This is a genomic window from Microbacterium sp. KU4F, assembly GCF_056868075.1.
In genome coordinates this window covers 2,019,597-2,075,279 of the sequence record NZ_CP200324.1, presented here as the reverse complement: position 1 = coordinate 2,075,279, position 55,683 = coordinate 2,019,597, and the positions used below count along the sequence as shown (strand labels likewise).

Here is a 55,683-nt window from a genome sequence, read left to right as displayed (position 1 = left end):
TGTCCGGTGCCCGGCATGAGCCGGGGCGAATCGCTACGCCTGAGCCGGCTCCGACTCCCCCGCCACGATCTCATCGGCGTTCACGGCGATCCACTCCAGCAGCGGCAGCATCCGCGCCATGAGCTCGCGGCCTCGGTCGGTGAGGTGGTACTCGACGTGCGGCGGCACGGTCGGGAAGGACTCCCGCTCGACGAAGCCGTCTGCGGTGAGCTGGCGCAGGGTCGAGGCGAGCATCTTCTCGCTGATGCCGTCGACCGCCCGACGCAGCTCGCCCCACCGAAGGGTGCCGCGCACGAGGGCCGACAGCACGAGCACCCCCCACCGGCTCATGACGTGATCGAGAACGGTGCGCGTGGGGCACGCGTGGGTGAACAATCCCTCGGGCAGGGCCTGCAATTTCACATAACTCACCATGGCGTGGGTACCTTACTCCAAAGTGGGTACCTGACAAAGGGAATGTCCCAAGCGGAAGGTGGGCTTACCCCCACGTACCGGATCGAAAGGACACCCCATGACCATTCTCGTCACCGCCGCCAGCGGACACCTCGGCCGCCTCATCGTTGAAAGCCTGCTCGAGCGCGGCGTCGCCGCATCCGACGTCGTCGCAGGCGCCCGCAGCCTCGACAAGGTCGCCGACCTCGCCGACCGGGGCGTGCGCACGGCCGTCGTCGACTACGACGCCCCCGAGACGCTCGACGCCGCCTTCGCCGGGATCGACCGCGTCGTGCTCGTCTCGGGCTCCGAGGTGGGCAAGCGTCTCGCCCAGCACCAGGCCGTCATCGACGCCGCCGTGGCCGCGAAGGTCGGGGGGCTGGTCTACACGAGCCTCTACCACGCGACGACGAGCCCGCTGCCGCTGGCTGCGGAGCACGTCGCGACGGAGGAGGCGCTCGCCGCATCCGGCCTGCCCCACACGATCCTCCGCAACAACTGGTACATCGAGAACTACGCGCAGGATGTGGCCCGCGCCGCCGAGTCCGGCGTGATCGCCGCCGCCGTCGCCGACGGGAAGGTCGCGGCCGCCGCCCGCGCGGACTTCGCCGAGGCGGCCGCGGTCGTCGCGACGGACGATGCCTACCTCGGGCGCGTGCTGGAGCTCGCCGGTGACGTGGCGTTCGGCTACGCCGATCTCGCCGCCGCCGCAGCGGAGATCCACGGGCGCGACGTGACGTATGTGGCTCTGTCCGAGGAGCATCTGCTCGAGGCTCTGCGGGGTGCGGGGCTGGATGAGGGCACGGCCGGCTTCGTCGCCGCGCTGGATGCGGGTATCGCCGCCGGCGCTCTCGACTCCCAGGACCGCACGCTGTCGCAGCTCATCGGCCGCCCGACGACGTCGCTCGTCGAGGGGCTCCGCGCCGCGCTCTGACGCCGGAACGACGAAGGGGCACCCGCGCGATGCGGGTGCCCCTTCGTCGTTCGCGTTCTCAGTACCAGCTGGTTGCCTGCGAGTGGCCCCACGCCGCGCACGGCGTGCCGTAGGCACGGTCGATGTAGTCCAAGCCCCAGCGGATCTGCGTGATCGCGGAGGTCTGCCAGTCCTCGCCGGCCGAGGCCATCTTCGATCCGGGCAGCGCCTGCGGGATGCCGGTGGCGCCGCTGCCGGCGTTGTAGGCCTGGTAGTTCCAGCTCGACTCACGCTGCCACAGGGACTCGAGGCACGAGAACTGGTCGTCGCCCCAGCCGTAGTTCTCGGCCGCCATCGTGCGAGCCGCTGCGCGAGCGCCGTCCGGCGTGTTCGCCTGCGCGAGCGCGGCGGCTGCCGCCTCCGCGGCCGCCTGCTGCTCGGCGGCGACCTGGGCGTCGTACGCGTTGCGCTCCGCGGTGACGCGAGCGGTCGCGTCGCGCAGCACGGTGATGGAGGCTTCGGCGACCGCATCCGAGAGCTCCGTGGAGGAGCTCAACCGGGCGATCTCCTTGTCGAGCGTCGTGGTGTCGGCCTTGCCTGCCGCGGACGCCGAGACCGAGCGCGCCAGCGTGAGGTAGAGCGATGCGTCGAGGTCGATCGCGCGGGGCGCAGGATCGGCGGGAGGCGTGGAGATCGAGGGGGTCGGCGTGGGTGCCGGGTCGTCGGAGGCTGCGAACGCCGCCGTGGGAACGAGAAGGGGGACGGCCACCAGGACGGCGGCAGCGCTCAACAGGGCGCGACGAAAGCGGGGCATAGGGCTCCAGGGTCAAGCGGCCTGCCTGACGCGGGGCACGGAGAACGCGCGGGCGCGAGTGACGTCGGGGACGATCACGCGCTGCGCCAGCAGGGTGGACTGGCCCCGTCGTCGGGGCTGCCGCCGCACGAGTTCGGGCTCGCGGGCGACCTGGACACCGTAGGGGGGCTTTCTGGACGAACCGTGGCAGGACCCTGGGCGTGCGGTGTATGCGCCCGCATCCGTCCCGCGTCCCACGGCGCGCTGCGGCGGCACCGCTCCGTCGCATCCGCCACCCGCCACACCGCGTCCCGCGAGACTGCATCTCTTTTACGAGATCACGGGTATTGACAGTGATCTCGTACTCGAAATGCAGTCTCGCGGTTCCTGGTCCGAGGAGGACGGCGCGGCGGATGCCGACGCTAGCCGATGAGGGAGGGAGCGAGGTCGCGGAGGGTGCGTTTGTGCGTCATCCGCGTGACGCCCAGAGCCGCGAGCACCAGGGCGCCCAGCATCCAGGTCAGGAGCACCGTGATGTCGCTGCCGATGCGGGCGATGTCGCCGCCGTACATGAGCTGTCTCATCGCATCGACGACGAAGCCCATCGGCAGCACGTGATGAAGCCCCGTCAGCGGTGCCGGAAGAGTCTGCCACGGGAACGTGCCGCCCGCCGTCACGAGCTGCAGCACCATGAGCACGAGACCGAGGAACTGGCCGACCGATCCGAGCCACACGTTCAGCGCGAGGATGATGGCCGCGTACGTCAGCGAGGCGAGCACCATGATGCCGAGGGTTGCCAGGGGATTCGCGAACGTGAAGCCGAGCGCGAGCGACAGGACCCCGAACAGCGCGATCATCTGGATGCCGCCCAGAAGGCCCGGCGTCAGCCAGCCGGCCAGAGTGATGCGGACGGGGGAGTGCAGCGCCGTGACCGCGCGGCGCGAGATGGGCTTCACGATCAGGAAGAGCGCGTAGATGCCGATCCAGCCCGCGAGCGAGGCGAAGAAGGGGGCGAGGCCTGCGCCGTAGTCGGCCGCCGCGGCGACCTTGCTCGATTCCACATCCACCGGATCGGCGATCGTGTCGGCCTGCTGCTCGCGCAGCGCCGCGTCGGAGTCGGGGATCTGCGCGACGCCGTCGGCGAGTCCGCTCGAGAGCTGATCGGCGCCGTCATCCAGCTGGGACAGACCCGCGGTGAGTGTGCCCGTGCCGTCCCGGAGCGCCGCAGCCCCGTTGGCGGCGGACGCCGCCCCCTCCGCGAGCTGCGCGGAGCCGCTCGCGAGACTCGCCGCTCCCTGCGACACCTGGGCGGCGCCGGCGTTCAGCCGGTCGATCTGACTCACGGCGGACTGCACCCGATCGTTCGCCGACGACACATCGCCGCCGAGGGTGTCGAGGCGCGCGAGCACGGTGTTGATCTCGTCGGGAGTGAGTCCGCGCGCGGCGAGCTCGTCGGCGATCGCGGAACGGATGGCAGGCAGATCGTTCACCAGACCCTGGGATGCGGTCGCCGCGCGGTCGGCGTAGCCGTCGAGCGTGGCCGTGCCCGCCGCGACCTGGCTCGCGCCATCGGCGAGCTGTGACGCACCGCCCGCCAGTTGGGATGCGCCGGAGGAGAGCTGGGCCGTCCCGTCCGCGAGCTGGGATGCGCCGTCGCCGAGCTTCTGGGACCCGGCCAGGGCGGATGCCGCGCCGTCGGCGAGCTGGGATGCGCCGTCCGCCGCGGTGACGAGGTTGCCGCGGATGTCGCTGATCGCCGTCAGGAGGCGGTTCGCGGCCTGGGTGCCCACCAGCTTCGCCACCGAAGCACGGATCTTCTCGATCGCCTGGGACCCGATCGTGGAGGCGAGGTAGTTGTTGGCGTCGTTGGTCGCCAGCTCGAGCCCCGCCTGCCGCGGCGAGGTCCCGGCGGCCGACTGCAGGGCGTCGGAGAAGTCGGCGGGGATCGTGACGGTGAAGTCCACCGCCCCGTGCTTCAGCGCGTCCTGGGCGCCGTCGGCGCTCATCCGCTGCCAGTCGAACGTGCCGTCCTTCACGAGGTTGTCGGCGACCTGGTCGCCGTAGTTCGTGGTCTCGCCGTTCTCGGTCACGCCCGCATCCAGCACGACGAGGCCCACCGGCACCTGATCGAGGCGACCGTACGGATCCTGGTTGGCCCACAGGTACAGGCCGCCGTAGAGCACGGGCACGCACATGAGGGCGATCAGGGCGATCACCGACATCTTCGTGGACGTCAGTCGGCGCAACTCCGCCGTGATCATCGCGGGGACCTTCATCGCGCCACCTCCGTCTGATCCATCTCGGCCCGTGCGGCACGGCCCGCGAGCACTGCACCGGCCGCTTGCCCGGCGATCACCAGCACCGCGAGCCCACGGCCGGCGAACTCCTCCGCCAGCTCCCACCACACGTGCGGATCGCCGCCGTGTCGGTCGGGGGAGACGAGTACGAGTCCCTCCACATCCGGGCGCAGCACGGTGAGCTCCAGCAGGATGCGCAGCCGGTCCGCGGGAGCGACGTCGGCGATGGGGGTGCGCGAGATCTCCAGCAGCCCCGCCTCGGTGAGCCACGCCTTGGTCGCGATCGGGTTCGACGGGCGCCCCGCGAACATGAGCTCTTCGGAGACGACGGTGAACACCGTGACGTTGGGAGCAGGATCCGACACGTCGGGCGCGTCGACGAGCGCGACCTTCCGGCGTAGCGCCGCGTTGTTCTCCGCGCCGCCGATCAACACCACGCCGGTGTCGGGCCGCATCCGCCCGCTCGCGATCAGTCCGAGTACCGTCGGGCGCTGCTCGGTCTCTGCGGTCGCGAGTCTCGCGCTGCCGGTCTCGTAGGCGAGGGACACGGGTGCGAGGGCCTGGCCGCCGCGCCCCTTGCTGACGGTGATCGCCTCGACGCGCATCAGTCCTCCTCCGCCAGCTCGGGGTGGGTCTCGAGCAGGGCATCCGTCTCGCGCCAGGAGAGTCCGGCGATACTGAGCACGGTACGCACCGCGAGCCCGCGCGCGTGCGAACTCGCCGCGTCGATTCGGGTGATCACCATGCGCGCGGCCTCCTCGATGAGTCGCGCGAGCGTCGCCGCGGTCACGTCGGTGCGAAGCGTCCCGGCATCCTGTCCCTCGCGCACGATCGCCATCAGGCGGCGCCGGACGGGAGCGAGGATGTAGGCGGTCTGCTCGATGTGTGCGTCGTCGAGCGCGAGGGATGCGGCGACCTGCACCTGCGCGGCCTCGTCCCACAGGCGAGCTGTGAGTCGAGCGAGGGCGAGAGGCGCCGGCTCGTCGGTGATCGTCTCGGCGGCGAGGGCGTTGAAACGCTCGGCCCCGGAGCGGACGAGCTCGGCCACGAGGGCGCCGCGGTCGGGGAAGTGGCCGTAGACGGCGCGGCGGCTGACGCCCGCGGCCTCGGCGATCGAGGCGATGGATGCGTGCGGGTCGCGCGCGATCAGAGAGGTGGCGGCCGCGACGAGCGCCGCGCGGTTGCGCAGGGCGTCAGGGCGCGACGAAACAGCGGTGGGCATGACGAGGAGTCTACGCCCAAAATTGCACAGGCATGTGCAATTTCTCCGATCAGTCGGTTCCGGAGTCGAACGCGGACGCCTCGTTGACCGCATCCGTCGCCTCGGCGAGATCCTCGCGCTCGGCGTCGTACGGCTCGGCGTGCTCGACGATCTCATCCGCCGCACCGCGGCGCAGCTCGCCCATCAGCGCGCCGGTCGCTCCGCCGATGAGCCCGAGGCCCGCGTACTGCTCGAGGCGCGCGCGCGAGTCCTGGATATCGAGGTTGCGCATCGTGAGCTGACCGATGCGGTCGGTGGGACCGAACGCCGCGTCGCCCACGCGCTCCATCGACAGCTTCTCCGGCCCGTAGGACATGTGGGGAGCGGTCGTGTCGAGCACCGAGTAGTCCTCGCCGCGGCGCAGACGCAGCGTCACTTCGCCCGTGATGGAGGACCCGACCCACTTCTGGATCGACTCGCGCAGCATGAGCGACTGCGGCTCCAGCCAGCGGCCCTCGTACATGAGGCGGCCGAGACGGCGGCCCTGCTCGTGGTAAGTGGCGAGGGTGTCCTCGTTGAGGATGGCGTTGACGAGGCGCTCGTAGGCGATGAAGAGCAACGCCATGCCGGGAGCCTCGTAGATGCCGCGGGACTTCGCCTCGATGATGCGGTTCTCGATCTGGTCGCTCATGCCCAACCCGTGACGGCCGCCGATGCGGTTCGCCTCGAACACGAGCTCGACCGGGTCGGTGTACTCGACGCCGTTGAGGGCGACGGGACGACCGCGATCGAAGGTGACCGTCACGTCCTCCGTGGCGATCTCGACGGCCGGATCCCAGAACCGCACGCCCATGATCGGCTCCACGGTCTCCAGCGACACGTCGAGGTGCTCGAGCGTCTTGGCCTCGTGGGTCGCGCCCCAGATGTTCGCGTCCGTGGAGTACGCCTTCTCCGCGCTGTCGCGGTACGGGAAGTCGTGCGCGACGAGCCACTCGCTCATCTCCTTGCGGCCGCCGAGTTCGGTGACGAAGTCCGCATCCAGCCACGGCTTGTAGATGCGCAGCGCGGGGTTGGCGAGCAGGCCGTAGCGGTAGAACCGCTCGATGTCATTGCCCTTGTAGGTGGAGCCGTCGCCCCAGATGTCGACGCCGTCCTCCTTCATGGCGCGAACGAGGAGGGTTCCCGTCACCGCGCGGCCGAGGGGCGTCGTGTTGAAGTAGGTGCGTCCGGCGCTGCGGATGTGGAACGCGCCGCAGGCGAGGGCCACGAAGCCCTCTTCGACGAGTGCGGTCTTGCAGTCGACCAGGCGCGAGACCTCGGCGCCGTACTGCAGCGCACGGCCCGGGATCGAGGCGATGTCGTCCTCGTCGGGCTGGCCGAGATCTCCCGTGTAGGTGCAGGGCACGGCGCCCTTGTCGCGCATCCACGCGACGGCGACGGAGGTGTCGAGGCCCCCGGAGAACGCGATGCCGACGCGCTCGCCGACGGGCAGGGACTGCAGGACCTTGGACATGCTCTCGATTCTACTGAGCCGACGGATGCGGCCCGCGCCGCCGGTGCTGTGGACAACCCGTCTGCCGCGGCGGCGAGGGGAAGACTGGACGGCGAGGAGTAGGGGGAAGTCCATGTCGTTCGATATTGCCGTCTTCGATCCCACGGGTGCGCCGAGGGATGTGTACCGGCTGCAGGAGTGGTTCGACGCGCAGATCGGCACGGCGCCCGCCGCGTCCATCGCCGCCTGGGAACGCGAGATGCGTCAGAGCTTCCGCGGCTACGAGGACGCTCCCGAAGAACTCCCGCCGGGCGGTCGCTACGCCGACTACGGATCGGCCGGGCACACGGCGGTCCTGTCCTGCGCGTGGGATGCGGCCGATGAGCTGGAACCGCTCGTCTGGGCGACGGCGGCGCGCCACTCGCTGGCGGTCTGGGCATACAGCACCGCGGCCGACCGGGTGTGGTGGCCGCCGACCGAGAGCTTCGACGACGCGCCGCATTCGGGGCTGGTGCTTCGCACCGAGACGCTGGGTACGCACGATGACCCGTCGGACGCGCTCATCGCCGCCGCCGTGAGCTGGATCGACGACGCGCACGGGCCGGGCTACGTCATCCTCGAGTCGTCGTCCGGGGATTACGCGCAGACGGCCGGAGGCCGTGCGGGCCTGACCGTCGAGTGGCGCCGACAGCGCCGCGGCCTCGCCCGCATCCGCGGCTTCTGGCACGGAGTCGCGGCGACGGATGCTGACACGTCCGGCCCCGACATGCGACTGGCGCGATTCCGGGCGAGTCAGTCGATTCTCGCCAACGAACTGCTCGGGGTCGATGACGCCCGCCGCATCCTGATCGACTTCGCGCACGGCGAGCAGCCCACCGCGGTGTACGCCTGGCACGACATCACCGACACGTTCACGAAGCGCTGATCGCGCCCGCTTCCCCGCTGACGGATGCGGCCGCGCTCAGCCGACGGTCACCCCGGTGATCGTGACCGGGGTCTTGGGCTTGCCGTCGGCGCCGCCGCTGTCCGTGCCGGCCGCAGCGATCTGCTGCACGACGGCGGTGCCGGCCGCATCCATGTGTCCGAACACCGTGTAGTCCGGGCTCAGCTGGGTGTCCTGGTAAACGAGGAAGAACTGCGAGCCGTTCGTGCCCGGGCCGGCGTTGGCCATGGCGACGGTTCCCGCAGGGTAGGTCTCGGAGCCGTCGAGCTCGTCGGCGTAGCGGTAGCCGGGACCGCCCATTCCGGTCGCGGTGGGGTCGCCGCACTGCAGCACGAAGATGCCGGAGGTGGTCAGCCGGTGGCAGTTCGTGTCGGTGTAGTAGCCCTGGGTGGCGAGGGAGACGAAGCTGTTCACCGTGCAGGGGGTGCGGTCCGCATCCATGCTGATGGGGATGTCGCCGGCCGAGGTCTGCAGGGTCACGGCGACGGTGCCGGTGACCGCGGGCTCGGACGGCGGGGTCGTGACCTCGCGGGCGGCTGCGCCACCGGCGGAGTAGGTGCAGGTGCCGGCCGTCTGCGCATCGGCGCTCGAGGGCGTGCTCTGCGCGGTGACGGCGGGGGCGGGGGCCGCGCTCGCGCATCCGGACAGGAGGGCGAGGGCGGCGACGGCGAGGGGGAGAGCGAGGAGTCGGGCACGCATGCAGTCAGCGTATCCGTGCGCATGGGATGCGTGCGGTGCCACCCGCATCCCGTGCCGGTCACGGGGCGTGCCAGTGGGTGGGAGCGGGCGCTGCCGCCACACTTCTGCGCAACCGCGACAGTCCTTTTCAGGCGCAGTTGCGCAAAGGTGTGGCGGTTGCGCAACTGCGACGCAACTCGGGCAAAGGACAGGGCCCGAGCGGGGCGCATCGCGGGGAGCGGCGCGAGCGGGTCAGCGGGGGAGGCGGGGGACGGCGGCGACGAGTTCGCGGGCGTAGGGGGTCTCGGCGGCGGTGAGGATGCGGGCGGTCGGCGCCTCCTCCACGACGCGGCCGTGCTGGAGCACCACCGTCCGCTCGCACAGGGCGGCGACCGCGCCGAGGTCGTGCGAGACCATCACCAGCGCGAGGCCCGTCTCCTCGCGCAGGCGCGCGAGCAGCTCGATGACCTGCACGCGTGTCGTCACATCCAGCGCGCTCACCGGCTCGTCGGCGAGGAGCACGCGCGGGCGCGACACGATCGCTCGGGCGATCGCGATGCGCTGACGCTGACCGCCCGAGAACTCGTGCGGGTAGCGCTCGAGGGTGTCCGGAGACAGCCCCACGGCGGCGACCGCCTCGGCGACGCGGGTCGCCGCATCCGCTCCCGACGCCAGACCCAGCGAGCGCAGCGGCTCGCCCACGATCCGATCGATGCGCTGGCGGGGATCGAGCGACGAGTACGGATCCTGGAAGACGGGCTGCACGCTCGCGCGGAACCGGCGCATGAGCGCGCGATCGCGCAACGCGAGGGGCGCGCCGTCGAAGCGCACCTCGCCGTCACGCGGGCGCGACAGTCCCAGCAGCAGGCGCAGGATCGTGGACTTGCCCGCTCCCGACTCGCCGACCAGACCGACGGACTCGCCCGCGCCGACCGCGAGCGACACGTCTTCGAGAACCGTCTGCGATCCGTACGCGAACCCCGCCGCGCGAAGTTCCAGCACGCTCATCGCGCACCCCCTTCGTCTCGCGCACCCGCGTCGAGGGCCGAGTCGAGGATGCGGGCGCTGCCGATCAGCTGCGCCGTGTACGGGTGCGCGGGCTCGGTGAGCACCGAGGCGACCGTTCCCTGCTCGATCATCGCGCCCTGGCGCAGCACGATCACGCGCTCGGCCATGCGCGAGATCACCGCGAGGTCGTGACTGATGAACAGCAGCGCCATGCCCCGATCGTCGACGAGGCGTTCGAGCAGCGCGAGGACGCCGTCCTGCACCGTGACGTCCAAAGCCGTGGTCGGCTCGTCCGCGATGAGCAGGCGCGGCTGGGCCGCCAGCGCGATGGCGATGGCGATCCGCTGCCGCTGCCCGCCCGACAGCTCGTGCGGATAGGCGCGGGCGATGCGGGCATCGGGCAGGGCCACCTCTGCCAGCGCCGCAGCGACCGCCTCGCGCAGCGGCGCGCCGCGCAGCCCGCGCCAGCGCCGCAGCGGCTCGGCGATCTGACGCCCCACGCGCATCAGCGGATCGAGGGCTGTCAGCGGCTCTTGGAACACGATCTGGGCGACAGGGCCGCGCAGCGGCCGCAGGTCCGCATCGCGCGTGCCCACGACCTCCCGGTCGTCGAGCCGGATCGAGCCGGATGCGGACAGGGCCTGCGGCAGCAGACCCAGCACCGCGAGGGCGGTCAGCGACTTGCCGGATCCGGACTCGCCGATCACCCCGACGCGTTCGCCGGCTGCAACCTCGAACGAGATGTCGCGCACGGGTGTCGCGCCGCCCGCGCGCACCGAGAGTCCGTTCACCGAGAGCAGGCTCATCGCGACCTCCGTCGGGTCGGGTCGGTCCACTCGCGCAGTCCGTCGGCGAGGAAGTTGATGCCGAGCACGAGCGCCACGATCGCGATGCCGGGGGCGATCGCGCCGACCGGAGCGGTCAGCACGGTTCCCTGCGCCTCCTGCAGCATGCGCCCCCACGACGCGTTGGGGGGCGGGGCGCCGAGCCCGAGGTACGACAGGCTCGCCTCCGCGAGCACCGCGATGCCGAACTGCAGCGCGAGACTCACGAGCAGCGTCGGGGCGATGTTGGGCAGTACGTGCTGCCGGATGATGCCGCCCAGTCGTGTTCCGCTCGTGCGCGCGGCGATCACGTACTGCTCGCCGAGAACGCGGCGCGCCAGGATGCGGGTGAGCCGCGCCACCACGGCTGACATCGCCAGTCCGATCGCGAGGATCGCCGAGAACAGCGACGGGCCCTGCACGGCGACCACGAGCATCGCCAGCAGCAGCACGGGGAACGCGATCACCACGTCGAGCGCCGCCGAGAGCGTGTCGTCGAGCGAGGGTCGGGCGAACGCGGCCACGAGCCCCAGCGAGATCCCGATCACGGCGGCGATCAGCACCGCGCCGGCCCCGACCGTTAGAGCGATGCGGGCGCCCACCATGAGCTGACTCAGCAGGTCCCGTCCCAGGCGATCCGTGCCGAGCAGGTGCGCGGGGCTCGGGGATTCGAGTCGGTCACCGCTGATGTCGCTCAGCGGGTAGGGCAGCCAGACGAGGGAGACGACCGCGGTGAGCACGACGAGTCCCACCAGCACGATCCCGATGATCAGCGTCGCGTGGGGGCGGCGCCGCCGGACGGATGCGGTGGCGACCGCATCCGTCTGCGCCTTCAGAGCCGCCCCGCTCATCGGTTGCCCGAGACGCTCGTGCGCAGGCGCGGGTCGATCAGACGCTGCACCACGTCGGCGGCGAACCCGACGAGCAGCACGAACAGGGTGCTGACCACGAGGACGCCCTGGATGTTCGCGAAGTCGTGCTGCTCGATGCCGGTGAGCAGCATGCTGCCGAGCCCCGGCAGCGTGAACACGCTCTCGACGACCACCGCTCCCAGCAGGGTCGTCGACAGCTCGATACCGAGGACGGCGACGACCGGCACGGCGCCGTTTCGCACCCCGTGACGCAGAAGCGCCTCGGCGCGCGAGGCGCCGCCCGCCCGGGCGGTGCGCAGGTAGTCGCTGCCGAGCACGTCGAGGGTCGCGGCGCGCACATAGCGGCTGAGTGACGCGCTCATCACGATCGCGATCGTGATGACGGGCAGGGTCAGCGAGCGCAGAGCATCGGCCGGATCCTCCCAGTCGTGGCGGGGGAACCCGCCCGAGGGAAGCAGACCCAGTTGGAGCGCGAAGATCCAGACCAGGATGACGCCAACCCAGAAGACGGGAACGGCGACACCGAGTTGTGCGAAGCCGGACAGGAGGATGCCGTACCACCGGTCGGCCTTCACCGCGGCGGTGATGCCCACGATGAGCGAGACGACGAGGGCGAGGCCGAAGGCGAGCAGGGTGAGCGGGAGCGTGATCGCGAGGCGCGCCGCGACCTCGTCGCCGACGGACCGCGAGGAGATGTACGACTCGCCGAGGTCGAGGCGCAGCAGCTGCGCGGCCCAGGTCGCGAACTGCTGGACGAGCGGTTGGTCGGAGCCGACCTGGGCGCGGGCCGCCGCGATCTGGTCCGGCGTCGCATCCACCGAGAGTAGGGCGTTCGCGGGGTCGCCGGGCAGCAGCCGCAGCAGGACGAAGATGACGACCATAGCGACGACGAGGGAGACCGCGAGGAACGCGGCCCGACGCAGCAGATAGACGACCATGGGGTTCACCGGGAATGGATGATGCCGCCGACCCGGTCGGTCGGCGGCATCATCCGTGGATCAGGACTTGACGATGTCGTAGGCGAAGAACTGCGAGTTCAAGCCGTTGACCGGGTACCCGCTGACGTCGCTGGAGGCCACGACGATCTGCGGGTAGAGGTACAGCCACACGCTAGCCGCATCCGCCGCGATCTGCTCGTTGACCTGCTTGAGCAGCGAGGTCTGCTCGTCGACGGTCGTGGCCTGCTCGGCCTCGGACACCCACTGGGTCACCTGCGGGTTGTTATAGCCCCAGTAGAAGTCGGGGTTGCCGTACCAGACCACGTCGCGGTCGTTCACGTGCTCCTGCAGGGTGGCGGTGAAGTCGCGGTCCTTGAAGACCTTCGTGTACCACTCGTCCGCGCTGATCGTGTTGATCTCGACCGTGATCCCGACCTCGGCCAGCTGCGACTGCAGGAACTCCGCGACGGCGGGGTGCGGGTCGTAGCTCGGGGTGTCGAGGGTGAACGTGAACCCGTCGGCGTATCCGGCCTGTGCCAGCAGCTCCTTCGAGAGCGCCGGGTCGTAGGGGTTCACGCCCGTGAGGTCCTCGTACCAGGGGTCGGTGGGCGGCACCATCGAACCGATGAGGGTGCCGTAGTCGCCCCAGATCGAGCTCAGCAGCTTCTTCGTGTCGATGGCCGAGTACACGGCCTTGCGCACGTCGACGTTGTCGAACGGCGCCACGCGGTCGTTGAAGGCGAGCAGCTCCTTCGTGGTCGAGGTGCCCTCGCTCACGACGTAGTCGCTGTTGCCGTCGAACTGCGCCAGCTGGTCGGGGCCCTGGATGCTGGTGATGAGGTCGATCTCACCCGTCAGCAGCGCGTTGTTCTCGGCCGTCGCGTCGGTGAAGTACGTGAAGACGACCTCGGCGTTCTTGGCGAGGCTGCCCCAGTAGCCGTCGAAGCGCTTCAGGGTCAGCGTGCTGCCCTGCTTCCACTCGTCGAGCGTGTACGGGCCGGTGCCGTCCTCGGTCGTGGTCAGATCGCCCGCCTCGGCGTTGACGATCCACACGTAGCTCAGGTTGTAGAGGAACGAGATCGAGCGCTGCGAGAGCGTGAACACGACCGTGTTGTCGTCGGGGGTCGCGATGTCCGCGATCGGGCCGAAGCTCGACTTGCGGGCCGACTTCGAGTCGTCGGCGAGGACCGCCTCGACGCTCGCCTTGACGTCGGCGGAGGTCAGCTTCTTGCCGGAGTGGAACTCGACGCCGTCGCGCAGCGTGATCGTGTAGGTCAGGCCGTCGTCACTGACCTCTTCGGACTCGGCGAGCAGGGGCTGGACCTCGCCGTCGTCGGTGAGCTTGTAGAGCCCCTCGTAGACGTTGCCGTTGAAGGCCTCCGTCACGCCCTGACCGCCGCCCTGCGTGTTGCTCAGGTTCTGCGGCTCGTACAGCGAGCCGATCACGATCGTGGCGTCGTCGGCGTTGTCGGCCGTGCTGGAACCGGCGGCGCAGCCGGCCAGCAGCAGGGCTGCGGCAGCGGCTGCCGTCACGGCGAGCAGAGGTCTTCTCATGCGGGGATACTCCAGGGTGCTGTGGGTGTGGTCGGGAGGCTGTGCGGCGCCGCGTCAGGCGGCGTAGATGTCGAAGCCGTCGCGGAAGACGACGGACTTCTCGCCCGCGCGCACCGGAACCTCGAAGCGGTTGGATGCGGGAGGAAGCGGGCAGTTGTACTGCGCGGAGAACCCGCACGGCGGCACGAAGGCGCGGTTGAAGTCGAGCACGACCCGGTGCGGGTCGCCCTCGACGTGCTGCACGAAGAGGAAGCGGCCGGGTCCGTAGGTTTCGACGCCGTTGGTGGTGTCGCCGAACACGAGCAGCAGCTTTCCGCCGTCGTCGAAGGCGGCGAGGGTGCGCTCCACTCCAGCGATCGTCGCGGTGATGTCGCCGGGGACGATGAGATCGCGGGTGCCGCCGTTGTCGCGGATGTGCTCGAAGGGCACGGTGCGCGAGGCCTCCACGGGTCGGAACGTGCCGTCGATGACCCAGTCGGGGTCGTAGTCGTAGGTGTCGATCCGTTCGAAGGCGCCGATTGCAGGGGAGGCCGCATCCCAGAAGCGCAGTCCGTGCTGCGGCTCGCCCGTATCGATGTCGGTGCGCTCGATCTCGGTCACCTGCACCGTGGGCGCGGCCGAGGCCTGCGCGGCGCCGAGATCGGCGCGAGCGCCGGTCCAGCGCGTCTCGACGAGGGCGAGGTTACCGGTGGGGGCGGCGACGGCGCGTTCGCGCGCGGCGTGCCAGCGGGCGTGGTCTTCTCGGGCGGACATGATGCGTCCATTCTCGGAACTCGGGGACATAGTGCCCAATCGGGCGTCACGGAAGGCAATGCGCCGGATGAGGGGGATATTCCCCGCGCGCTCGCGCGAGACCGGCTCGATAGACTGCCCGAAGACCTCCCGTTCGACGGGTTCGCGTCTCCCGGTGCCGTCAGGCGCCGTCATCTGCCACCCGATTCGAGGGAGCCACCCATGCCAGGCATCGTGATCGTCGGCGTCCAGTGGGGCGACGAGGGCAAGGGCAAGGCCACCGATCTGCTCGGCTCGCGCACCGACTGGGTCGTCAAGTTCAACGGCGGCAACAACGCCGGGCACACGGTGGTGATCGGCGACGAGAAGTACGCCCTGCACCTGCTGCCCTCCGGCATCCTCTCGCCCGGCGTGAACGCCGTCATCGGCAACGGTGTCGTCGTCGACCTCGAGGTGCTCTTCTACGAGCTCGAGGCGCTCCAGGCGCGCGGCGTCGACACGTCGCGCCTGCGAGTCAGCGCGAACGCGCACGTGATCACGCAGTACCACCGCACGCTCGACAAGGTCACCGAGCGCTTCCTCGGCAAGCGTCAGATCGGCACCACCGGGCGCGGGATCGGCCCCGCCTACGCCGACAAGATCAACCGCGTCGGCATCCGCATCCAGGACCTGTTCGACGAGAACATCCTGCGCCAGAAGGTCGAGGGAGCGCTCGATCAGAAGAACCACCTGCTCGTGAAGGTCTTCAACCGCCGCGCCATCACGGTCGACGAGATCGTGGAGGACCTGCTCTCGTACGCGGAGCGGCTGCGCCCCATGGTGTGCGACACCGGTCTGCTGCTCAACGACGCGCTGGATGCGGGCGACGTCGTCGTCTTCGAGGGTGGTCAGGCCACGATGCTCGACGTCGATCACGGCACCTACCCCTTCGTCACCTCGTCGTCGGCGACCGCCGGCGGCGCGGCGACCGGCTCGGGCGTCGGCCCGAACCGACTCGACCGGATCGTGGGCATCGTCAAGGCGTACACGACGCGCGTCGGGTCCGGTCCCTTCCCGACCGAGCTCTTCGACGAGCAGGGCGAGTGGCTGCGTTCGCGCGGTTTCGAGTTCGGCACCACGACGGGTCGCCCACGCCGGGTCGGCTGGTACGACGCGCCGATCACGCGCTACGCCACGCGCATCAACGGCATCACCGACCTCGTGCTCACCAAGCTCGACATCCTGACCGGCCTCGAGCAGATCCCGGTCTGCGTCGCCTACGACGTCGACGGCGTGCGCTTCGACGAGGTCCCGGTGAACCAGACCGAGTTCCACCACGCCAAGCCGATCCTCGAGTACCTGCCCGGATGGTCTGAGGACATCTCGAGCGCACGCACGTTCGAGGAGCTGCCGCAGACGGCGCAGGACTACGTGCTGGCGCTCGAGCGGCTGAGCGGCACGCGCATCTCGGTGATCGGCGTGGGCGCCGCCCGCGACGCCGTCATCGTGCGCCACGACCTCGTCGACTGACGTGCGGCTGCTCACCGGCGGCTACGGCGCCGAGATGGACGGCATCGGCGAGGGCATCGGCGAGCTGCATGCGGGTGCCGCTGATCAGTCGCTCGCGGGATCTGCTCTCGCCTACGCCGGCGTGGTCGCCGCCGTCGACGGCTCGCCCTCGTGGGTCGCTCGCCATCCCACTCTCGACGTTATCTACGCGGCTCTCGAGTCGGCGGGCGCGGTGCAGGCCTTCCGTCGCACCGGGGAGTCACGCTACGAGCGCCTCGGCCCGGCGATCCCGGCCGGCGAGGCCGTCTGCCACATCGCCGTCGCACCCGACGGCGCCTGGCTCATGGCGACGTGCTGGGGAGACGGCCGCGTCGTGCGGATGACGCTGGACGCCACCGGCCGCCCGTCAGGGCCTTCGCTCGCGCCGGCACCCGTCGATCCGTATGCCGGTTCGGGAATGTCGGTGTCCACCGCCGTCGCCGAAGCGGCCGACGTCAGCCTCGAAGCGGCCGCCCGCGCCCTACGGGACGCGGCGGGTGAGGAGTACGCGCACCTCATCCCGCACCTGGGGGAGGCGGAGGCGCCTCTCGCTCCGGAGCTCGAGACGCCCGTGTTGGAGCGCACCCCGCACGCCCACCAGAGCATCCTTCTCCCCGGCGGCGCCATCGCCACGACCGACATGGGCTTCGATCTCGTGCGGTTCTGGCGCCCGTCCGGCGACAGGCTGCGGGCTGCGGGCGAGGTCGTGCTGCCCCGCGGCAGCGGCCCACGCCACGGCGTGTGGCACCCGAGCGGTCATCTCTACGTCGTGGCGGAACTCTCGCGGGAGGTGTTCGTGCTGGCGCCGGATGCGTCGGGCGCGTGGCGTCTGGTCGGCGGCGTTCCGCTTGCGGGAACCCTCGACGGCGACACGGCGGCGGAGCTCGCCGCATCCTCCGACGGCTCGTTCCTCGTCGCCGGCGTGCGTGGGAGCAACACGCTCGCCACGGTGCGCGTAGCCGGCGCGGGGGAGCAGCTGCAGTTCGTCGCCCTCGCCGACAGCGGCGTGGACTGGCCGCGTCACCACGTCGTCTCGCGCGACACGGTGCTGGTGGCCGGTCAGCGATCGGACGAGGTCGCCGCCGTGTCGCTGGATCTTCGCACCGGCATCGCGGGGCGTGTGCGCTCTCGCGTCGCGGTGCCGTCCCCGACCTGCCTGCTGCCCATCCGCTGAGCGGTTCGCCGCGTTTCGTCTCCTCGATGCCCTCGTCGAAACGCAGAGTCGAAACGCAGACCCTCTCAGCTGTCGGGATGCAGCTTCGCGTCCTGCTTCGGGATGATGACCTGCTTCACGATGAGCAGGACCGACGCGGTCACGGGGATCGCGACCAGCGCCCCGAGCAGCCCGAGCAGCGTGCCGCCCACCAGCGCTCCGATCACCACGAGCGAGCCCGGGATCGAGATCGTGCGGTTCATGACGCGGGGCGTGAGCAGGTATGCCTCGAGCTGCATGTAGACGAGGTACGCGATTGCGAACACCAGTGCGCCCATGGGGCTGGCGAACAGGGCGAACACCGAGCCGATCACCCAGAACAGCACCGTTCCGACGAGCGGGATGAGGGTGACGCAGAACGCCACGACGGCGAACAGCTGGGGGAAGGGCAACCCGAGCACCAGGAACATGATGAGCACGAACACGGCGTTGCACAGCGCGAGGACGACCATGCCGCGCAGGTAGCCGCCGATGGAGTCCGCGATCTCCTCGGTGAGAGAGGCGACCTTGGTGCGCGAGTAGGCGGGAGCCAGCGACAGCAGCGACTTCTTCATCATCGGCAGGGAGGCCGTGAAGTAGAGGCTCAGCACCAGGATGATGATGCCGCCGGAGATTCCGGTGACGATCGAGACGCCGACCTTGAGCACGCCGCCGCTGATCGAGGCGATGTTGGTCGGGTTGGTGATGAAGTCCTGCACGTGACCGAGGATGTCCGGCAGGACGCTGCCGAACGTGTCGTGCAGCGATCGATACAGCTCGCTCTGCTGGAACGTGGTGAACAGCTGCGGCACGCCGTTCACGAACTCCGCGATCTGCTGCACCACGGTCGGGATGATGAGCAGCAGCACCCCGACCAGCACGATCGCGAAGCCGACGAACACGATGACGATGCCCCAGACGCGTGCGACGCCGCGCTTCTCGAAGAAGCGCACGAGGGGGTCGAGGCCGAGGGCGGCGAACAGGGCGAATGCCACATAGATCAGCACCGTGGACAGGTTGGAGACCGCGAGTCCCAGCACCAGTGCGAGCAGGCCCCCGAGCGTGACGAAGAATCCGAGCGCGAACGGGTGGTGCACGGCGCGCCAGCGCAGACCCGTGGCGGTGGGCGGGGCGGATGCGGGATTGACGGACCCAGCCGATTCATCGGTCATGCCCACACTCTAGGGCGCGGCACGCGCGGTAGTGTCGAGGCCGAGGAGGACGCCATGACCGAGCCCGTCGACCCGATCTCCACCCTCCAGGGGCTGCGCGCCAGCATCGACAACATCGATGCTGCGCTGACCTTCATGCTCGCGGAGCGTTTCCGCTGCACGAAGGCCGTCGGAGCTCTGAAGGCGGAGCATGGCCTTCCCCCTTCCGACCCGGCACGCGAGGAGCGCCAGCTGGCACGCCTGCGCAGTCTCGCGCTGCAGGCGGACCTCGACCCGGCGTTCGCCGAGAAGTGGTTCAACTTCGTCGTCGCCGAAGTGATCCGCCACCACGAAGCGGCCGCGTCCGCCACCGACTGATCCCTCTCAGAGCGGGGCGATCAGCCCCGAACCTCACGCCGCCGAACGCGCGCGCAGCGAGGTGCCGAGTCGACGCACGACGTGCTCGAGCACCGGCCTCGGGGTCGCGAAGATGAGCCGCGCGAAGCCCGTGCCGGCCACGCCGCACATGGTTCCCTCCGTCAGCCCCACGGATGCCTCCCGCTGGAAGAATTCGGCGGGCGCGTCACCGAGGCCGGCGCTTCGGAAGTCGATCCATCCGACGTAGGTTCCCTCGGGCTTCGGCATCCAAGCGCCCGGGATCTCTTCGGCGAGGAGGTCCTGCAGGGCGTCGCGATTTCGTTCGAGGTAGGGCACGAGCTCGGCGAGCCAGTCGTCGCCGTCGCGGTAAGCCACCGTGTTGGCGATGGCGCCGAGGTTGCTGGTGCCGTGGCCGCCGAACGGGCCGATCTTCGCCCACTTCTCCCGGTCGGCGTCGCTCGTGAGCACGAGCTGCGCGCACTTCAGCCCGGGCAGGTTCCAGGCCTTGGACGCGCTCATCGCGGTGATCGTGTGCTGCGCGGCCGCCTCGGAGACCGACGCGTACGGGACATGGGTCGATCCACTGAAGACGAGCGGGGCCCAGATCTCGTCGGAGAACACGCGCCCGCCGTTGCGCTCGACGACCTCGGCGACGGCGACGAGCTCTTCGCGGCTGAAGACACGACCCACCGGGTTGTACGGGTTGCACAGCAGCAGGAGGTTCCCGCCGTCGTCGAACGCCCGCTGCAGGGCGTCGAGGTCGAACTCGTACCGACCGTCACGGACGGCGAGCGGGACCTCGATGACCTCTCGTCCGCGCATCGGCGGCACGAACAGAAACGGCATATAGGAGGGCGTCGGCACGATGATCTTGGAGCCCGGCGCACTGCAGTGCTCCATGGCGAGTTCGAGGCCGACGATGACGTCCGGAACGCCCCACACATCCGATGCCGGAACCTGCCAGCCGTAGCGGCGAGCGACGAACTCAGCCGTCGCCTCGGAGAGATCCGTCGCGATCCCCCGCGGCATGTAGCCGAACGACCCGGCGTCCACGGCTCGGTGCAGTGCCTCGGTGATCTTCGGATCGATGCCGAAGTCCATCTCCGCCACGAACGCGCCCAGGGTGCCGTCCTCCGCCGCCCACTTGGTGGCCCCGGTGGATCGCAGCTGGTCGACGGTGATGGCATCGACGCGCCGTGCGAACTCGCTCATGTCGTTCTCCTTCTCGACGGCGGACTCGGGTACTGATCCGAGATCGCGCCACCTCCATCATCCCGTCGTCAGGGAGTGGCGCGGCGCAGCGTCGGGAAGGCGATCGCGGCGAGCACTGCGGCGACCGCCGCGGTCAGGAGGGTGATACCGCCGAACCCGATCGATGCGAACCAGTCGGAGACGTACGACCAGGCGTCCATCCGCGTCACGGCGAACAGAGCCAGCACGATGACGGCGGCGATCCCGACGAGCGTGACGACCAGCCACAACGTGCCGAAACGCTTGAGGATCGTCGCGCCCCAGAATCCGGCGATGAAGAACAACATGGCGAGCACGAAGTAGAAGAGCCCCGCCAGCACCGATCCAGACTCCCAGACGACCCCGACGGCGAAGAAGTAGCCGTTGAACCCCCAGCCTCCGGTCGCAGTCTCGATGAGCCCGCCGATGACGAAGATCACGGCGAGCATGACGGCGGTGAGAACCGCCGTCAGCATCGTGCCGATGAAGAACTCGCGCCGCGTCACGCTCATGGCCTGCGAGAACGGGAACGTCATGATCAACGCCTGCGAGCCGATGACGGCGAAGTACCAGAGAGGCGCCTGCGCGGCACCGCTGTAGAAGTTCCCGGTCACTCCCGCGCTGACGAGGATGCCGTAGACCGCCATGTTGAGAGCGAAGGCACCGCCGAGGACGATCAGCGGAACCCAGATGAAGGTCTGTCTGTTGGTCAGCTGCATGCGCACGACCTTGAGGATGCGGTTCATCGCACGACTCCGTTCTCGAGGGCGGGGGATTCGACGCGCTGCGTGAGGCGCACGACGAGCTGTTGCAGTGACACCGGAGCGACCTCGAGACCGGCATCCCGCATGCGCACGCGCTCGTCCGGGGTGAGCGTGCCGAGGACGGTGACGGATGCGACGCGGCCGAGGCTCTCGCGGTGCAGTAGCTCGCGGCCGGCGACGAAGGCGTCGACCGCCTCGGCGTCGCCGACGACACTCGTCGCGCGATCGCGCAGCGCCTCGGTGTCCTCGTCGAGCAGGACGCGACCTCCCTCGACGACGATGACCTTCTCGAGGAGGTTGGCGACCTCGTCGATCAAGTGACTCGACAGGATGATGGTGCGGGGGTGCTCGGCGTAGTCCTCGAGGAGCCGGTCGTAGAAGATCTGGCGGGCGACCGCATCCAGTCCGAGGTACGGCTCGTCGAAGAAGGTGATCTCGGCGCGCGAGGCGATGCCGATGATGACCCCGACCGCGGAGAGCTGTCCGCGCGAGAGCTTCTTGATGCGCGTCTTCATCGGCAGCCGGAAGTCGGCGATGAGGCGTTCGGCGAGCTCCTGGTCCCAGTTCGGGAAGAAGAGTCGCGCGATGCGGAACGCGTGGACGGGTAGGGCGTCGTCGGGGTACCGCTGGCTCTCGCGAACGAAGCAGACCCTGGAGAGCACGCGGGCGTTCTCGTACGGGTCTTCGCCGAACACGCGCACCTCGCCGGAGGTGGCGAAGTTCTGCGCGGTCAGGATCGACATGATCGTGGTCTTGCCCGCTCCGTTGCGTCCGAGGAGCCCGTAGATGGCGTCCTTCTCGATCCGGAAGCTGACCTCGTCGATCGCGAGGGTGTCGCGGTACCGCTTGGTCAGCGCGCTGACCTCGATCACGGCGGTCACTTGGTGTCTCCTTCGTTCAGTGCGCCGGCGGCGCGGTCGGCGATGAGATGCGTGATGTCCTCCGGGCCGAGTCCGAGCCGGCGGGCTTCGGCGAGCAGCGGCTCGACGAATCGGTCCGCGAACGCGGAGCGGCGTTCGTTGCGGAGCGCCTCGCGGGCGCCGGGGGCGACGAACATGCCCACGCCGCGGCGCTTGTAGAGCACTCCCTTGTCGACGAGCATGTTGACTCCTTTGGCCGCGGTGGCGGGATTGATGCGGTGGAACGCGGCGAGCTCGTTTGTCGACGGCGCCTGGTCTTCCTCGCGGAGGCTGCCATCGACGATCGCGTCCTCGACGCTCTCCGCGATCTGGAGGAAGAGTGGTTTGCCCTCTTCGATCACTGGTTCCCCGTTCGGTGGTTCATTACTTGACTAACTAACCATGCAACGACGGATGTGGCCATGTCAAGAGACGAGGCGCCAGTGTGCTCCGCAACGACACGAGACGAAGCGTGCGTCGCCTCCGGAAACGAGTGCCCGCGTCAGGCTTCGGCGGACAGATCCCGGGAGACGGGAGGCTCCCAGCGCCTGGCGTACTGCGCCATGGGTTGCAGGGAGCGCAGCAGCTCACGCCCCCGCTCGGAAAGGCGATACGAGATGCTGACCGGGGTGGTCGGTGCGACGATGCGCTCGACGAGCCCGGCCATGTCGAGTTCGCGCAGGCGCACGCTGAGCATCCGGGCGGAGAGTCCTTTGACCCGGCGCTCGATCTCGCTGAAGCGTTCCGCGCCCGTCCCCAACGCCAGCAGGATGCCGCTGGACCAGCGCTTGCCGACGAGTTCCATCACGCCCGCGAGGCGTCGGCATTCCTCATCGTCGATGTGGAGCGGCGCGCGAGTTGCGTCGGCGGAAGCGTCAGTCACGCACCAAAAGTAAGTAACTTATGCAGCGTTTGTCAATGACGTTCCGTCTGCCGAGGCTGAGTGCGTGCCCGACTACCTCCACACGCTGCGATTCGGCAGCTTCGTCACCCCGATCGCGTCCGCCCCGCAGCGCCCCGTCGACCTGGCCATGCTCAGCGAGGAGCTCGGCTTGGACCTCGTGACGTTCCAGGACCACCCGTACCTGCCGGTGCTCCAGGACACGTGGACTCTCTTGGCGTGGGTCGCCGCGAAGACCTCCCGCATCCACGTCTCGGGGAACGTGTTGAATCTCCCGCTGCGCCAGCCCGCGGTCCTGGCCCGGGCCATGGCGAGCCTGGACCGACTCAGCGAAGGAAGGGCGGAGCTGGGGATCGGCACGGGAGGCTACTTCGATGCGATGGCGACGATGGGTGCGCCGCTGTTGACCCCCGCCGAGGCGGTGAGCGGCCTGGATGAAGCGCTCGACATCATCAGGGGCCTCTGGGACACCTCGGATCCGTCGCCGTTGTCTGTGGCAGGGGAGTACCACCGCGTCGCCGGCGCCGCCCGCGGACCGGCTCCCTCGCACGAGATCCCGATCTGGGTGGGGGCGTACAAGCCGCGCATGCAGCGGATCATCGGACGCAAGGGCGACGGGTGGTTGCCGAGTCTGCCCTGGATGAAGCCGGGCGACATCGAACGCGGAAACCGCGTCATCGATGATTCCGCCCGCGCAGCGGGACGTGATCCGCGAGACGTGACCCGCCTGCTGAACGTGACCCCGCAGTACGACGCGGAAGACCTGGCCGAGCTCGCGGTCGAGCACGGGATCAGCGTCTTCATCATGGGTTCGGACGACCCGCGGGAACTCCGCACGTTCGCCAATGAAACGGCTCCCCGCATCCGAGACCGAGTCGAGCGGGCCCGGCGGAGCTCGCGACCCGCCCTCGCACGGCCGGTGGCGCGCGCCTTCGCCGACGACCCGATCCCCGAAGCGCTCGCCGCGCGGGTCCTGCTGCCCGGCGACCGCGGCTACGCCCGGTACACGTCGAGCTACTTCCGTGGCGCCCGCCCCGGTCTGATCATCCGCCCGGAGTCTCCGGCGGAGGTGCAGGATGCCGTGCGATTCGCCGCACGGCATCGGGGTCTGCCCCTGGGCCTGTTCAGCGGCGGGCACGGCCTGTCGGGGCGTTCACTGAACAACGGGGGCATCGTCATCGCCCTGGACGCCCTGAACGCGATCGACGTCGATGGCGCCAAGGTCCGCGTCGGCCCAGGCGCCCGCTGGCGAGAGGTCGCGAGGACGCTCTCGCCGCACAACCTCGCCATCACCGCCGGCGACTACGGCGGCGTGGGAGTAGGGGGACTGGCCACGACGGCGGGGATCGGCTGGTTCGTCCGCGAACGCGGCCTCACGATCGACCACCTCCGCGCGGTCGACATCGTCACCGCGGACGGCGAGCTCGTGCGTGCGAGCGCATCGGAGAACGCGGACCTGTTCTGGGCGGTACGCGGCGCAGGGGCGAACTTCGGAGTCGTGGTCTCGTTCGAGTTCGAGGCGCACCCCGTCTCCGAGCAGGTCGGGTTCGCGATGCTCGTCTTCGTCCCCGACGACCTCACCGCCTTCCTCGAGGGATGGGGGAGCACCATCGAGCACGCAGACCCGACCGTGACCGGGACGCTCATGATCGGTCCCGCGGCTCCGGGCGCCCCGACAGTGGTGCAGGCGCTGATCCTCGTGGACGAGCAGGACCCGGAGACGGTCGTCGAGAGATTGCAGCCTTTCGCCGGGCTCGCCCCGATGGCGAACCAGTCCATCCAGATGCTCCCCTACGCCGCGCTGCTCGAACTGCCCGCCGGCGGCGAGGTGCAGCACGGGCAGGGGGAGCCGCACGGGCACTCCGGGCTGGTCCGCCATCTCGACCACGATGTGGCGGTGAAGCTCACGAAGCTGCTGTCGTCGCGGTCGTCGTTCATCCTCAGCATCCGTTCCGCCGGAGGTGCGGTCGCGAACGTCGCGGCGGACGCAGTCGCGTACGGATGGCGGGACGCGAACTTCCTGCTCGCGATGCTCGGCGGCAGTTCGGAGGAGCTGGAGCAGCGGTGGGCGGATCTGGTGCCGGCGATGGAGGGCATGTACCTCAGCTTCGAGACCGATACGGGCCCCGAGGTCCTGGCTCGGGCCTTCCCGCCTTCCCACCTGGAGCGCCTCGGCAGATTGAAGGCGATCTGGGATCCGACCGGGCTGTTCCGCGACAACTTCTTCATCGAACCGGCCCCGGCCTGAGCGGCGGCGATCGATCGGGATCGGGGCCCGGATCCACACCGCATGTGCGTTCGCGGACGACGTTTGATACCGCGCGGGCGCGGTAGCGCGATCGGTCGGATGCGGCAACCGCGTGAGCCGACTTGCGAACCCCGAAAACGCGTGACACGTTGGAAAAGGCCCGTCGCCGGGCCCCACGACCAGTCCGCGGTCGCCTGATGCCCCTTCGGGAGCGCGTCGGCGAGCGTACGGTCGACGACCGTGCCCGGGTCCTATGCCCGGAGCCCGTGCGTGTCGCGCCTCCCGACGCGACCGCCCGTGGTCGTCCACCCGGGCGTGACCGATGCAGTCTGTGCACCGGACTGCCGAGGTGCAATCCACGTGAGTGTCGAACATGCCATTGAGGCCCGGAACCTGTTCAAGGTCTTCGGCAAGAACCCCAAGTCCGTCATCGAGCAGCTGCGTGCGGGCAAGACCCGCGCCGACGTGTCGGACCGCGGCACCGCCGCGGTGATCGACGCGAGCTTCACGGTCGACCCGGGCGAGATCTTCGTGATCATGGGCCTCTCCGGCTCCGGCAAGTCGACCATCATCCGCATGCTGAACGGTCTGCTGCCCCCGAGCGCCGGCGAGGTGCTCGTGCAGGGCCAGAACGTGACCGCCGCCTCGGCCGCGCAGCTGCGCCGCGTCCGTCGCTCGTCGATCTCGATGGTGTTCCAGCACTTCGCGCTCCTGCCGCACCGCACGGTGCTCGACAACGCCGCCTACGCGCTGGAGATCCAGGGCGTCGGTACGCAGGAGCGCCGTGAGCGGGCACGGGAGATCCTGGACAAGGTGGGTCTCGGCGACCGCGTCGACGCGATGCCGGGAGAGCTCTCCGGCGGAATGCGCCAGCGCGTCGGGCTCGCCCGCGCCCTCACCTCCGGCACCGACATCCTGCTGATGGACGAGGCCTTCTCGGCCCTGGACCCCCTCATCCGTCGCGAGATGCAGGAGCAGCTGATCGAGCTGCAGCAGGAGCTTGGCCGCACGATCGTCTTCATCACGCACGACCTGAACGAGGCCATGTTCCTGGGCGACCGCATCGCCGTCATGCGTGACGGCCGCATCGTGCAGAACGGCACCCCGGAGGAGATCCTCACCGACCCGGCGAACGACTACGTCGCCCAGTTCGTGCAGGACGTCGACCGCGCGCGCGTGCTGACCGCCTCGTCCGTGATGGCGCCGCCGCAGGCGACGACGCCGGTGTCGGCCGGGATGCGGGGAGCGCTGCGCGTCATGCGCGATCTGCAGGCGGGAGCGGTGGCCGTCGTCGAGAACCGCCGCTACATCGGTGCGGTGACCGACCGTGCCGTGATCCGCGCGGTCAAGGCGGGAGAGACCGACCTGCGCCGCATCGTGCAGCGCGCGCAGCAGGTGGTCGGACCCGATGACCCGCTGACGGACGTCGTCGAGCACTCGGTCGAGTCGCCCTACCCCGTCGCCGTGGTCGACGAGCGTCAGCGCCTCGTCGGAGTGATCCCGCGCGTCACCCTCCTCGCCGCCCTCGGCAACGTTCCCGCGGTCACGCGGGAGAACCCCGTCATCGACGTGCCGGCATCCGTGCCGGCGAGCGTGCTCACCGAGACGCTCGCCGTCGTCGACGAACCCGCCGCCACGAGCACGGGAGGTGCCCGATGAACGATCTCTTCCGCCTTCCTCTCGGCGACGTCGTCGAGACCGCCGTCCGCTGGATCATCAAGACCTTCTCGTGGCTCTTCGACGGGATCAGCGTCGCCTTCCGTGCCCTCTACGACGGACTCGACACGGTGCTGTCCGGTCCGCCGTTCTGGGTAATCATCGTCGTCTTCGTCGCGCTCGCGTTCTTCGCGAAGGGGTGGAAGCTCGCCTTGGGCACGGCGATCGGGCTCCTGCTGATGGTCACGATCGATCAGTGGGATGCGGCCATGGACACCCTCGCGCTGGTGATCATCGCCGCCGTGATCGCGGTCGCCATCGCGCTTCCCCTCGGCATCTGGGCCGCTCGCAGCGATCGCGTCTCCGCCGTCGTGCGACCCGTGCTCGACTTCCTCCAGACGATGCCCGCCTTCGTCTACCTGATCCCCGCCCTGATCATGTTCAGCGTGGGACCCGTGCCCGGCATCGTCGCCACCATCGTCTTCGCGATGTCTCCGGGTGTGCGACTGACGGAGCTCGGCATCCGCGGCGTGGACACCGAGGTCGTGGAAGCCGGCCATGCCTTCGGAGCGTCGCCCGGCCGCATCCTTCGTCAGATCCAGCTGCCCCTCGCGCTTCCGAGCATCATGGCCGGCGTGAACCAGGTCATCATGCTCAGCCTGTCGATGGTCGTCATCGCCGGCATGGTCGGAGCGGGCGGCCTCGGCGGTCAGATCGTCCAGGCGCTGAGCCGGATCGACATCGCGCTGGGTGTGGAGGCGGGTCTCGCCGTCGTGATCATCGCGATGATCCTCGACCGCGTTACCTCGAGCTTCGCGGGCCCCCGCCCCAAGCGCGCGCTCCTCGGCCGACGCCGCGAGCTCACCCGCGCGGCCTGAGCGCGCGCCCACCCATCCGAGACTTGCGAGCTCATCACTCGCGAGCGGCCGTCGACACTCGACGTGCCGTACCGACCTTGTCCGCGACAGCACGCGGACGGAGAGGACTGCAGATGACTGTCACCAAGAAGAACCTGACCGTGGGCATCGCCCTCGCGGGCGTCGCCGCCCTCGCCCTGACCGGCTGCTCGGCCGCCGGCGATGCGGGTGAAGGATCGGGCGAGCGCCCCATCACGATCGCCGTGTTCAACGGCTGGGACGAGGGCATCGCCGCGTCCGAGCTGTGGAAGAACGTGCTCGAGGAGCAGGGCTACGAGGTCGAGCTGGAGTACGCGGACCCGGCAGCGGTCTACACCGGTATCGCGAACGGCGACTACGACCTGACGCTGGACACCTGGCTGCCGCTGACCCACGCCCAGTACTTGGAGACCTACGGCGACGACCTGGTCGACCTCGGCGCCTGGAACGATGAGGCCAAGCTGACGATCGCCGTCAACGAGGATGCTCCCATCGACTCGCTCACCGAGCTCGCCGACAACGCCGACGTCTTCGGCAACCGTCTCGTCGGCATCGAGGCCGGATCGGGTCTCGTGACCGTCACGCAGGACGAGGTCATCCCCGGCTACGGCCTGGAAGGCCTCGACTTCGTGACCTCTTCGACGCCGGCGATGCTCACCGAGCTCCAGGCGGCGACGGATGCGGGCAAGGACATCGCCGTGACCCTGTGGCGTCCGCACTGGGCCTACAACGCCTTCCCGCTCAAGGACCTCGAGGACCCGGACGGCCTGCTCGGTGACGCCGAGGGCATCCACACGGTGACGTCGTCGAACTTCAAGGACGACTTCCCCGAGGTGAACGACTGGCTCTCGTCGTTCAAGATGGACAACGACACCCTCTACTCGCTCGAGGATGCGATGTTCAACTCCGGCGGCAGCGGCAACGACTACGCCCCGGCGGTCGCCGACTGGATCGCCGAGAACCAGGCGTGGGTGGACGCACTGACGTCCTGACGATCGTCGCAGAACGCGCCGCATCCTCCGGGGTGCGGCGCGTTCTGGTGTTCAGTGCGTCCTTGCGTTCGACGCGCTCTTGCCTTCCACGCGTTCCGCGTTCAGCGCGCGCTCTCCTCGGCGAGCAGGGCGAGCTTGCGGACGGAGTCGCGGAACGCCGCCTCGGTGGCCTCCACGTCGCCCGTGCCCGTGGTGTCGGAGATGAGCGCCTGGAAGGCGGAGACAGTCACCAGCACCGTGAGCGACGCCTCGCGCACGATCGACGTTCCATCGGCGGCGAGCCGCCGGCGCTCGGGGTGAGCGGCGAGCCACGGCGCGAGGAACGCCGTGAGCTCCGTAGTGAGCGAGAGGAAGGGGGCGAGGATCGCGGCCTGTGTGTCGGGCTGTTCGAGCAGCATCCGATTGCGCCCCTCCGCCACCACGGCGTTGATCTGCGCGTGGCCGATCGAGGCGATGATCAGGCGGAAGACAGCCGTGGTCAGCGGGACATCCGCCGACATCTCGATGATGACGGCGGCGTGCTCGGCCGGCAGGAGATGGAGCGAGCGGCCGAAGAGGGCGGTCTCGCGGGAGCTCATGTAGTTGAAGAACGTGCTGCGCGACACATCGGCGCGCTTGCAGATGTCGGCGACCGTAACGGCGGCGTGTCCGCGTTCGAGGGCGAGCTCGACGGCCGCGATCTCGATCGCGTTCTCGGTTTCGCGCTTCCTACGTGCGCGCAGTGACTCGGGCATGGATCCTGAAGGGAAAGGTGGACGTGGTATATCTTTGGACGGCGTCCACACTAGGCGATTGCCTGAGGAGACGTGGCCTGCGTTATGGATGTGAGTGTCGCTGGGGGGCGTCGCGGGGGCCCGGGGGCATCGGCGGTTCGTGCCGGTGCCCCTCCTTCGGCTCGGCCGTGGATGAGTCGTGCCCGCCCCTCGCAGCGGCCTCGTCGCCGTCCGGCGGCACCGGTTCGCTCGTTGCAGCGGCTGCCGGCAGCTCCAGGGCGACGCGTCGCTCGAGCTCGTCGATCGCCGCGTCGGAGAGCGAGATCAAGCCGTCGAGCTCTTCGCGCACCCGGCGGTAGGCGAGCTGACGTTCGGCGGGAGTCGCCGCCTCGTCGACCGCGACCGACAGCAGCTGCTGGGCGGTCTCCAAGCGCTTGCGCTCGGATGGCGTGAACCCGGCATCCCGCACGCGCCGCGCCTCGCGCTCGGCGACGTCGAAGGCCACCTCGTAATCGGTGACGGCGTTCTGGTAGGCGGCGAGCTCTGCGGAAGTGATCTCGGCATCGACGGAGGCGGGCCGCATCCGATCCGCGACCCGTTTGGCGCGCAGGAACGCGGCGGTGAGCTCCTGGCGCCCGTCGCTCATGGCGGGGTAGGCGATCATCTTCGCGACGTCGAGCTCGTACTCGAGCCAGCGCGCCGTGGTCGCGTCGTGTTCGGCGAGAGTGCGTGCGAGCGCGGACCCCGTCGACGGCGGGCGCTGTTCGGTCGGTGTCGATGGGATCGCTCCGGTCTTGGCTCGAATCAGCTCGAGCCGCCGTTCGTGCCGCCGCTTCGCGGCCCGCTCCCACGCGCGCGCAACGCCGCCGGCGACGCCCATGAGGGGGAAGGCGAGCCACCAGTTGTGCTGGAGGAACGCGAACAGCTGATCCACTTCCCCATGTTAGGAGCCGGGGTGCGCGGATCGCGGGTCAGAAGGTCAGAGTCGTCCGTGTCCACGACGCGGGTCCGGCGGCATCCGCCCAGAGGTCGTCGAGGGAGAGAGCGATCGCGGTGGAGAATAGTCATTGCCATGATCGAGATCTTCACGCCCGCCGAGGTCGACCGCGCACGCCGGACGGGGGCTCTCGTCGGCGAGATCCTCGATTCGATCCGCTCGCGCGTCGTGCCCGGCACCAACCTGCTCGAGATCGACGCCTGGGCGAAGGAGATGATCCTGGGCGCCGGTGCGGTGTCGTGCTACGTCGACTACGCGCCCTCCTTCGGCCGCGGACCGTTCGGCCACTACATCTGCACCGCCGTCAACGACGCCGTGCTGCACGGCATGCCGCACGACGAGCGCGTCGCCGACGGCGACCTGCTGACGCTGGACCTCGCCGTCACGCTCGACGGAATCTCAGCGGATGCGGCCGTCAGCTTCATCGTGGGCGAGAGTCGCCCCGCCGAGAGCGTCGCGCTCATCGATGCGACCGAGCGCGCGCTCGCCGCGGGCATCGCCGCCGCGAAGCCCGGCGCCAAGGTGGGCGATCTGTCCCGCGCGATCGGCACGGTGCTGAAGCAGGCCGGGTACTCGGTCAACGTCGAGTTCGGCGGCCACGGTATCGGCACCACGATGCACCAGGATCCGCACGTCCCGAACGCCGGCCGCCCCGGCCGCGGCTTCGTGCTCCGGCCGGGACTGCTGCTCGCGCTCGAGCCGTGGGTCATGGTCGACACGGATCAGCTGGTGATCGACGACGACGGCTGGACGCTGCGCAGCGCCACCGGGTGCCGCACCGCCCACACCGAGCACACGATCGCCATCACCGAGACCGGTGCGGAGATCCTGACCCTTCCGCGCTGATCCCGGGCCGCGCGCGCCCTCCGCTGCGACGTCTGCACGATCGCTGGGGCTGGTGTGTGCTCGTGGGGCCTGTGGGGTACCGGGTCCGGATCGGTCGTGCAGATGTCGCGGCACCGAAGCGGCGGGCACGGGCACGGCGCGTGCGTGCCCGCCTCAGGCCTGCGGGTTGCGTCCGGAGCGGCGCGGCACGGGCCATACGGCGCGGATGACGCGCTCGGCCGGTCCCGGCGTCTCCTCCACGTGCGGCGCTGGGCTCGGCGCCTCTTCCACGGGTCGTGCGGGCTCGGTGCGGATGACGCGAGGCGGCTCGGATGCGGCTGCGCGCTCGCGCGGCGGAACCTCGGTACGCCGTCGTCCCCGCTCGGCGGAGGCGCGGAGGGCGGCTGTCTCGGCAGCCGCGAACGCCTCGTTCAGCTCCCGGACCGCAGCGGCGTAGGCCACGAAGTCCGCGGGATCCATGCGCGTCGCACCTGTCGGCGGCCGCAGCCATTGCGCCCGCTGCATCGCCTGCAGGTAGGCGGCCGTCTCCGGATGGTGCGGGTCGCTCATCTGCGGCACGGCGATCGCGAGCTCGACGTCGGTCTCGTACTCGAGCCAGCGGGCGGCGATCTCGTCGTGCTCGCGCACGATTCTCGCCAGCGGCAGTTCGGCGTCACGTGCCGCCAGCTGCGCGCGCTCGGCCTTCACCCGCGTACGAGCGGCACGCAGCAACAGGGTCGCGGTGCGCTGCGCCTCACGCGCCTGGTTCAGCGCCCGGCGCGCCTCGGAGTGGGAGGCACTGCGGGTGGCGCGAGCGGCCTGCACCTCGGCCTGCGCGGCGCGCGTGCGCGCGCGGGCACTCAACAGCTCGCGCACCGCGTGCTGCTCCTGGTGTCGGGCCGCATCCAGCGCCAGACGACGCGCCCGGCGCCGCCCGGTCGTCGCCGCGACGTATCCGACGGTGCCGGCACCCACCGCAGCGGGGGCGGTCCACCACCAGACCGCGAGGAACTCGAGCACAGGTCCCACATCCCCATCGTACGGCGCGGCGGGATGGGCGGCCCAGGGAGGCGCGGTGCCGGCTCAGCCGAAGAGCAGGGCGAACACGGTCGAGCCGCCGCCGACGAGCACGAGCGCGATGATCACCACCCAGGCCACGACCTTCATGCGCATCTGGCGCTTGTCGGCGAAGCCCTCGTAGTCCTCGTCGTCGCTCATCAGGCGTCCTCGGTCACCGTCGGGCCGAACGCGGCGGGAAGGGTCGCGCGTGAGCGCTCCCGCAGCTCGGACACCGAGAGGCTGAGCACGTCCTGCACCTCGAGGACCGACTCGCCGTCGCCGGAGTCGGTGACACCGATGCGCAGCACGGGGTAGTCGCGCCCGTTGCACAGGCCCCGGAACTTCACGTCCTCCTCGCGCGGCACGCTGACGATGACGCGACCGGTCGACTCGGAGAACAGAGCGGATGCGGCGTCCACCCCGTCGCGCTCCATGATCTCGGTGAGCCAGACGCGCGCGCCGACGCCGAAGCGCATGACGCCCTCGGCGAGTGCCTGCCCGAGGCCGCCCTCCGACAGGTCGTGGGCGCTGGAGATGAGGCCCTGGTCGCCCGCAGCGCGCAGCAGCTGAGCCAGGCGCTTCTCGGCGGCGAGGTCGACCGCCGGCGGACGTCCGCCGAGGTGGTCGTGCACGACCTGGGCCCATGCCGAGCCGCTCAGCTCATTGGCCGTGACGCCCAGGAGATACAGGTTCTCGCCCGCATCCTGCCAGCCGCTCGGGATGCGGCGCGCGACGTCATCGATGATTCCCATCACTCCCACCACGGGGGTGGGGTGGATCGGGACGTCACCGGTCTGGTTGTAGAAGCTGACGTTGCCGCCGGTCACCGGGATGCCGAGTTCGAGACACGCGTCGGAGAGGCCCTCGACGGCCTGCGAGAACTGCCACATGACCTCGGGGTTCTCCGGGCTGCCGAAGTTGAGGCAGTCGGTGACGGCGGTCGGGGTCGCGCCGGTCACGGCGACGTTGCGGTACGCCTCGGCGAGGGCGAGCTTCGCCCCCTGGTACGGATCGAGCTGGCAGAAGCGGCCGTTCGCGTCGGTCGCGATCGCGAAGCCCAAGCCGGACTCCTCGTCGACGCGGATCATGCCGGCGTCATCCGGGAAGCTCAGCGCGGTGTTGCCCAGCACGTAGTAGTCGTACTGGTTCGTGATCCACGAGGTGTCGGCCAGGTTCGGGCTGCCGAGCAGCTGCAGGAACTGTTCGCGCAGCGCCTGGGCATCCGTCGGACGCGGCAGAGCGGATGCGGAATCCGCCTGCAGTGCGTCGATCCACGTCGGGTAGGCGACGGGGCGTTCGTAGACGGGACCGTCGACGGCGACGGTCGAGGGGTCGACGTCGACGATCTGCTCGCCGTGCCAGAAGATCGCGAGGCGCCCGTCGCCGGTGACCTCGCCGAGCACGCTCGTCTCGACCTCCCACTTGTCGACGACGGCGAGGAACGCGTCGAGCTTCTCGGGAGCGACGATCGCCATCATCCGCTCCTGCGACTCCGACATGAGGATCTCTTCGGGAGTCAGCGACGGGTCGCGCAGCAGCACCTTCTCGAGGTCGACGCGCATCCCGGATCCGCCGTTCGCCGCCAGCTCGCTCGTGGCGCAGGAGATGCCGGCGGCGCCGAGGTCCTGGATGGCCTCGACGAGCTCGTCGCGGTAGAGCTCGAGGCAGCACTCGATGAGCACCTTCTCGGCGAACGGGTCGCCCACCTGCACCGCGGGGCGCTTGGTCGGGCCGCCGTCGGCGAACGTGTCGGAGGCGAGGATGGAGGCGCCGCCGATGCCGTCACCGCCGGTGCGCGCGCCGAAGAGCACGACCTTGTTGCCGGGGCCCGTGGCGTCGGCGAGCTTGAGGTCCTCGTGGCGCAGTACGCCGACCGCGAGGGCGTTCACGAGCGGGTTGCCCTGGTAGACGCTGTCGAAGACGGTCTCACCGCCGATGTTCGGCAGGCCCAGGCAGTTGCCGTAGAAGGAGATGCCGCTCGTGACGCCGTGGACGACGCGGGCGGTGTCGGGGTTGTCGATCGCGCCGAAGCGGAGCTGGTCCATGACGGCGACCGGGCGCGCACCCATCGAGATGATGTCGCGCACGATGCCGCCGACGCCGGTGGCCGCACCCTGGAAGGGCTCGATGTAGCTGGGGTGGTTGTGGGACTCGACCTTGAAGGTCACCGCCCAGCCCTCGCCCACATCGACGACACCGGCGTTCTGGCCCATACCGACCATGAGTCGCTCGCGCATCTCGTCGGTGACCTTCTGGCCGAACTGGCGGAGGTAGATCTTGCTCGACTTGTACGAGCAGTGCTCGCTCCACATGACCGAGTACATCGCCAGCTCGCCGCTCGTGGGACGGCGGCCGAGGATCTCGCGGATGCGGTCGTACTCGTCGGGCTTGAGGCCGAGAGCGGCGTACGGCTGCTCCCGTTCGGGGGTGGCGCGAGCGTTCTCGACGGTATCGGCGGCAGGACGCGAGGCGGTGGCGGGAGTGGTCACGCGGCTGAGCTCCAGGGATCGGGGTGCCGGACCTGCTCAGTCTAGTTGTGGGGGCGGCGCGGCGGGGCGCGGGGTCGGTGGGGGCCGCAACCCGTACGCCTCGCCTGTCACAGATCGCGCGTTCCGCGTCGATCTGTGACAGGCGAGCATCGGATGCCGGTCAGTCGCCCTTCACGTTGACGAGCTGGCGCAGGCAGTGCCGGATCGACACGAGGTCCTCCGCATCCGTCATCGCCCGATCGATCGGCTTGTAGGCCTGCGGGATCTCGTCGATGAAGGCATCCGTGTCGCGGAACTCGATGCCGGCCATCGCCTCCCGCAGCTGCTCGTGCGAGAACGTGCGTCGCGCGGCGGACCGGGAGTACTCGCGGCCGGCCCCGTGCGGCGACGAGTTGAGCGAGACCGGGTTGCCGAGCCCCTCGACGACGTAGGACGCCGTGCCCATCGACCCCGGGATGAGGCCGGCGCGCCCCGCATCCGCCTGGATCGCACCCTTGCGCGACACCCACACCTCTTTACCGAAGTGGCGCTCGGGCTGCGTGAAGTTGTGGTGGCAGTTGATCCGCTCGTGCTCGACGACGTCCTCGCCGAGGAACTCGCCGAGCTGGCGCGCGACGCGGTCCATCATCTCCTCGCGGTTCAACAGCGCGAAGTGCTGTGCCCACTGCAGCTCGCGGATGTAGCGCGCGAACTCGGGCGTGCCCTCCACGAGGTAGGCGAGGTCGGGGTCGGGCAGGTCGATCCACCACTGCTTCGCGAGCCGCTGGGCGACGGCGATGTGGTGGGTGGCGATCTTGTTGCCGATGCCGCGCGAGCCCGAGTGCAGGAACAACCAGACGCGGTCGAGCTCATCCACCGACACCTCGATGAAGTGGTTGCCCGATCCGAGCGAGCCCAACTGCAGCCGCCAGTGACCGACGTACGACGCCGGATCGAAGCCGGATGCGGCGGCCTTGGCCTCGAGCTCCGCGACGCGCGGCGCGGCGGTGGCGACGACCTTGCGGTTGTCGTGGCCGGCCGAGAGGGGGATGGCCCGCTCGATCGCCTCGCGAAGCGGCGCGAGGTCCCGACTCGCGAGCTGCGAGAGCTCGAACTGGGTGCGGAGGGCGATCATCCCGCATCCGATGTCGACGCCGACGGCCGCGGGCATGATCGCGCCGAGGGTCGGGATGACCGAGCCGACCGTCGCGCCCTTGCCCAGGTGCGCGTCGGGCATCAGCGCGATGTGCGGGTGGATGAACGGCATCCGTGCCGAGGTGCGCGCCTGATCGAGGGTCTTGTCGTCGATCAGGCTCGCCCACGACACGAGCCGTGCGGAGAGCTTCTCCATGATTCCTTTCCTTGCGTGGGGTGGACCAGCCGGTCCGGGTGTTCTCCCCGCGGAAAGAGAAACGCCCCGGACCTTTCGGTGCGGGGCGTGCGACGAAACTCGTCACATGCTGCGCGCCGGAGGGTACGACTCATAGCGGCCGCTGCGCTTCGAGAGAAGCTGCAGGGCCGCGTTCTGACGCAGGCCGTCGCGTGCGTGCATGGGTCGGTCTCCTCGGCTGATGCCGCGCCGGATGAGGCACAGCCCTCCGAGGCTAGGGGTGCGGCGGATGCGGCGTCAACTGCATCCGTGGGACCGCATGCTCGCGCGGTACGACCCCCGCCGTGCCACGGACCCTGCGGTGCACAACTCCTGCAGAACCGGGCGGGCGAGTCCTCCGGACGGCCGAGACGCGGATTCTTCAGGAGTTCGGGCCGTGGATGCGGCCTTGACCGCCGCCCCGGATCTCCGAGCCGCGCGGCGAAGCTGCGGGCGGTCCTCCGGCGTGGTCCGGAGAATGGATGGGTGGACATCGCCGAACTGCTGGAGCACGCACGGCTGCGCGCGGACTGCGTGGTGCTGCCGCCGCTCTCGCTCCCGCTCGTCCAGCGCGATGACGAGGGTCTCCCCGACGGGGTGAGGGAGTTCTACGAAGGCTGCGGGGGAGCCGTGCTGTTCGCCGGCCAGGCGCGCGAGCTCACCATCCTGCCGCCGGACGAGGTTGTTCCCGCGAATCCCGTCCTCGTCGGCGATCCGGGCGAAGCGGATGCGGTGAGCCGGGCCGCGTATCTGATCGCCCGCACCCCCGGTGGTGATCACCTCACCGTCGACATGTCCGTGCCGCGGGGTGGCCGGGTCTATGACAGCTTCCACGAGCTCCACGGTGTCGTGGGCGGGTGGCCGGTGGTCGCACCGTCGTTCGCGGACTTCCTGACCGAGGTGTGGGAGGCGCCGGGCGCTCTGCCCTACTGGCTGCCGGAGTCCGGATCCGAAGGGCGCGTCTTCCCCGACGCGTACGACGACACGGAGGGGCGAGCAGCCTCCTCGTGAGCGCCCTTCCTCGTCGAGGGCGAACCGAGCTCCCGAGAGCATCTCGGTGTCGAGCTCTCCCTCGGCCGAGTGTCTGCGTCATTGCAAGAGCGGGCACCCTTCCCTCGGTGTGCCCGAGGCGAGGTTGCCGGACACGCTCGCGGTGCGGGCCCCGACTGCACCGCGAGCGGACAGAATGGGGAGGCGTTCGCCGGACCGTTCAACGTCAGCGCGGAGCACGACGTCTGGGGAGGGACGCAGGGGCTTTCATTCGCGAAGCACGGCTGCAAGCCGGCGAGCTCCGGGTGGACGACCAGCGGTGGCTACGCGTGGGCGGCGTGTGGTGTCGACACCGGAAGCTACACCTACAACTCGTTCAGGTGATCGTTTGAGCGGAGTGAGCTGAATGGAGGCCGGGGGGTGCATTCCCGGCCTCCTCAGTCACCGGAGGAAGGCGCAGGATGCCGATGAACCCGCCTTCGCGACGAGACTCGACCTCGAACGAGCCGCCGTGCTGGCGCGCGATGCTCGCGACGATCGAGAGCCCGAGGCCGTGGCCGGCAGTGCCTGCCACGCGGGTGTGCGCACCCCTGCTGAAGGGCTCCGTGAACTGCGACACCTCGTCGTCGGTGAAGATCGGCCCGTCGTTGGTGAACCGGGCGACCACGCCGTGGGGCGACATCGTGACCGTGAAGGACGCGCGTCCGCCCGGGGGCGTGTATCGCGCCGCGTTCTGCACGAGGTTGTGCACGGCCTGCGTGATCAGGGTCTGATCGCCGTCGATGATCGCCTCCTCGTCCGCAATGGTGGTCGTGAGGACTTCGCGTGAGCGGAAGGCCGGGGCCAGCTCTTCGACGACGATGCGGAGGACCTCGGAAAGGTCTACGGGGCTGCGCACCTCTTCGCTGAGCTGGCGCGTCTGGCTGAGCAGCAGGAGCGAGCCGATCATCTCGTCCATGCGGGTGACGTTTCGCAGGGACCTCTCGACGGCCTCGTTGCCCGGGTCGTCGGCCCCGATCGACTCGAGGGAGGTACGGACGACCGCGAGCGGGGTGCGCAGCTCGTGGGAGGCGTTGGCGGCGAAGCGTTCCTGCTGCGCGAACGCGTCGCTGAGCTGGCCGAGGGTGATGTCGATCGTGTCGGCGAGGTCCTTGATCTCGTCGTCCGGCCCCCGGAGCGCCAGACGTTCGTCCATGGTGCTCGCGGTGATGCGGCGGGTGTGCGCGGTGATCTCTGCGACGCGGCGCATGGAGCTGCGAGCAGCGCGGTAGGTGATCAACGTGCCGAGAACGGTGATGAGCGCAAGGGCGGCACCGGTGACCGTCATGATCGTGGCCGTGGCTCTGCTGGTGAGATGGAAGACCGCTTCCACGACCTGCGGCGAGGAGGATGCTGCATCCGGCGGCTCGACGGTGATGCTCGATGAGGCGACGGAACTCAACGACGTCCAGACCGCGCACATCACGAGAACTGAGATCACCGTGAAGATCGCGCCGGAGGTCAGAGCGATGCGCGTGGCGAGAGACTCTTTGGGGAGCATCAGCTTGCTTCCAACCGGTAGCCGAAACCCGGGTCGTGCACGATCAGGTTCGGGGCGAGCTTGCGTCGGAGAGAGTGCATCGTGACTTTGACGACGCTGCGGGAGATGTCATCCGGCGCATCCCACGCAACGTCCAGAAGGCGCTCGACCGTCAGGTGGCGGCCTTCGGCTCGCACGAGGGCTTCGATGACGGCGAACTCCTTGGGTGACAGCCTGACTCGACGGCCCTCGTAGGTCACGCTGTTGCGTGCACGATCGACCGTGAGCTCGCCGATCGTCATCTCGTCCGCGACGGGTGACGCGCCTCTGCGCGTGAGCGCTCGCACACGCGCAGCGAGTTCCTCGTAGGCGAACGGTTTGATGAGGTAGTCGTCTGCGCCGAGGTCGAGGCCGGCGACACGGTCGCGCACGGTGGTGAGCGCGGTCAGCATGATCACGGGAACGCCCTGGCCGGAAGAGCGGATCTCGCGGCACACGCTGTCGCCGCTCATCCTCGGCAGGTCCCGGTCGAGGATGACGACGTCGAAGTCGTGCTCGACGAGTCGGTCGAGCGCCTGGACGCCGTCGTGCGCTGCGGTGACCACGTAGCCGTCGCGGGCGAGGGACGTCGCGATCGCCGCGGAGAGATCGGAGTTGTCTTCGACCAGCAATATCCGCATCGTGCTCTCCTCCCCGCCGGGCACATGCGCAGTCTCCCAGGAACCGGTTAGGACCGGGTAAGGGGCGCACTAACCGTGTCGAGACTCGCGGCCGTTAAACAGTTCCCACCAACGGCCTCCCCACGGCATCGGAGAGATCTCATGCGCACCACGACAGCACTGACGCGAATCGTCACCGGCATGGCCGCCATCGTCCTCGCAGGCGCGACTCTGGCCGCCTGCACATACACCGTCGACGGAGACGGCCAGGCGCCTCCGGAGGGGGAGCGTCTCGCAGCAAGCTTCGACGAGTTGTTGGAGCAGTATCTGGCGCACGAAGAGAACCCGTTTGTGATCGAGGTGCTGACCAGCGCGATCCAGACGGGCGGCATCACCCAGGCGCAGTATGACGAGGCGCACCGCATGTACACGGACTGCATGGTGAATGCGGGGTATGAAGAAGAGTACAAGCGGCTGGCGTCCGGCATCATCCAGATCACGCCCCCCGACATGTCGGCGGAGCAGGCTCAGAAGTATATGGAGATATCGGCGGACTGCGCTGACGAACTGGCGCCGGTAGAAGCGCTGTACCGCGCGCAGCAGGGCAACCCTGACCTGCTCACCAACGGCGACGAGATCGTGGTGGCGTGCTTCAAGCGCAACGAGATCGTCGACGCCGCCTACTCCACGACAGACCTGGCCGCAGACCTGGAGAGCAGGTTCGCGGACGCCGAGTACGACCCGAACGACGCGAGCGTTCAAGAGTGCTTCTCCGCCGGCGGATACTCCGTGGCGTTCGATGAGGGGAAGTAGTGGGCGCGCGGCGGGCGATGCCGCTCATCGCCGTCACCGCCCTGGTGGTCATCGCGGCCGCCGGCGCCACGGGGTACGCGCTTCGACCCGTGCCCGCGCCTGAGTTGCTCCAGTCGAGCGGCGAAGAGACGGCGGCTCCGGTCATCGCCCAGAGCTTCGAGGACAGCCGTCGAGTCCAGGTCGCGCTCGTCACGGGCGCCGACCAGACGCTGTCGGTCCAGACCTCTGGGACGCTCACGGCTTCCCGGTGCCAGGACGGCACGGAGATCTCTTCGGGAACTGTTGTCGCCCATGTCGACGAGCGCCCGCTCATCGGCTTGCACACCGCGGTGCCGCTCTATCGTGACCTCTCGGCGGGGCACGACGGTGCGGATGTCGCCGCGTTGCAGTCCGAGCTGGTTCGCCTCGGTCATCTCGACGCATCCGGTGCGGACGGACAGTTCGGACCCCGCACGGGGCAAGCCCTGCAGCGGCTGCGCCAGAGTGCAGGACTCGACTCGGGCGAGCGCGCTGCGCAACGGTCGGAGTTCATCTGGCTTCCGTCGTCGACGGTCACAGGAGTCGCTTGCGCGCTGAAGGTCGGGGACCCGGTCTCGCAGGGTGCGACGATCGCGACGTCCCGTGGTGGGCTCGAACGCGTCGAGGTGCAGGTTCTCCCCGACAACCTGGCACCCGGGGACCGCACAATCAGGATCGGCTCGGTGCGGGGACCCGTTGATGCCAGAGGCGTCGCCACAGACGCCGCGTTCCTCGCGGAGCTCTCCGCCGACGAGAAGCTCATCTCCGCTCCCGCGCAGGATCCGGGTTCGACGGTGACCGCGAACCTGGCGCTCTCGTCCCCCCTTCCCGCCTACTCGATTCCCGTCGGCGCGCTGATCGGCGGACAGGGGCGCCGTTGCGTGAAGACCGAGGCAGGAACGGTCCGGGCCGAACTTCTCGGGTCTTCGCTCGGCACGGCCGTCGTCGCGTTCGTCGATGCCGATCCCCCACCGCCGAGCGTCCTGATCGGCGCCGCACTGGAAGGGGCGCGCTGTGGATGATGTGCCGTCCATCCGAGCGGTCGGTATCGGGCACAGGTTCGCCGGTGCCCCGCTTCTGTTCGAGGGCCTCGACTTCGATGCCCGTCCCGGCGACGTGGTGGGACTCTGCGGTCCATCGGGCAGCGGCAAGTCCACCCTGCTCTCGATCTTCGCCGGCTGGGAAGCGCCGACTCTCGGGCACGTCGTGCGTGAGCACATCGCGCGCACGAGCTGGGTCTTCCAGAACCCGCACGGCGTCGCGAATCGCACGGCGATCGACCATGTCGCATTCCCGTTCCTCGCCGCGGGAAGCACCCGCGGCGAGGCCGTCGAGCTCGCCGGTCCGATCCTGGCGTCGTTCCACCTGACGGCCGTCGCTGACAGGGCGTTCCGCGAGCTGTCGGGTGGGGAGGCGCAGCGGCTCATGCTCGCCCGCGCCGTCGCCACCAAGCCGTCCCTGCTCCTCGTGGACGAGCCGACCGCGCAACTCGACCTTCGCACCTCTCAGACGGTGAACGACACCCTCGGTGCCGTCGCGCAGCAGGGCGCCATCGTCCTCATCGCCACCCATGATCCTGGCACGCGCGACGCGTGCAATCGCGTCATCCAGCTCGAAGACTACGCACCGGCTCCGACGGATGTGCTCGGATGAGGCATCGGGCGATCGCCTCTGAGGTGTGGCGGAACATCCTGACCGGCACCGCTCGTGTTCCACTGCTGGCCCTGCTGCTCGCGCTCACTGCTGGTCTTGCGGCCGGAGCGGATGTGGCGAGTATCCACATCCTGCAGGGCCAGGCGCGGAGCTACATCGACGCGGGCGGTGCCACGCGCATGCTCGTGGCGGAGGGGAGCGTCGATCGGGGGCGTTGCGAAGCTCTCGACGGATACCGCCGAGTCCAGGCAGCGGGGGCGTTGCGTCAAGCGGAGGACCTTCCCCTCGACGCTCTCGCGGGCGCCGGACTCCCCGTGTACGAGGTCACCCCCGGGTTCGCGCGTCTGCTCGAGGTGACGACGGGCGCTGACGGTGTGTGGGTTGCGCAGTCTCTCGCTGACTCGCTCGGCGTGACAGCCGGGTCGACGCTCGTGACCGACGGTCGTGAGGTCAGGGTCGCCGGTCTCTTCCCCTATCCGGACGACGGACGTGACGCTCGCCTCGGGTATGCGATCGTGATGCCGACCGACGGCGAGGGAGCCTTCGACGAGTGCTGGATGCGCTCGTGGCCGCAGAGGGGCCAAGACGATGGACTGTTGCGATCGGCCCTCACATACGACGCGGGGGTCGGAACCGAGATGTCTCTGACCCAGCTCAACCGCCGTGGGGGTTCGGCGTTCGCCGGCACGGCGATGTTCGAGGATCGGCTGACGCGCAGGGCGCCGGTGGTCTCTCTTGTCGCTGGGCTGCTCATAGGGTTCGCCGCCGTCCGTGCGCGGCGGCTCGAGTATGCCTCGGCGCTGCACGCCGGGCAGTCCCGTGGTGCGATGGCCTCGACGGCTGTCCTGGAGGCCGTCGTGTGGTCGTTGTCCGGCGCTGTCCTGGCCGGAGCGACGATCTACCTCGCCGCTGGCATCCTCGCCCCGGGGGACATCGCCTGGGCCGTCGCCGCGATGATGCCGGCGCTGGCCGCCGCCATCGGCGGAACTCTGGTGGGCGTGGTGGTGGGCACGGTGACGGTCCGCGAAGCGAACCTCTTCCGGCTGTTCAAAGAACGATGAGCGTCGCGACGCTAGGCCCCAGGGATGGACGCGGCGAAAGCCGCGTAGCCGTCCTCGGTGGCGATACCTCTGATGGCCTGGGAGCTGACCTCCCTGATCCTCTCGTCCAGGTCCGCCCACCCCGTCGCGACCGCAGAGATCTCCTGCACGCCGACGAACGTCGCGACGACAAATCGAGCCGCCGCGAGCCGAACACCTGCAGAATCCGCTGGCCTGCGGCTCATTCCGTCCGTCACGCCGGTTCTGCAGGAGTTCGGGCGCGCTCCGAGGCCGCCTGCACTCCCGACAACCCGCCTCTTGTGCCGCCGGCATCCGCGCGCTAACGTACAACCAAATGGTTGTACAAACGGAACTCAGCGACGTCGAGGTGGACCGGATCTTCCGGGCCCTCGCCGATCGCACGCGCCGCGACATCCTGCGGCGCACGATCGAGGCCGAGCAGTCGGTCTCCGCCCTCGCGGCCGTGTACGACGTGTCGTTCGCGGCCGTCCAGAAGCACGTCGCCGTGCTCGAGACGGCGCGCCTGGTCACCAAGCGCGCCGAAGGAAGGGAGCGGCTCGTGAGCGCCGATCCCGCGATGATCGCCCGCGCCCGCCTGCTGCTCGCCGAGTACGAGCAGCTCTGGCGGTCGCGCATTTCCCGCCTCGACGATCTGCTCGCCGAAGAGCCCTGACCCGGATGCGGCGCCCGCCGCATCCGCCGAACCCACCTGGAGATCCCCATGCCCGTCACCGCCGTCACGCATGATCCCGAAGCGCTCACGATGACGCTCGTCGCCGATGTCGACGCCCCCGTCGAGCGCCTCTGGCGTGCCCTCACCGATCCGCGCCAGCTGGAGCGCTTCTGGGGCCCGCCCGGGTATCCGGCATCGTTCACCGTGTTCGAGTTCGCCGTCGGCGGCACCGCGCGCTACGCGATGACCAGCCCGCAGGGAGAGCGCTACAGCGGGGCTTGGGAGTTCGTCGCGATCGAGGAGCCCACGATGTTCGAGGTGCGCGACATGTTCACGGATGCGGACGGCGTCCCCGTCGAGGGGATGCCGGTGCAGCACATGACCTTCACCTTCGCGCCGACCGAGACCGGCTCGCGGCTGACGAACGTGTCGCACTTCGACTCGATCGAGGCCCTCGAGCAGGTCATCGCGATGGGCGCGGTCGAGGGATCGAAGCTCGCGTTCAACCAGCTCGACGCGGTGCTGCAGGAGCTGCGCGCTTACGCCGAGGGCAAGGGCACGCGCACCGAGATCCTCAGCGATCAGCACGTGCGCATCACGCGGCTCATCAACGGCCCGCGCGAAGTGGTCTGGCGGGCGCACACCGAGCACGACCTCGTGCGCCGGTGGCTCCTCGGTCCCGACGGCTGGACGATGACGACGTGCGAGATCGACCTCGTCGCCGGCGGCGACTATCTCTACGCGTGGGCGCCGGGCGCGGGGGTGGTCGGCGAGCCGTTCGGTTTTGACGGGCAGACGCAGCTCGTCGTGCCCGAGCGGCGCTGGGTGACGACCGAGCACATGACGGGGACCGACTTCCCCTCGACCACGAACGACCTGTCGCTCTACGAGGAGGATGGCGCGACGCTGCTCACGCTGCTCGTCGAGTATCCGGATGCGGCCACGCGCGACATGGTGCTCGCGACGGGGATGACCGAGGGCATGGAGGCCAGCTACGCGCGCCTCGAGCGCGAGGTGCTGGCCGGCTGACGCGCCGGAGCGAACCGGGTCGCGCGGCTTCGGCCGGCGGCCCGGTTCGGTCGTTCGGGCGGAGTGCGGGTCGGGGCGGATGCGAGTCTGCGGGCGGTCCTCCGGGCACGTGCGGACGCCGGCTGCGAGCCGTCCGCAACCCCGGCTCACCGCATCCGGAATGCACCCGCATCCGGCGGTGTTAGGGTTGGATGTCGCCTTCGGGCGGCTGCGTCGTCGATACGCGTGCTCCGCCTCCGGGCGCTGGGCCCTCTTCTCGAGCGGCGAACCGATGCGCGAATCCGCGCCGTCGCCCCGTCTTGCGATCACGATCGATCGCCTCATCCGAAAGCACTTCTTCATGCCTTCTTTCCTTGATCTCGGCGTGCCCGCGCCGCTGGCCGCCGTCCTCGCCTCCTCGGGCAAGACCGAGCCGTTCCCCATCCAGCAGGACACCCTGCCCGACGCGCTCGCCGGCCGCGACGTGCTCGGACGCGGCCGCACCGGCAGCGGCAAGACCATCGCCTTCTCGCTGCCGATGGTGGCGCGCCTGACCGGCGTCTCGCGCACCGCGGGTCGCCCGACCGGCCTCGTGCTCGCCCCCACGCGTGAGCTCGCGACGCAGATCGCCGCGACCCTTGCACCCCTCGCCGCGGCCGTGGGTCTGAACGTCACCACGATCTTCGGCGGCGTCAGCCAGAAGCCGCAGGAGCAGGCGCTGCGCGCCGGCGTCGACATCGTCGTGGCCTGCCCCGGTCGTCTCGAGGACCTCATGAAGCAGGGCGTCATCCGCCTCGACCGCGTGCAGGTCGCCGTGCTCGACGAGGCTGACCACATGGCCGACCTCGGCTTCCTGCCGGGCGTCACCCGTATCCTCGGCGCGACGCCGACCGGCGGTCAGCGGCTGCTCTTCAGCGCCACACTCGACCGCGGCGTCGACACGCTGGTGCGCAAGTTCCTCCAGAACGAGGTGCGCCACGAGGTCGACGAGTCCAGCGTCCCCGCCGCCGCGATGACGCACCGCGTGTTCCACGTCTCCGACGACGACAAGAACGACCTGGTGCAGCGCCTCGCGTCCGGCATCGGCCGCCGCATCCTCTTCACGCGTACCAAGCACCAGGCCAAGAAGCTCGCCAAGAAGCTGACGTCGGCCGGCATCCCGTCGGTCGATCTGCACGGCAACCTCTCCCAGAATGCGCGTGAGCGCAACCTCGCGGCCTTCGGCGCGGACCCGGATGCGGGTGGCGTGCGCGTGCTCGTGGCCACCGACGTCGCCGCCCGCGGTGTGCACGTCGACAACGTCGAGCTCGTCGTGCACGTCGACCCGCCCGCCGAGCACAAGGCGTACCTGCACCGCTCCGGCCGCACCGCCCGCGCCGGCGCCGAGGGCACGGTCGTGACCGTGGTGCTCGACTCGCAGCGTCGTGACCTCGCTGATTTGCTGCGCAAGGCCGCGATCTCCGCTCCCCTCGAGCGCGTGGATGCGTCGCACGCCGCCGTCTCCGAGCTGGTCGGTGCGCCGGCGCCGCTCGTGAAGCCCTCGCCCGTCACCGCTCCCGCGCAGGGCGGCCGCTCCGGCGGTTCGCGTGCGGGAGGCTCGGCTGCCCGTTCCGGTGGTGCGGGGCGTTCCGCGTCGGCTCCGGCCCGTTCGGGCTCCGGCGCCGGTCGCGCTGCGGGCGCGGCTGCCGGTTCGGGACGCTCCGGCAATGCCGGGCGCTCGGGCGGTGCCGGTCGTCCCGCTGCCGCCCCCGCTCGTTCGACCGGCCGCACGGATGCGCCCGCCCGCGGCGCCGCTCCCGCCGAGGCGCGTCACAGCGCCGCTGCCGAGCGCACGCCGAACCGCCGCGCCGGACGTCCCCAGGGGCACACGGCCGAGAACGTCGCGCCGCGCGGCGGCCGCACGATCGGTGACTCCGTGAGCGAGCAGCAGCGCGCGTGGGTGGAGTCGCTCGCGCGCGGCGGCGACGCCGCATCCGGTCGCTCGGGCTCGGACCGCTCTGGTGCTGGTTCGGGTTCCGGTGACGCGCCGCTTCGGCGCCGTCGCGGTGGCCGCGGCCGCTCCGGAGGCTCCGCCGCCTGAGCCGCGGGCGCTTGCCGAGGGCTCGGGGGCCTCTCCCCGAGCGTCGCGCGCTCCAGGGCGCTCGCCGGGGGTCAGTTTCTTTGCAACCGCGCCGCTTTCCCGCATCCGCCACAGTCATCGACTGTCGCCTTTGCGGGAAAGTGGCGCGGTTGCGCATATGCGTCGCGGTTCAACACCCAGGACGCCGTCGGAGGCCGGGCCCCGGCTCGGCTCAGGGGTCCGGGCCCCGGCTCGGCTCAGGGCTCCGGGCCGTGGGATCGCGGCGGGCTCGGCTCTGAGCCCCGTGGGCCACACTTCTCCGCATCCGCCACAGTCATTGACTGTCGCTGTTGCGCAAAGGTGTGGCAGTTGCGCACATGCGTCGCAACTCGGGCAGCCAGGAAACCATCGGCGGGCCCGACTTCACTCAGCTGGGTGGACAGCAGGCCGCGTGCGGCGGCGGAGGGTCAGGCGCGGGCGAGGGCGTCCTCGAGGGCGACCCAGGCGAGCATCGCGCACTTCACGCGCGCGGTGAACTTCGACACCCCGGACAGCGCCGCGGCGTCGCCGAACGTCTCCTCGTCGAGCGGGACGGTTCCGCGGGAGCGCAGCGCCTCGCGGAAGCGCTCGATGCGTTCGCGGGCCGCATCCGCCGGGAGCGAACCCTCCTCGTCGATGATGTCGTCGACGAGAGACGCCAGCATGGATGCGGAGGCCTGCGAGATCGAGCACCCCGCCCCGCTGAACGTCACATCGCGCACGGTGCCGTCGTCGTGCAGGCGCACCCGCAGTTCGATTTCGTCACCGCAGATCGGGTTGCGCTGGTGCGAGGTCGCCGTGCGCCCCTCGGCGTCCGCCATGGGCGTACCGTGCGGATGCTTGGAGTGGTCGAGGATGAGCTCCTGATACAGCCCGTCGAGCCCGCTCATGCGTCCGCTCCGAAGTAGGCGCGCACGTCGCCGACGGCCGCCAGAAGGGCATCGACGTCGGCCTCGGTCGTGAACACCGACGCCGACGCCCGCACGGATGCGGTGAGCCCGAACCGGGCGTGCAGCGGCTTGGCGCAGTGGTGCCCGACCCGCACCGCGATGCCGCGGGCGTCGAGGAACTGGCCGACATCGTGCGCGTGCACACCGTCGACGTCGAAGGCGGCGAGCCCGACGCGGTCGGCGTCGGGGGCATCGCCGAGCAGCCGGATGCCGGGGATGGCCCTGAGGCCCGCCATCATGCGCCGCCCGATGACCCGCTCGTGCTCGTGCACCGCATCCATCCCGAGGGCGTCGAGGTAGTCGACGGCGGCCGCGAGAGCGACGGTCTGCGACACGGGCTGGGTGCCGGCCTCGAACTTCTGCGGCGGCGGCAGGAACTCGGCCGCATCCTTCGTCACGGTCGTGACCATCGACCCGCCGGTGAGGAACGGCGGCAGCGCCTCGAGCACCTCGCGGCGACCGTAGAGCGCACCGATGCCGTACGGGCCGAGCATCTTGTGACCGGAGAACGCGGCGAGATCGACGCCCAGCGCCGGCAGATCGAGCGGCAGATGCGGCGCGGACTGGCCGGCGTCCAGGACGGTCAGCGCGCCGACCTCTCGGGCGAGCGAGACGAGCTCGGCGACCGGGTTCACGATGCCCAGCACGTTCGACACGTGCGTGAACGCGACGATGCGCGTGCGGTCGCCGATGAGTGCGGCTGCCGCATCCAGGTCGAGGGTGCCGTCGTCATGGACCGGGATGTGGCGCAGCACGGCGCCCGTGCGCGCGGCGAGCTCCTGCCACGGGATGAGGTTCGCGTGATGCTCGATCTCCGTCACCACGATCTCGTCGCCCGGACGCAGCGCCAGGGCCGCGGATGCGGCCGACCCGCGCCCCGCGGTCGCGTTGCCGATCGAGTAGGCGACGAGGTTCAGGGCGAGGGTCGCCCCGCTGGTCCACACCAGGGTCTCCTCATCGGCGCCGACGAAGCCTGCGACCCGTGCCCGCGCGTCTTCGTACAGCTCGGTCGCCTCAGCGGCGAGGGTGTGCGCACCCCGGTGCACGGCGGAGTTCGCACGCAGGAGGAAGTCGACCTCCGCATCGATCACGGCGCGGGGCTTCTGGCTGGTCGCGCCGGAGTCGAGGTACACCAGCGGCGCGTCGCCGATCTTCTGCTCGAGGATCGGGAAGTCGGCGCGCAGGGCGGCGGCGTCGAGGGGGAGGAGCTCACCCCTCCAGGCTAGTTGCGCCGCGGGCTTCCGGCTCCGTGGGCGGGCACGCGTGGGCGGATGCCCGTGGCCCCGGCATCCGCCCACGCGTCGGAGAAACACGCCGATGTCGGAGGATGCGGCGTGGATCCTCCGACATTCGGGCGATTCTCCGACCCGAGCGATGAGGACGCGCGGCCGGAGATGGAACGATCCGGCTGCGACCCGAGGGATGCGGACCGATGCGGATGCGGTTCGGTGGCGCCGACGCCCGCTCCCGGTCAGTTCCGGCTCTGGCCTTGGCCGTGGCGTGCCACGCTGACGTTGCGGGTGGTGGGGCGTCCGGCGCGCTCCTGGCCGGGGAGCGGGCGGGAGCGGCGCCCGTAGATGACCTCGGACGAGTCCAGCAGCCACGGCACGAGGGTGATCGTGACGCCGTGCACGAGCATGAGCTGCTGCGCGATACGGCGCGCGCGGCGGTTGTGCAGGAAGCTCTCCCACCAGTGTCCGACGATGTACTGCGGCAGGTAGACCGTGACCACGGCGGACCCGTGCTTCTCGCGGTACTTCTCGATGAAGGCGATCACCGGTTGGGCATACGTCCGGTAGGGAGACTCGACGATCACGAGCGGCACGGGCGGACGGTGCTCCTCCCACTCCTTCTGCACCGCATCCGCCGACTCCTTCGTGACGGCGACGTGCAGGGCGATCGTCTTGTCGTGACGCGCGGCGAGAGCGTAGTCGATCGCCTTCGCCACGGGCTTCTGCAGACGCCCGACCAGCACGATCGCGATGTCGCCGGCCGCGCCGAAGTGGGTGTCGTCGTCGTAGGTGATCTCGTGCTCGACATCGCGGTAGTAGCGGTGCACGCCGATCATCAGGATCGACAGCACCGGGATCGCGAGGAACACCAACCAGGCGCCGTGGGTGAACTTGGTGATCGTGACGATGATGAACACCGCGGCCGTCAGGCCCGCACCGAGCGAGTTGATGATCAGACCGGAGATGATCTCGCGCCGCTCGAAACGCCCCGGCTTCTGGTTGCGCGCGTCAGTGGGCAACTGATTGAGCGCGCGGAGCTCGCGCCGCCAGTGGCGCACCATCCCGATCTGTCCGAGTGAGAACGACACGAACACGCCGATGATGTAGAGCTGGATGAGGGTGGTCAGGTTCGCCTGCGAGGCGATCAGCACCACGATCGCCGCAAGCCCCAGCAGGATCATGCCGTTCGAGAACACGAGGCGGTCGCCGCGCGTGTTCATGGCCTTCGGGGCATATCCATCGCGCGCGAGCACGGCGCCCAGCAGCGGGAAGCCGTTGAACGCGGTGTTGGCCGCGAGCAGCAGCACGCAGGCGGTCGCCGCCTGGATGATGAAGAAGGGGATCGAGTTCATCCCGAAGGTGGCGGCCGCGACCTGCGCCATGAGGCTCGGCTGGGGCTGTGTGCAGTCGAACCCGATGAGGTGGCACGGATTCTCCGCGTAGTGCACGCCGGAGACGAGCGCGAGGATCGTCAGCCCGGAGAAGAGCAGGATGGCGACCGCGCCCATGGCGACGAGGGTGCGCTGCGCGTTCTTGACCTTGGGGCGGCGGAACGCGGGCACGCCGTTCGAGACCGCCTCGACACCGGTGAGGGCGGAACACCCGCTGGAGAACGCGCGCAGGATCAACAGGATGACGGCGGCCTGCGTGAGGCTCTCGGCCTGCACGGAGAACGCGTTGCTCGAGGCGACCGGCGGGTCGCCCAGGATCCAGCGGACGATGCCGGTGACGATCATGAGCCCGACGGATCCGATGAAGATGTACGTCGGCAGCGCGAAGGCGCGCGAGGCCTCCCTCACGCCACGGAGGTTGACGATCACGATCAGGATGACGAAGCCGACCGCCAACTCGATGCGCCAGGGGTTCAGCCCCGGCAGCGCGGAGATGATGTTGTCGACGCCCGACGCGACCGAAACGGCGACGGTCAGGATGTAGTCGACCAGCAGGGCCGAGGCGACGATGACGCCGGGGATCTCCCCGAGGTTCGTTCGTGCCACCTCATAGTCGCCGCCGCCCGACGGGTAGGCCTTGATGAGCTGACGGTACGAGAGCACGACGACGATGAGCAGTACGACGACCGCGGCCGCGATCCACGGGCTGAAGGCCAGGAACGAGAGCCCGCCGATCATCAGGATCATGAGCAGTTCCTGCGGCGCGTACGCCACGGAGCTCAGTGCGTCGGACGCGAAGATCGGCAGCGCCATGCGCTTGCGCAGGAGGTGATCGTCCGCGTCCGTGGACGCGAGAGGGTCCCCGATCAGCAGGCGTTTCGCGATCGGAGTCTCGGGCGCCGGCTCGGCGCTGTCGTTTGCCACGACGCGCGACACTACGCCGATCGCTCAGGCCGCGCAACGCGAGCGCGGGGTGTTTGCCATGCCGTCATCGTTCCGTGATGATCGACGGCTCGTGCGTCGACCTACGATGTAGCGCATGCATGTGCCCGACCGCCGCCTCGCCCTCGCCTACCGCCTCGTCGCGGCGGTGCTGATGGCGTGGGGGATCGGCAGGGTCACCGGCATCCTGGACGGGCGCCCCAGCCCGGTCGAGTTCCTGTACTACACCGTGCTCAGCAACCTGCTCTGTCTCGTCTGGATGGTGGTGCTCGCCGTTCGCACGATCGCCGACCTTCGCGCGGACGGGCCGCGCGGAGCGTCGACGCCCTCTCCGCGGTTCTCGCTCGCCGTGGCCTTCGCGATCACGGTGACGATGCTGATCTACCTCATCGTGCTCGTGCCCGAGACCTACACGCAGGGCAACGGATATCAGCCGTTCACGCTGACCGACAACCTGATCCACATCATCACGCCGTCGCTGGCGATCGCCGACTGGCTGCTCTTCGTGCCCAAGGGACGCAGCCGCTGGTTCGATCCGCCGCTGTGGACGCTCATCCCGTACGCGTATCTCGCGTTCGCGTTCGTCTACGGGGCGGCCGGCGGTCGGTTCGCTGGCGGGGGGCAATACCCTTACCCGTTCATGAACGTCGACCGCAACGGGCTCGGCGGGGTCGTGCTGTGGATCGTCGGTCTGACGCTCGCGCTCGAGGTCGTCGCCTACGTCTACATCCTCATCGACAAGGGACTCGGCGTGTGGGACCGGCGGATGCGGCGGGCGGCCCCCATCCGTGCGACGGCGGATGCCGGCGCCGGACAGTGATCAGCGGGATCAGCGCCGGACCCAGCAGGATCGACGAGACGGCGGCGTGTCAGCAGGGCGGGTTCAGCGCAGGGGACCCAGCAGGATCGACGTGACGGCGGCGGCGACACCGCCGGCCAGGACCAGGGTCCACACCACCCAGGTGCGCCGGAAGTTGACGGCGAGTTCGTTCGAGCGCATGGGGAGCGACGCCGGCTGGGGGACGCGGGCCTGATCCGTGGCACTCGCAGGCGGGACCGGTGCGCTGACGTAGGGCGGCTCGTTCGGGACGGGCGGGCGCGGGGATGTGATCGGGGCGCTCGGCTCGGGCAGGCGGCCGCCGAGGCGGGTGCGCAGCGCGCTGATGAGGGCGATCAGGCGCTGCCAGACGGCGGGGTCGGGGACGGCGAGCGGATGCGGCGCATAGAGGAAGAGCGAACCGGGCGCGATCTCGACGTGGAAGCCGAGCGTTCCGTCGTCGAGGAGCGCCTGCACCTCGTCGTCGAACAGCCAGTCCGCCCACGCGAATGCGCCGGGGTCTGCGTAGAGCAGGAACCGGTCCTGGTCCTTGAACGGCATGGGTGTGACGTCGGGGAGCGCGGGCAGCGGTGAGCGGGGCGCGAGCCGCTGATTCACGAGAATGAGAGGCGGCGCCGCCGCATCCAGCTGCAGCGCGACGTAGCCCCAGCTTCTGGGTGAACTGGTTGCCCACCGCGATCTCGGTGTAGAAGCTGTTGCCGATCTCGGTCAGCGGCGGTCCGGGGATGCGCACGATGTTGACCGAACGCTGCATGAAGCGCGGCTTACCCGCGCGCTCCCGAAAGACGACACCGGGAAGCGGCTGACCGACCGCGAGCGGGTAGTACGGCCACCCGTTGTCCTCCGCGAAGATCTGCACGATCTGCGCGAGGGGGTTCCAGTCCTTGACCGGCGCGGGCGGCTCGTAGAGGGGGGTGTAGTCCACCGGTGCGGTCATCGCGCCCTCCTGTCCGTGACGCTGCACGAGCTCCGTGCCGGTGTTCGTGAAGTCGACGCGGTCCATCCTCGTGGACCACGAGCGCGCCGCCCGCGCATCCCGGTCAGTCGAGCCACTCGCGCGCGGCAATGACGAGGTTCTCGACGCCGCGTTCGATCGTCGGATGCAGCACGGGAGCGAAGAAGGGCGAGTGGTTCGTCGGCACGTCGCGGTCGATCGTCCCCTCGGCGCTCGCGCGGGCGAACAGCTCCGGATCGACGCCGCCCCAGAACCAGAAGACGAGCGGCACACCGGCTTCGCGGGCGAACCACGAGACGTCCTCGCTGCCGGTGAACATGCCCGGATCGACGACCGCCGCGTCGCCGTAGGCGCGGCGGAAGGCCGCCGCCAGCCGCGCGGTCGCGTCGGCATCGTTGATCGTCGGCGGCAGCGTGTGGTCGTTGACGATCGTCGGCGCCACCTCCGCGCCGGAGGCGTCGGCTTCGGCGCGGATGATCCGCTCGACCCGTTCGAGCACGCGTTCCCGCATCCCGTCGTCCGCGTAACGGAGGCTGAGCTGCAGCGTCGCCTCGGCGGGGATGATGTTGTGCTTGAGTCCGGCATGGACCGATCCCACCGTGACCACGGCGACCTCGCGGGGGTCGACCTCGCGCGACGCGACCGTCTGCAGGCGCATGATGGCCGCGGCGGCCATGACGATCGGGTCGATCGTGGCGTGGGGGCGCGAACCGTGGCCGCCGCGTCCGTGCAGGGTGACGGTCAGCCCGTCCGACGCCGCCATCTGGGTTCCGGGCCGCACACCGATCGTCCCCGCCGGCAGGGGGGACACGTGCTGGCCGAGCACGATGTCGGGGCGCGGGAAGCGATCCAGCACGCCGTCGGCGATCATCGCCTTCGAGCCCGCGCCGAACTCCTCGGCGGGCTGGAAGACGGCGACGATGGTCCCCGACCAGTCGGATGCGGTCGCCGCGAGTCGCTCGAGCGCACCGAGGAGTGCGGTCACGTGCATGTCGTGGCCGCACGCGTGCATGACCGGCACGTCGGCGCCCTGCGGGTCGATGCCGCGCGCCGTGCTCGCGTACGCGAGTCCGGTGCGCTCGGCGACGGGCAGGCCGTCCATGTCGGCGCGCAGCCAGACGACGGGGCCGTCTCCGTTGACGAGTGTGGCCACGACGCCGGTGCGTCCGATGCCCTCGGTGAACGGGATTCCCAGCGTCTCCAACGTGCGGGCGATCACGCCCGCGGTGCGCGTTTCCTGGAACGACAGTTCGGGGTGGCGGTGCAGGTCGGTGTACAGCGCTTCGAGGTCGAGAGCCATGTCCCGACCCTACTCGCGGGCGCTGAGCGGGGAAGGGGTGACAAAAGCAGGCAGTCGACGATCAGGCGTCGGCGAGCCAGACGGCGGTGTCTGCGGGAAGCACCCGTCCGTCGAGCGGTTCGCTCGAGACGAGCACGTCGCCGGCGGGAAGATCGATCGCGGCGCTGCCGAGGTTGGCGATCACTGTGACGTCACCGCTGCGGAAGGCGAGGGTCGTCTCCGGGTAGCCGTCGAGCCACGTGAACGCGGCGGCTCCGAGGCGGTGCGCCTTCCGTTCCTGGAGCAGGTGCGTGTAGAGCGCCAGCGTCGAGTCGGGATCGCGCTGCTCCACGTCGCGGGCGTGCTGCGCCCACTCCGCGGGCTGCGGCAGCCACGATGCGCCCGTGCCGTTGAAGCCGTAGGCGGGGGATGCGGCCTCCCACGGGATCGGGACGCGGCAGCCGTCGCGGCCGTACTTCTCGTGGTTCGTGCGGAACCACGTCGGGTCCTGACGCGCGTCGTCGGGGATGTCGATGACCTCGGGGAGCCCGAGCTCCTCGCCCTGGTAGATGTAGGCCGAGCCGGGGAGGGCGAGCATCACCGCGGTGGCCGCGCGGGCACGGCGCAGGCCGAGCGCGGGGATCGGCTGGGCCTCGGACAGCGGGCCGATGCCCTCGCCCTGAGGGCTCTCGGCCGAGAGGGCGAGGCGCGAGGCGTGACGGATGACGTCGTGGTTCGAGAGCACCCATGTGGCGGGCGCGCCGACCGCGGGGAAGGCGCGCAGCGAGTCGCTGATGACCGTGCGGAGGGCGTCCGCATCCCATGCCGTCGTCAGGTACGGGAAGTTGAACGCCTGGTGCATCTCGTCGGGGCGCACCCAGAGCGCGGTCTTGTCGGGCGTGGGCAGCCACGCCTCGGCGCACAGTGCGCGGTCGCCGTCGTACTCGGCGAGCACCTTGTGCCAGTCGCGGTAGATCTCGTGGACACCGGGCTGGCCCCAGTACGGGACGTCGTCGTCGTCGCCGCCCATCGAGTCGCCGTCGGCGGGAGGCGTGTAGTCCGGCAGGCCGTCCTTCTTGATCATGCCGTGGGCGACATCCACCCGGAATCCGTCGACGCCGCGGTCGAGCCAGAACCGCAGCACGCCGCGGAAGTACTCCTGCACCTCGGGGTTGGTCCAGTCGAAGTCGGCCTGGCTCACGTCGAAGATGTGCAGGTACCACTGGCCGGGCATGCCGTCGGCCTCGACGACGCGCTCCCACATCCCGCCGCCGAACACCGACTCCCAGTTGTTGGGCGGCAGCTCGCCGTTCTCGCCCTTGCCGTCGCGGAAGATGTACCGCGCGCGCTCGGGGCTGCCGGGAGCGGCAGCGAGGGCCTGCTGGAACCACACGTGCTGGTCGGAGGAGTGGTTGGGCACGAGGTCGACGATCACGCGGATGCCGAGGCCGTGCGCCTTGGCCAGCATCGCATCGAAGTCGTCGAGCGTGCCGAACAGCGGGTCGACGTCGCAGTAGTCGGCGACGTCGTAGCCGGCATCTTTCTGGGGCGAGACCATGAAGGGGCTCAACCAGATCGCATCGATGCCCAGCTCGGCGAGCGAGTCGAGGCGCGCGGTGATGCCGGGGAGGTCGCCGATGCCGTCACCGTTGGCGTCCGCGA

52 protein-coding genes (1 of these 52 cut by a window edge) are annotated in these 55,683 nt (G+C 69.9%); 19 read left to right on the top strand and 33 right to left on the bottom strand.

The window, feature by feature from the left end; genetic code table 11:
- Positions 1-33 precede the first annotated feature (33 nt).
- Positions 34-414 (bottom strand): winged helix-turn-helix transcriptional regulator, encoded by a 381-nt coding sequence (locus tag AC1VNH_RS10555; RefSeq protein ID WP_243226239.1) that lies wholly within the window; start codon positions 412-414, stop codon positions 34-36.
- Between the two features lie 97 nt (positions 415-511).
- Between AC1VNH_RS10555 and AC1VNH_RS10550 the strand changes: the two genes are divergently transcribed.
- Complete coding sequence (locus AC1VNH_RS10550; protein WP_483111313.1) at positions 512-1,366, top strand: NAD(P)H-binding protein; 855 nt, start codon at positions 512-514, stop codon at positions 1,364-1,366.
- Positions 1,367-1,424: 58 nt separating this feature from the next.
- Here the strand turns inward: AC1VNH_RS10550 and AC1VNH_RS10545 are convergent, their stop codons facing one another.
- From AC1VNH_RS10545 to argG, 5 genes are all read right to left on the bottom strand, one after another.
- On the bottom strand, positions 1,425-2,159 hold the full coding sequence (locus tag AC1VNH_RS10545) for an aggregation-promoting factor C-terminal-like domain-containing protein (RefSeq protein ID WP_483111312.1): 735 nt from the start codon (positions 2,157-2,159) through the stop codon (positions 1,425-1,427).
- Between the two features lie 401 nt (positions 2,160-2,560).
- The gene (locus tag AC1VNH_RS10540; RefSeq protein WP_483111311.1) at positions 2,561-4,414 is read right to left on the bottom strand and encodes a YhgE/Pip family protein; all 1,854 of its coding nucleotides are present in this window, start codon (positions 4,412-4,414) and stop codon (positions 2,561-2,563) included.
- Entirely contained in the window at positions 4,411-5,040 is a 630-nt protein-coding gene (locus AC1VNH_RS10535) for a hypothetical protein (RefSeq protein WP_483111310.1), read from the bottom strand. The genes AC1VNH_RS10540 and AC1VNH_RS10535 overlap by 4 nt, the downstream gene beginning before the upstream one ends.
- Positions 5,040-5,657: a TetR/AcrR family transcriptional regulator gene (locus AC1VNH_RS10530; protein ID WP_483111309.1), complete on the bottom strand. Its 618-nt coding sequence runs from the start codon at positions 5,655-5,657 to the stop codon at positions 5,040-5,042. Before AC1VNH_RS10530 ends, AC1VNH_RS10535 begins: the two co-directional genes overlap by 1 nt.
- A gap of 49 nt (positions 5,658-5,706) precedes the next feature.
- Entirely contained in the window at positions 5,707-7,149 is a 1,443-nt protein-coding gene (argG, locus tag AC1VNH_RS10525; RefSeq protein WP_483111307.1) for an argininosuccinate synthase, read from the bottom strand.
- A gap of 112 nt (positions 7,150-7,261) precedes the next feature.
- Here argG and AC1VNH_RS10520 point away from each other — a divergent pair, with 112 nt between their 5' ends.
- The gene (locus AC1VNH_RS10520; protein WP_483111306.1) at positions 7,262-8,053 is read left to right on the top strand and encodes a hypothetical protein; all 792 of its coding nucleotides are present in this window, start codon (positions 7,262-7,264) and stop codon (positions 8,051-8,053) included.
- 36 nt (positions 8,054-8,089) lie between these two features.
- On the opposite strand, the gene AC1VNH_RS10515 is transcribed toward AC1VNH_RS10520, so the two are convergent.
- The 7 genes from AC1VNH_RS10515 to AC1VNH_RS10485 form a co-directional block, all read right to left on the bottom strand.
- On the bottom strand, positions 8,090-8,770 hold the full coding sequence (locus AC1VNH_RS10515; protein ID WP_483111304.1) for a peptidylprolyl isomerase: 681 nt from the start codon (positions 8,768-8,770) through the stop codon (positions 8,090-8,092).
- A 231-nt stretch (positions 8,771-9,001) separates the two neighbouring features.
- Complete coding sequence (locus AC1VNH_RS10510) at positions 9,002-9,757, bottom strand: ABC transporter ATP-binding protein (RefSeq protein WP_483111302.1); 756 nt, start codon at positions 9,755-9,757, stop codon at positions 9,002-9,004.
- Entirely contained in the window at positions 9,754-10,563 is an 810-nt protein-coding gene (locus AC1VNH_RS10505) for an ATP-binding cassette domain-containing protein (RefSeq protein WP_483111301.1), read from the bottom strand. The genes AC1VNH_RS10510 and AC1VNH_RS10505 overlap by 4 nt, the downstream gene beginning before the upstream one ends.
- Positions 10,560-11,432 (bottom strand): ABC transporter permease, encoded by an 873-nt coding sequence (locus AC1VNH_RS10500; RefSeq protein ID WP_483111299.1) that lies wholly within the window; start codon positions 11,430-11,432, stop codon positions 10,560-10,562. The genes AC1VNH_RS10505 and AC1VNH_RS10500 overlap by 4 nt, the downstream gene beginning before the upstream one ends.
- Positions 11,429-12,391, bottom strand: coding sequence for an ABC transporter permease (locus AC1VNH_RS10495; RefSeq protein WP_483112719.1), 963 nt, complete (start codon positions 12,389-12,391; stop codon positions 11,429-11,431). The genes AC1VNH_RS10500 and AC1VNH_RS10495 overlap by 4 nt, the downstream gene beginning before the upstream one ends.
- 60 nt (positions 12,392-12,451) lie before the next feature.
- Positions 12,452-13,945 carry an ABC transporter substrate-binding protein gene (locus tag AC1VNH_RS10490; RefSeq protein WP_483111297.1) on the bottom strand — a complete coding sequence of 498 codons (1,494 nt, stop codon included), beginning with the start codon at positions 13,943-13,945 and terminating at the stop codon, positions 12,452-12,454.
- Positions 13,946-13,999: 54 nt separating this feature from the next.
- Positions 14,000-14,698 (bottom strand): DUF1684 domain-containing protein, encoded by a 699-nt coding sequence (locus tag AC1VNH_RS10485; protein WP_243226227.1) that lies wholly within the window; start codon positions 14,696-14,698, stop codon positions 14,000-14,002.
- A 201-nt stretch (positions 14,699-14,899) separates the two neighbouring features.
- Here AC1VNH_RS10485 and AC1VNH_RS10480 point away from each other — a divergent pair, with 201 nt between their 5' ends.
- Entirely contained in the window at positions 14,900-16,186 is a 1,287-nt protein-coding gene (locus AC1VNH_RS10480) for an adenylosuccinate synthase (RefSeq protein ID WP_483111295.1), read from the top strand.
- Between the two features lies 1 nt (position 16,187).
- The gene (locus AC1VNH_RS10475) at positions 16,188-17,378 is read left to right on the top strand and encodes a lactonase family protein (protein ID WP_483111293.1); all 1,191 of its coding nucleotides are present in this window, start codon (positions 16,188-16,190) and stop codon (positions 17,376-17,378) included.
- A gap of 65 nt (positions 17,379-17,443) precedes the next feature.
- Here the strand turns inward: AC1VNH_RS10475 and AC1VNH_RS10470 are convergent, their stop codons facing one another.
- Entirely contained in the window at positions 17,444-18,568 is a 1,125-nt protein-coding gene (locus AC1VNH_RS10470; RefSeq protein WP_483111291.1) for an AI-2E family transporter, read from the bottom strand.
- 54 nt (positions 18,569-18,622) lie between these two features.
- Between AC1VNH_RS10470 and AC1VNH_RS10465 the strand changes: the two genes are divergently transcribed.
- Positions 18,623-18,925 (top strand): chorismate mutase, encoded by a 303-nt coding sequence (locus tag AC1VNH_RS10465; protein WP_234074159.1) that lies wholly within the window; start codon positions 18,623-18,625, stop codon positions 18,923-18,925.
- Between the two features lie 33 nt (positions 18,926-18,958).
- Here AC1VNH_RS10465 and AC1VNH_RS10460 read toward each other — a convergent pair whose 3' ends face one another.
- The 5 genes from AC1VNH_RS10460 to AC1VNH_RS10440 all read right to left on the bottom strand — a co-directional run bounded on the left by AC1VNH_RS10460 (position 18,959) and on the right by AC1VNH_RS10440 (position 22,701).
- On the bottom strand, positions 18,959-20,137 hold the full coding sequence (locus tag AC1VNH_RS10460) for a MalY/PatB family protein (RefSeq protein ID WP_483111289.1): 1,179 nt from the start codon (positions 20,135-20,137) through the stop codon (positions 18,959-18,961).
- Positions 20,138-20,205: 68 nt separating this feature from the next.
- On the bottom strand, positions 20,206-20,901 hold the full coding sequence (locus AC1VNH_RS10455) for a hypothetical protein (RefSeq protein ID WP_483111288.1): 696 nt from the start codon (positions 20,899-20,901) through the stop codon (positions 20,206-20,208).
- Positions 20,898-21,800 (bottom strand): ABC transporter ATP-binding protein, encoded by a 903-nt coding sequence (locus AC1VNH_RS10450; RefSeq protein ID WP_483111286.1) that lies wholly within the window; start codon positions 21,798-21,800, stop codon positions 20,898-20,900. The genes AC1VNH_RS10455 and AC1VNH_RS10450 overlap by 4 nt, the downstream gene beginning before the upstream one ends.
- A complete protein-coding gene (locus tag AC1VNH_RS10445; RefSeq protein WP_483111285.1) occupies positions 21,797-22,180 on the bottom strand; it encodes a GntR family transcriptional regulator in 384 nt (127 codons plus the stop codon). The genes AC1VNH_RS10450 and AC1VNH_RS10445 overlap by 4 nt, the downstream gene beginning before the upstream one ends.
- 140 nt (positions 22,181-22,320) lie before the next feature.
- Positions 22,321-22,701: a winged helix-turn-helix transcriptional regulator gene (locus AC1VNH_RS10440; protein WP_483111284.1), complete on the bottom strand. Its 381-nt coding sequence runs from the start codon at positions 22,699-22,701 to the stop codon at positions 22,321-22,323.
- Between the two features lie 64 nt (positions 22,702-22,765).
- On the opposite strand from AC1VNH_RS10440, the gene AC1VNH_RS10435 reads away from it, so the two are divergent.
- The 4 genes from AC1VNH_RS10435 to AC1VNH_RS10420 all read left to right on the top strand — a co-directional run bounded on the left by AC1VNH_RS10435 (position 22,766) and on the right by AC1VNH_RS10420 (position 28,511).
- On the top strand, positions 22,766-24,967 hold the full coding sequence (locus AC1VNH_RS10435) for an LLM class flavin-dependent oxidoreductase (RefSeq protein ID WP_483111283.1): 2,202 nt from the start codon (positions 22,766-22,768) through the stop codon (positions 24,965-24,967).
- Positions 24,968-25,327: 360 nt separating this feature from the next.
- Complete coding sequence (locus tag AC1VNH_RS10430) at positions 25,328-26,626, top strand: quaternary amine ABC transporter ATP-binding protein (RefSeq protein ID WP_483111282.1); 1,299 nt, start codon at positions 25,328-25,330, stop codon at positions 26,624-26,626.
- Entirely contained in the window at positions 26,623-27,501 is an 879-nt protein-coding gene (locus AC1VNH_RS10425; RefSeq protein WP_483111281.1) for an ABC transporter permease, read from the top strand. The genes AC1VNH_RS10430 and AC1VNH_RS10425 overlap by 4 nt, the downstream gene beginning before the upstream one ends.
- Positions 27,502-27,614: 113 nt before the next feature.
- Positions 27,615-28,511 carry a glycine betaine ABC transporter substrate-binding protein gene (locus AC1VNH_RS10420; protein WP_483111280.1) on the top strand — a complete coding sequence of 299 codons (897 nt, stop codon included), beginning with the start codon at positions 27,615-27,617 and terminating at the stop codon, positions 28,509-28,511.
- 101 nt (positions 28,512-28,612) lie between these two features.
- Here AC1VNH_RS10420 and AC1VNH_RS10415 read toward each other — a convergent pair whose 3' ends face one another.
- Both AC1VNH_RS10415 and AC1VNH_RS10410 read right to left on the bottom strand, forming a co-directional pair.
- Complete coding sequence (locus tag AC1VNH_RS10415; RefSeq protein ID WP_483111279.1) at positions 28,613-29,245, bottom strand: TetR/AcrR family transcriptional regulator; 633 nt, start codon at positions 29,243-29,245, stop codon at positions 28,613-28,615.
- 82 nt (positions 29,246-29,327) lie between these two features.
- Positions 29,328-30,158 (bottom strand): hypothetical protein, encoded by an 831-nt coding sequence (locus AC1VNH_RS10410; RefSeq protein ID WP_483111278.1) that lies wholly within the window; start codon positions 30,156-30,158, stop codon positions 29,328-29,330.
- A 138-nt stretch (positions 30,159-30,296) separates the two neighbouring features.
- Here AC1VNH_RS10410 and map point away from each other — a divergent pair, with 138 nt between their 5' ends.
- Entirely contained in the window at positions 30,297-31,067 is a 771-nt protein-coding gene (map, locus tag AC1VNH_RS10405) for a type I methionyl aminopeptidase (protein WP_483111276.1), read from the top strand.
- Positions 31,068-31,220: 153 nt separating this feature from the next.
- Here map and AC1VNH_RS10400 read toward each other — a convergent pair whose 3' ends face one another.
- The 4 genes from AC1VNH_RS10400 to AC1VNH_RS10385 form a co-directional block, all read right to left on the bottom strand.
- Positions 31,221-32,075: a hypothetical protein gene (locus AC1VNH_RS10400; protein ID WP_483111275.1), complete on the bottom strand. Its 855-nt coding sequence runs from the start codon at positions 32,073-32,075 to the stop codon at positions 31,221-31,223.
- A 54-nt stretch (positions 32,076-32,129) separates the two neighbouring features.
- Entirely contained in the window at positions 32,130-32,264 is a 135-nt protein-coding gene (locus tag AC1VNH_RS10395; protein ID WP_483111274.1) for a hypothetical protein, read from the bottom strand.
- Positions 32,264-34,594 carry a phosphoribosylformylglycinamidine synthase subunit PurL gene (gene purL / locus AC1VNH_RS10390; RefSeq protein ID WP_483111273.1) on the bottom strand — a complete coding sequence of 777 codons (2,331 nt, stop codon included), beginning with the start codon at positions 34,592-34,594 and terminating at the stop codon, positions 32,264-32,266. Before purL ends, AC1VNH_RS10395 begins: the two co-directional genes overlap by 1 nt.
- A gap of 160 nt (positions 34,595-34,754) precedes the next feature.
- Positions 34,755-35,924, bottom strand: coding sequence for an RtcB family protein (locus tag AC1VNH_RS10385; protein WP_483111272.1), 1,170 nt, complete (start codon positions 35,922-35,924; stop codon positions 34,755-34,757).
- Between the two features lie 504 nt (positions 35,925-36,428).
- Here AC1VNH_RS10385 and AC1VNH_RS10380 point away from each other — a divergent pair.
- Positions 36,429-36,953: an SMI1/KNR4 family protein gene (locus AC1VNH_RS10380; RefSeq protein WP_483111270.1), complete on the top strand. Its 525-nt coding sequence runs from the start codon at positions 36,429-36,431 to the stop codon at positions 36,951-36,953.
- Positions 36,954-37,308: 355 nt separating this feature from the next.
- Here AC1VNH_RS10380 and AC1VNH_RS10375 read toward each other — a convergent pair whose 3' ends face one another.
- Together AC1VNH_RS10375 and AC1VNH_RS10370 are read right to left on the bottom strand one after the other, a co-directional pair.
- On the bottom strand, positions 37,309-38,472 hold the full coding sequence (locus AC1VNH_RS10375; protein WP_483111268.1) for a sensor histidine kinase: 1,164 nt from the start codon (positions 38,470-38,472) through the stop codon (positions 37,309-37,311).
- Positions 38,472-39,131, bottom strand: a complete 660-nt coding sequence (locus tag AC1VNH_RS10370) for a response regulator transcription factor (RefSeq protein ID WP_483111266.1) — start codon at positions 39,129-39,131, stop codon at positions 38,472-38,474. The genes AC1VNH_RS10375 and AC1VNH_RS10370 overlap by 1 nt, the downstream gene beginning before the upstream one ends.
- Positions 39,132-39,311: 180 nt before the next feature.
- On the opposite strand from AC1VNH_RS10370, the gene AC1VNH_RS10365 reads away from it, so the two are divergent.
- The 7 genes from AC1VNH_RS10365 to AC1VNH_RS10335 all read left to right on the top strand — a co-directional run bounded on the left by AC1VNH_RS10365 (position 39,312) and on the right by AC1VNH_RS10335 (position 46,416).
- Positions 39,312-39,923, top strand: a complete 612-nt coding sequence (locus tag AC1VNH_RS10365) for a hypothetical protein (protein WP_483111264.1) — start codon at positions 39,312-39,314, stop codon at positions 39,921-39,923.
- Complete coding sequence (locus tag AC1VNH_RS10360; protein WP_483111262.1) at positions 39,923-40,963, top strand: peptidoglycan-binding domain-containing protein; 1,041 nt, start codon at positions 39,923-39,925, stop codon at positions 40,961-40,963. The genes AC1VNH_RS10365 and AC1VNH_RS10360 overlap by 1 nt, the downstream gene beginning before the upstream one ends.
- Positions 40,956-41,594: an ABC transporter ATP-binding protein gene (locus tag AC1VNH_RS10355; RefSeq protein WP_483111260.1), complete on the top strand. Its 639-nt coding sequence runs from the start codon at positions 40,956-40,958 to the stop codon at positions 41,592-41,594. The genes AC1VNH_RS10360 and AC1VNH_RS10355 overlap by 8 nt, the downstream gene beginning before the upstream one ends.
- Positions 41,595-41,617: 23 nt before the next feature.
- Complete coding sequence (locus AC1VNH_RS10350) at positions 41,618-42,655, top strand: hypothetical protein (protein WP_483111258.1); 1,038 nt, start codon at positions 41,618-41,620, stop codon at positions 42,653-42,655.
- A gap of 334 nt (positions 42,656-42,989) precedes the next feature.
- Positions 42,990-43,328: an ArsR/SmtB family transcription factor gene (locus AC1VNH_RS10345; RefSeq protein ID WP_483111256.1), complete on the top strand. Its 339-nt coding sequence runs from the start codon at positions 42,990-42,992 to the stop codon at positions 43,326-43,328.
- 48 nt (positions 43,329-43,376) lie between these two features.
- The gene (locus tag AC1VNH_RS10340; RefSeq protein ID WP_483111255.1) at positions 43,377-44,357 is read left to right on the top strand and encodes an SRPBCC family protein; all 981 of its coding nucleotides are present in this window, start codon (positions 43,377-43,379) and stop codon (positions 44,355-44,357) included.
- Positions 44,358-44,697: 340 nt separating this feature from the next.
- Positions 44,698-46,416 (top strand): DEAD/DEAH box helicase, encoded by a 1,719-nt coding sequence (locus AC1VNH_RS10335; protein WP_483111254.1) that lies wholly within the window; start codon positions 44,698-44,700, stop codon positions 46,414-46,416.
- Positions 46,417-46,862: 446 nt separating this feature from the next.
- Here the strand turns inward: AC1VNH_RS10335 and sufU are convergent, their stop codons facing one another.
- The 3 genes from sufU to AC1VNH_RS10320 form a co-directional block, all read right to left on the bottom strand.
- Entirely contained in the window at positions 46,863-47,324 is a 462-nt protein-coding gene (gene sufU, locus AC1VNH_RS10330; RefSeq protein WP_483111253.1) for a Fe-S cluster assembly sulfur transfer protein SufU, read from the bottom strand.
- Positions 47,321-48,568: an aminotransferase class V-fold PLP-dependent enzyme gene (locus AC1VNH_RS10325; RefSeq protein ID WP_483112718.1), complete on the bottom strand. Its 1,248-nt coding sequence runs from the start codon at positions 48,566-48,568 to the stop codon at positions 47,321-47,323. Before AC1VNH_RS10325 ends, sufU begins: the two co-directional genes overlap by 4 nt.
- A gap of 287 nt (positions 48,569-48,855) precedes the next feature.
- On the bottom strand, positions 48,856-50,820 hold the full coding sequence (locus AC1VNH_RS10320; protein ID WP_483112717.1) for an APC family permease: 1,965 nt from the start codon (positions 50,818-50,820) through the stop codon (positions 48,856-48,858).
- Between the two features lie 226 nt (positions 50,821-51,046).
- Here AC1VNH_RS10320 and AC1VNH_RS10315 point away from each other — a divergent pair, with 226 nt between their 5' ends.
- The gene (locus AC1VNH_RS10315; protein ID WP_483111251.1) at positions 51,047-51,769 is read left to right on the top strand and encodes a Pr6Pr family membrane protein; all 723 of its coding nucleotides are present in this window, start codon (positions 51,047-51,049) and stop codon (positions 51,767-51,769) included.
- A gap of 63 nt (positions 51,770-51,832) precedes the next feature.
- Here the strand turns inward: AC1VNH_RS10315 and AC1VNH_RS10310 are convergent, their stop codons facing one another.
- From AC1VNH_RS10310 to AC1VNH_RS10300, 3 genes are all read right to left on the bottom strand, one after another.
- Positions 51,833-52,384 (bottom strand): hypothetical protein, encoded by a 552-nt coding sequence (locus AC1VNH_RS10310; protein WP_483111249.1) that lies wholly within the window; start codon positions 52,382-52,384, stop codon positions 51,833-51,835.
- 443 nt (positions 52,385-52,827) lie between these two features.
- Positions 52,828-54,042 (bottom strand): amidohydrolase, encoded by a 1,215-nt coding sequence (locus AC1VNH_RS10305; protein WP_483111247.1) that lies wholly within the window; start codon positions 54,040-54,042, stop codon positions 52,828-52,830.
- Positions 54,043-54,103: 61 nt separating this feature from the next.
- Positions 54,104-55,683, bottom strand: partial view of a glycoside hydrolase family 13 protein gene (locus AC1VNH_RS10300; protein ID WP_483111246.1) — the 3' portion only. The gene runs 94 nt beyond the window's last position; 1,580 of the gene's 1,674 nt are visible here — the last part of the coding sequence; the start codon falls outside the window, past its right edge — the gene reads right to left on this strand; its stop codon occupies positions 54,104-54,106.

What these genes read in the sequence shown, in the direction of transcription:
- AC1VNH_RS10540 (WP_483111311.1), bottom strand. Translation starts at nt 4,414, where the DNA reads ATGAAGGTCCCCGCGATGATCACGGCGGAGTTGCGCCGACTGACGTCC.
- AC1VNH_RS10340 (WP_483111255.1), top strand. Translation starts at nt 43,377, where the DNA reads ATGCCCGTCACCGCCGTCACGCATGATCCCGAAGCGCTCACGATGACG.
- map (WP_483111276.1), top strand. Translation starts at nt 30,297, where the DNA reads ATGATCGAGATCTTCACGCCCGCCGAGGTCGACCGCGCACGCCGGACG.
- argG (WP_483111307.1), bottom strand. Translation starts at nt 7,149, where the DNA reads ATGTCCAAGGTCCTGCAGTCCCTGCCCGTCGGCGAGCGCGTCGGCATC.
- AC1VNH_RS10550 (WP_483111313.1), top strand. Translation starts at nt 512, where the DNA reads ATGACCATTCTCGTCACCGCCGCCAGCGGACACCTCGGCCGCCTCATC.
- sufU (WP_483111253.1), bottom strand. Translation starts at nt 47,324, where the DNA reads ATGAGCGGGCTCGACGGGCTGTATCAGGAGCTCATCCTCGACCACTCC.
- AC1VNH_RS10420 (WP_483111280.1), top strand. Translation starts at nt 27,615, where the DNA reads ATGACTGTCACCAAGAAGAACCTGACCGTGGGCATCGCCCTCGCGGGC.
- AC1VNH_RS10510 (WP_483111302.1), bottom strand. Translation starts at nt 9,757, where the DNA reads ATGAGCGTGCTGGAACTTCGCGCGGCGGGGTTCGCGTACGGATCGCAG.
- AC1VNH_RS10455 (WP_483111288.1), bottom strand. Translation starts at nt 20,901, where the DNA reads ATGAACCGCATCCTCAAGGTCGTGCGCATGCAGCTGACCAACAGACAG.
- AC1VNH_RS10305 (WP_483111247.1), bottom strand. Translation starts at nt 54,042, where the DNA reads ATGGCTCTCGACCTCGAAGCGCTGTACACCGACCTGCACCGCCACCCC.
- AC1VNH_RS10370 (WP_483111266.1), bottom strand. Translation starts at nt 39,131, where the DNA reads ATGCGGATATTGCTGGTCGAAGACAACTCCGATCTCTCCGCGGCGATC.
- AC1VNH_RS10315 (WP_483111251.1), top strand. Translation starts at nt 51,047, where the DNA reads ATGCATGTGCCCGACCGCCGCCTCGCCCTCGCCTACCGCCTCGTCGCG.
- AC1VNH_RS10335 (WP_483111254.1), top strand. Translation starts at nt 44,698, where the DNA reads ATGCCTTCTTTCCTTGATCTCGGCGTGCCCGCGCCGCTGGCCGCCGTC.
- AC1VNH_RS10345 (WP_483111256.1), top strand. Translation starts at nt 42,990, where the DNA reads ATGGTTGTACAAACGGAACTCAGCGACGTCGAGGTGGACCGGATCTTC.
- AC1VNH_RS10470 (WP_483111291.1), bottom strand. Translation starts at nt 18,568, where the DNA reads ATGACCGATGAATCGGCTGGGTCCGTCAATCCCGCATCCGCCCCGCCC.
- AC1VNH_RS10545 (WP_483111312.1), bottom strand. Translation starts at nt 2,159, where the DNA reads ATGCCCCGCTTTCGTCGCGCCCTGTTGAGCGCTGCCGCCGTCCTGGTG.
- AC1VNH_RS10505 (WP_483111301.1), bottom strand. Translation starts at nt 10,563, where the DNA reads ATGAGCCTGCTCTCGGTGAACGGACTCTCGGTGCGCGCGGGCGGCGCG.
- AC1VNH_RS10385 (WP_483111272.1), bottom strand. Translation starts at nt 35,924, where the DNA reads ATGGAGAAGCTCTCCGCACGGCTCGTGTCGTGGGCGAGCCTGATCGAC.
- AC1VNH_RS10500 (WP_483111299.1), bottom strand. Translation starts at nt 11,432, where the DNA reads ATGAGCGGGGCGGCTCTGAAGGCGCAGACGGATGCGGTCGCCACCGCA.
- AC1VNH_RS10535 (WP_483111310.1), bottom strand. Translation starts at nt 5,040, where the DNA reads ATGCGCGTCGAGGCGATCACCGTCAGCAAGGGGCGCGGCGGCCAGGCC.
- AC1VNH_RS10515 (WP_483111304.1), bottom strand. Translation starts at nt 8,770, where the DNA reads ATGCGTGCCCGACTCCTCGCTCTCCCCCTCGCCGTCGCCGCCCTCGCC.
- AC1VNH_RS10320 (WP_483112717.1), bottom strand. Translation starts at nt 50,820, where the DNA reads ATGGCGCTGCCGATCTTCGCGTCCGACGCACTGAGCTCCGTGGCGTAC.
- AC1VNH_RS10530 (WP_483111309.1), bottom strand. Translation starts at nt 5,657, where the DNA reads ATGCCCACCGCTGTTTCGTCGCGCCCTGACGCCCTGCGCAACCGCGCG.
- AC1VNH_RS10495 (WP_483112719.1), bottom strand. Translation starts at nt 12,391, where the DNA reads ATGGTCGTCTATCTGCTGCGTCGGGCCGCGTTCCTCGCGGTCTCCCTC.
- AC1VNH_RS10465 (WP_234074159.1), top strand. Translation starts at nt 18,623, where the DNA reads ATGACCGAGCCCGTCGACCCGATCTCCACCCTCCAGGGGCTGCGCGCC.
- AC1VNH_RS10425 (WP_483111281.1), top strand. Translation starts at nt 26,623, where the DNA reads ATGAACGATCTCTTCCGCCTTCCTCTCGGCGACGTCGTCGAGACCGCC.
- AC1VNH_RS10555 (WP_243226239.1), bottom strand. Translation starts at nt 414, where the DNA reads ATGGTGAGTTATGTGAAATTGCAGGCCCTGCCCGAGGGATTGTTCACC.
- AC1VNH_RS10490 (WP_483111297.1), bottom strand. Translation starts at nt 13,945, where the DNA reads ATGAGAAGACCTCTGCTCGCCGTGACGGCAGCCGCTGCCGCAGCCCTG.
- AC1VNH_RS10395 (WP_483111274.1), bottom strand. Translation starts at nt 32,264, where the DNA reads ATGAGCGACGACGAGGACTACGAGGGCTTCGCCGACAAGCGCCAGATG.
- AC1VNH_RS10365 (WP_483111264.1), top strand. Translation starts at nt 39,312, where the DNA reads ATGGCCGCCATCGTCCTCGCAGGCGCGACTCTGGCCGCCTGCACATAC.
- AC1VNH_RS10480 (WP_483111295.1), top strand. Translation starts at nt 14,900, where the DNA reads ATGCCAGGCATCGTGATCGTCGGCGTCCAGTGGGGCGACGAGGGCAAG.
- AC1VNH_RS10485 (WP_243226227.1), bottom strand. Translation starts at nt 14,698, where the DNA reads ATGTCCGCCCGAGAAGACCACGCCCGCTGGCACGCCGCGCGCGAACGC.
- AC1VNH_RS10520 (WP_483111306.1), top strand. Translation starts at nt 7,262, where the DNA reads ATGTCGTTCGATATTGCCGTCTTCGATCCCACGGGTGCGCCGAGGGAT.
- AC1VNH_RS10460 (WP_483111289.1), bottom strand. Translation starts at nt 20,137, where the DNA reads ATGAGCGAGTTCGCACGGCGCGTCGATGCCATCACCGTCGACCAGCTG.
- AC1VNH_RS10415 (WP_483111279.1), bottom strand. Translation starts at nt 29,245, where the DNA reads ATGCCCGAGTCACTGCGCGCACGTAGGAAGCGCGAAACCGAGAACGCG.
- AC1VNH_RS10375 (WP_483111268.1), bottom strand. Translation starts at nt 38,472, where the DNA reads ATGCTCCCCAAAGAGTCTCTCGCCACGCGCATCGCTCTGACCTCCGGC.